The organism is Clostridium sp. UBA2485 (assembly GCF_002341865.1).
In the GTDB taxonomy this organism is placed as follows: domain Bacteria; phylum Bacillota; class Clostridia; order Clostridiales; family Clostridiaceae; genus Clostridium_J.
This window is the reverse complement of the sequence record NZ_DDOV01000058.1, coordinates 1-57,671: the sequence shown is the minus strand read 5'-3', so window position 1 is coordinate 57,671 and position 57,671 is coordinate 1. Positions and strand designations below refer to the sequence as shown.

The window sequence follows — 57,671 nt, the reverse complement described above, 5'->3', positions numbered from 1 at the left end:
TTACCATTACACCCCAATCTGCCTGTGGTGGTTGAATGCCAAGTCCTAAAAAACTCAGTGATGCCATTGATAGTACAACTTTTCCTATCCTTACAGTAAAAAGCACTATAAAAGGTGCAAAAATATTAGGCAATATATGATGAATTATTATATAAAAATGACTAGCACCTAAAGCCCTAGCACCTTCTATATAATTCTCTTCTTTTATTTTTAGAACTTCCCCTCTTACTACTCTAGAGAATCCTGCCCAGGAAGTTACTACTATGGCAATTATTAAGCTTTTAATACCTGGTCCTAAAACTCCTGCAATAGCTATCATAAAACTAAGACCCGGAAGCCCTTGAAATATACTAACTAACACTTGTATTATGCTATCTAAAACACCACCAAAATATCCTGCTATAACTCCTATAGTTGTTCCTAAAAACATTGTACATATAGTTGAAAGTATTGCTAAAAATATTGAAATCCTTGCACCATATAATATTCTACTAAAAACATCTCTTCCTAATGCATCTGTTCCTAAAAGATGTTCTTTAGATATGCTTTGAAGTCTTTTCGTCATATCTATAGCATTTGGATCATAAGGTGCTAATACTGGTGCAAATATTCCTATTAAAATCATAGCAATAAGTGTTATAAATGCTATCTTATAAATAAGAGGCATATTTTTAACTTTGTTAAACCTTTTCACCGTTATTTACCTCCAAGTCTTATTTTAGGATTTAATGCTAAGTAGCATAAATCTACTATAAGGTTAAATATAACAAAAATTACTCCTGTAAAAACAACATATCCCTGAACAACAGGATAATCTCTACTCATTATACCTTGAATAACATAACTTCCCATACCTGGAAGTCCAAAAATGACCTCTACAACTGTTGCTCCCCCAAGTATTGCTCCAAAATAATTTCCTAGAACAGTAATTATAGGCATAATTGAATTCATAAGCCCATATTTTAATAAGATCACTCTTTCTGGCAGCCCTTTGCCTTCAGCAGTAACTATATAATTTTGTCCAAGAGATTCTATTAATGTAGCTCTATTTAATCTCATAATTGTTCCTATTGTTCCTGCTGCTAAAACAAAGGCTGGCATTATTAAGTGCTTAAGTGTACCATATCCACTAGTAGGTAATATTTTTAATCTTTCACAAAATATGTTCATCATAACTATAGCAAGCCAAAATCCTGGTATAGATGTTAAAAGTAATGATATAGTTCTTCCTATATTGTCAATTAAAGAATCTTTTTTTAATGCCATAATTATTGCTAACGGTATTGAAAAAATTACTACAAATATCATTGCCATTAATGATACTGAGAAGGTTATTGGTAACCTTCTCAGTATTTCTTCTGATACAGGAGTCTTTTTTATATAAGAAACTCCTAAATCTCCTTTAATAGCTTTTTTAGTCCAATTAACATATTGAACTAATATATTATCATTTAATCCTAATTCTTCTCTTACCTCTTGTATTTCTTCTTCTGTAGGAGTACTTATTCCATCCATACTTAAAACTTCAACTGCCGGATCTCCCGGTGCAATAACTCCAAGGATAAATGCTAATAAAGTTATGCCTATTAAAACTGGTATAGTGGACAATACTTTTTTAAATATATATTTAAAAATATTTTCCACTATTTACTCCACTCCATTTTGTTTAGGGTAGTTCCATAATTTGTTGCCTCAAAACCTTTTATTTTTTTATTGAAGGCTATTAAATTAACATCTTGGAACAGTGGTATACTCGCTGGATCTTTAGCTGATATATCCTGAAGTTCATTGTATATTTCTTCTCTTTTAGCCATGTCATTAGTTTCTTTTAGCTTATCAATTAACTCATCTGCTCTTTGGTTTTCATATCCTAAACTATAAGACTTATTACTTGATCCCTCACTATGCATATATCCCTCAAATATAGTAAAAGGTTCTGCATTTGGCAGCCCTTGAGGATGTATAGCTAAATCATATTCTCCTTTTTTCATAGCCTCTTTAAATGCAGCTCCGTCTAAAATTGTTATTGTTGCATTTAATCCTATATCTTTTATCGCTGATTGAATATATTCTGCTTCAGTTTTATAAGGGTAACGATCTACTCCATAAGAAGGTACTATAAATTTTACTTCTTTTGTTTCTCCTTTTAATACTTCTTTTGCAATTTCTTTAGCTCCTTCTTTATCATGAACTGGCTTTATCTCTTTTGCAAAAGGAGATGTGTGGTTTAATATATTAATAGTTGAAGTTCCATATCCTCTAAAGAATTCATCAACTATAAGATCTCTATCCACTACTAAACTTAATGCCTCTTTCATTTTTGCATTGCTGAATGGTCCTTTAACACCATTAGTGGAGATAAAGTGAGTTATACTTGATTTTCCAGTAGATACATCAAAATTTTTATCTTTTAATAATTCTTTAGATAATTCTGGAGTTATTGCTCCTAAGTCCATTACTCCCATAATTTCCTCAGATTTTAAAGCTGAAAATCTAGTTTCTGCATCTGGAATAACTTTTACTCTTACTTTCTTAGCCTTCGCTTTATCACCATAGTATTCTTCATTTCTTTCTAATAATGTATATTGATCCTTTTCATGTCCTACAATTTTAAATGGTCCTGTACCTTTTGCTATATCTGTAAAATCTCCTGTATTTATATCAAAGCATTGTGGACTATACATAGCACTACCAAATCTAGCCATGTTATATATTAGTGTCGATATAGGTTTATTAAATATTAATTTAACTTCATAATCAGATACTTTAACCACTTCTTTTAAATTAGGATATGTTTTTTCTAAATCAAAAGAATAAAATGGTGATCCTTTCGTTTTCATATTCATATATCGATCAAAGTTTTTAATTACCGCATCAGCATCTAATTGAACTCCATCATGAAATTTTACTCCTTCCTTTATCTTAAAAGTCCATTCTTTAAAATCTTCAGAGTTTGTCCATTTTTCTGCTAACTCAGCACAAGGATTTCCTTTATCATCTAGTCCAATTAAAGGCTCCCAAACAAATAATATAGAAGTAGCATAATATGCATCTTTTGCTCCTGGTGATAAATCTCTTGCAGCTGCCAGCACAATTTCATCATCCTCATTTATACTAGTATCTTTAGTTGTACATCCAACTAAGGTTCCTAATACCATTGTTAACACTAAAAATATTAGTAATATCTTGTTTTTAAATAACTTTTTCATAATTCCATTCCTTCTCTTTTAAATTTTTACAATAAAAAAAAGCCATAGTCAACGCCATAGCTTACCCATCTTTGCTATAAAATTAGATTTAGTTGCTCCCCCCTCAATCTATTTCTCTTTAAGTTTAGGTATCCTGACTTACGATTCACCCTTAGCCTAGCCTTCCCAGAATTAATCCAGTGGCATGTTAGGCATCGTCATCGCTTACAGTGATGGGTTCGTGTTGGAATTTCACCAAACTTCCCTAAATTCTTAAATTTATTAATTTTTCAACAAAATTATACATTGTATTTAAAAATATGTCAAATATTCTGTTGTCTTATAAAAACTTTTAAAAATCTATTAATTGTTTCATTTTTTATTTAATTTATTACTTATATCAACAATAAAAATTGTAAGTTAAATGAAATTTAATTCATATTCCATCTAATAATTCCAATATTTTTTAATGGTTTCATTATTAATATATGAACCCCATAACTATTTTTCTTAAATATCTAAAAAAATAGTTATGGGGTTCAATAAATTATTTCTTATTCTTCAATTATTGTAAAAAAGCTATGATATCTAAGCTTTTTAGAATCTTTTTGTTTATGATTTTTTAAAAAACTTTTCATTAATTCTATTATTTCTTCTGCCTCTTCTTCTGTAAGATAGACATTCTTGCTTATAATAGTTCCATTTGATTCTTGTATATTTTTATCCATAGAGTTTAAAAATATATCTTTGCTATTATCATAAAACTCTGAAATCATCATTTGACTTACTGCCAAAAGCATCATTTTAGAAGGTTCCTCTACTTCTTTTGAACATTTTATTTCAAACTTTCTAGCTAAGGGTTCATAATATTTAGTTATAATTCCCTTTATTTTTTTAGTGTAAATTAGCTTTACTATTCCCACTTTTTCAAGCTTATTTACATGATAATATATTTTTGATGGAACTTCTTTCATTTTATCAGCTATCTGTTTTACTGTAGCTGGCTCGTTCATATCTATAAGTGTATTTAAAATTCTGTATCTAAAAGGATCAGAAATAGCTTTTACTTCTTCTAAAGTAGTTAATACTTTTCTATCTTCCATCGCTTTATCCCCTCCCCTTTTGTTATATAGTAATTTTCATTATCTAAATGAAATCTTTAGCCTTTAAGCTTTTTTAAAGCCGTTGCTATAATTTAAAGATAAAACAACTACAGAAATTATTACACCTATAATTAAAAACATAAAATAAACAGATAAATATTCTATTATAATCGCCTTAGAGCATTATACATCGACTTATAACTCTCATAAAAAATCTAACTATGCCTAATATTTCTTTATATGATTTATTCATTATATAAGCATTAATTGCTAAAGTTACCATGGTATTAAAAACCAAAAGCCAAATAATACAAGCATAGGTAATTCTATAGAAACTAAATTCATTCATATTATTATATTCATCAAAAACAATAATGTACAAAATTTATATTTAATAAAAAAATTTCAATTTTAATCACATTATTCATTTTTAAACTTTAATTCACAGTATACATCACATACTGTAAAATGAGATTCACTAAAATAAAGTTTAAGTGAATCGCTTTATAAACACCTTATAAAATTTAATAATATCAAGTAAAAAAGGTGTTAAACTTAGAGTACTAAATCTAAATTTCACACCTTTTAATATTAAGATATTAAAACTTTTATATTCTAACGCCTATTCCTTTAACATTATAGGTTGCCTAATTATAGTTTTTATATTATTAGGTAAACATCGTCTAGGATCATTTAAATATATTTCATGATGTAATCCTCTTAATTCATATCCACATTCTTTGATATAATTATGAAGCTTCTCTACAGTAGTACCTTCATTTGTATAAGGTCCCACATGCATAGTTTGTGCAACAAGTCCTTCATCATAGTCTTTATACTCTACTTTAGAAAGAGATGATAATTTCTTCTTTTTTTCTACTTCATACAAAGCTTTTTCTATATAATCTTCTGTAACAATATCAGGCTGCATAATCATACTGCACCATTTCCATATATCTTTATTATCTATTGAAAAATCATTTATATTATCAGTCAACCATAGACTTTCCAGTGGCATTACTCCATAATCTATCTTTAAATCACTGTTCTTAATCATAAATTTTATAGTATAGGATAAACTGAATAATGCTTCAACTGCATCCTTGTATTCCTTTAATGTATTTGGATTTCCATGGCCATTTATCATTAAATATTTAAACTTTGGTATCTTTAAAATTGAGACTTTTTTCGCAGGCTGACTATAGAACTCCTTAAATACTTTTTTATAATCAAACTTATTTGTCATGATCATTCTCCTTAAAACTCAATTTTAAAAACACAGTTATCTGCTCCCTCTAAAATAGTGTGAAGTTTTGTGACATTTACTGTTTTATTAAATACTGAGCTAAATAATTTTTCAAACCATCCTGCAGAGCAATTACAATATGAAACTGGCATATCTTCTACATTTTTAGTCATTCCACAATAACACTTATTGTAAATTCCAATTATGTTTCCACTATCCATGTGAAGTTCTCCACCACCTATATGTTTCTCATTCATTAAATCTAAAAATTTTTCAACATTTTCAGCTCTTTCAAATAATTTTTTTGCTTCCTTAATTGTTCTATTTGAAATGCATAAATGTCCACAGGGTTTCATTACTTTTTCTACTATAATTTCTCCAATATTATTTTCAAGTTCATTTAATATACTTTTAACATATTTTGCTTGCTTAGTAGGTGATGATTTTAAAGGTAATTCACCATATACCTCCATTATTTTTTTATAGATATCTTCCCCAGCATTTAATCTAATACTATCAAGAATACGTTCACACTTACTAGACATAATTTTTCCCCCTTATCCATTAAAATATTTACATATGTTCTTTAATTATAAATAGTCTTATATGACGTCATCATGTCATATTAAAAAAATTATTAATTAAGATATATTCAAAAAATAACTAAAATCCACCTTTATGGACTTTAAATTGCTATTATTCTTCAAAAGTGAACTTACTTGATTTTTCATTTCAATTTTTCATATATCTTATATATTTTATAACAAATTATTAGTACAAAAATAACCTGTCAAACCACATAACAAATTAAGGTTTCTTTTATCTTTCTTTGATTATAAATAAAGATAAATATTTTTTAAATTAGTATTGACCATAGTAAATTTATAGTATATTATAGTTTGCATACGAACTGTTTTTTTTAAATCTTTCTACTTATTGATTGACTAAATATAGTCATAGGGTATAGAATTGTTTTTATATACAATTTGAGGTGATTTTATGAGTTCAAGCTTTGATAGTTTTAAAATAGCCATGTTAATAAAAGAAATATATTCTAAGTCTATGCATATTGTTGAAAAAAATCTAAAAGATAGTAATCTAACTCATCAACAGATTATTGTAATTAAACTTATAGCCCATAATAAAGAAATGACTATTTCTGAGATATGTGATGAAATGTCCTTGGCTAAAGGTACTGTATCTGGTATTGTGACTAGATTAGAAGAATACGGTTATTTAGAAAAGGTAAAATATCCTGACGATAAGAGAAATACTTATGTAAAATTTTCTTCAAAGGGATTAGAATTTGCTAAGAATTTTAGAACCATAATACAAGAAAGCTTTGATAATATATTTAAAGATTGCAGCAAAGAAGAGTTAGAGGAATTAGTAAAGAACTTAAGAAATATTTTATCAAAAATTAAAGAGTAATTTAATTGATTTAAAATAGTTAGCTAGCACCCTTTATTTGATCCCTATATCTTTAAAAAGAAATAAAGCTATAGTTTTTAAACTATTAAATTTATTTATAATTATGATATGCAAATAAGAAGCTTTTCTATAAAATTAACCTTTTATTTGTTGTATTTTATTAATTCTTTATTTTGTAGAAATGATTTAATAAAATTAATATTGAATAGTTCGCATGAAAACCATATATTAAGGAGGATTATTTATGCAAGCTATAATGGAACCAATTTTTCATGTTGTATATCTTACAACAGTAATTACTCTTGGAAGTATCATGATAAAAAATAGTAAAGATAATAAATATTTTAAGCTATTCGGTTATATGTCATTAATACTTGGAATAGGGGATTCTTTTCATCTTATACCAAGAATATATGCACTATTAACTACAGGTCTTGAGGCTAATGCTGCTAGTTTAGGATTCGGCAAATTTGTAACTTCTATTACAATGACCATTTTTTATGTAATTCTATATAAAATTTGGAAACTAAGATTTAATATTAAAGAAGTAAAGGCCTTAGATATTTCAATTTATTTACTTGCTTTAATTAGAATAGCGCTATGCTTATTTCCTCAAAATGATTGGTTAAATTATTATGCTCCTGTAAGTTGGGGTATTTACAGAAATATACCTTTTACAATTATGGGAATAATAATGATTTATATTATTTATAAGGAAGCCACTAAAGTTAATGATAAAGATTATAAATATATGGCTTTAGCTGTGCTATTATCTTTTGCTCTATATACCCCGGTAGTTCTTTGGGCAACTACTAATAGATTAATTGGAATGTTGATGATACCTAAAACATTAGCTTATGTTTGGATAGTACTTATAGGATATAAACAATTTAAAAAATATTTATCTAAAAGCAAATAATATATACTTTAATTAGTGATCTAAAATAAATTAACTAATTAAAAGTAGAATAGATTTTTAAGAGAATGTACGTTAATTAACATTGAACTATATAAAACTGTAAATAAGTTTTTATAAACTTATTTACAGTTCTTTTTCTTTTGATGCTATTTAAAATAATAACTATAAACTAAAGGTAAGTTACTCCTTGTAATCTTCTTTTAGAATGCTATATATCTCCAAATCTACTATACCTTTGCCAGACCATAAAGTAGCCTGCCTTAGTAATCCTTCTTTTATAAAGCCATTTTTTAAAAGTACTTTCTTTGAGGCTTCATTTTCTGGCATAACTTCTGCTTGAATTCTATTAATATTAACCTTCTCAAATAAGAATTTTATTAATATTTTAAGAGCTTCGGATGCAATATCCTGTCCCCAATATGACTCTGATAAAAAATATCCTATTGTTACCATATCTATCTTTGGCTTAAAATCCATGGCTTCAATAATTCCAACTAATATAGCAGTCTTATTTTTTAAAAATATCCCCCATTTAATTCTATCTTTTTTATTATAATCTCTTTCAAAATGAGTAACCATATTACTTATAGTTTTAATATTCTTCTTTGGTATAATTCCACAATATTTAAATACCTTTTCATTGCTGTAAATTGCATATAATTCTTCTATATTACTAGCCTCAATTTTTTTTAATATTAAGTTTTCCGATTCCAAAACTGGAAATTCATTAAAAGCTATTCCTATATTCATATTATTCACCTGCTCCGTCTACAAAATAAATGTGAAAGTAAAATTTCTACTTAATAGGTATATATATTTTCATATTCATATTATTTGGAAATCTTGAGTTACAGACATCTGTAATCTCAAAATCAGGTTCTTCTCGTCTCTCGTAATTAGAATTTGGTAACCAATTACTATAAATATATCTTCTTGTATTTTGAACTAAATCAACTGCTCCACATATTTTAAATTCTGCATATTTCCCCTCAGGAACTTCAAAATTAACAAAATTATTATCTATATCTTCAGAAAAAGCATCTACTTCTTCACCAATAATAAATGAAAATCCTCCGTTATCTTGAAAATTACATGCTATGCCATAGCAAATGCTTGGTTTAGATCTTTGCGGAATTTGTAGATAATATTCATTTTTCCCAAAATCATTATAAAATTCAGGGATATTTTTAAAATACTCATAATCATTTAAATTTGTCTTATATTCATATCCCATAATATTTATCTTGGTTAAAATAATAATATCAGGCTTATTCATATTTATTTCTCCTTTAATATTTTTTCTATAATCAAGAAAATTAATTTTGTTTTGCTTATTAACATTTATATTAGTCTTTCGATATGCAGCCGGCGTTATATCAAAATAACCTTTAAATGCCCGAGTAAATGCTTCCTGAGAATTATATTGATAAGAAATAGCTATGTCCAATATATTTTTATTTGTTTTCTCCAGTAAAACTGCTGCTTCGGATAATCTTCTTTTTCTTATATACTCCTGTACAGAAAACCCTGAAATTGCTTGAAAAAGTCTTTGGAAATGAAAAGCTGAAAAAAAAGCTTTTGACGCAACTTCATTAATTTCTATTTCTTCTTCAAGATTCTCCTCTATAAATTCAATAGCATTTTGTATTCTTTCAAAGTAATCCATCAATTCACATCCTCACTATAGTTATATTTTATCTATAACTTAAACTGTTTTTTTGATAATTTATGCTATTCTTGATTTAAAATAAATAAGCCTTAATTAGTTTTAATTATATATTTAAATCAATAAATAAAAAAGATTAAGAAAACTTAATACCAAATTTTCTTAATCCCATTTAAGTTCTTTAATTAATGAGTTTTGCCTGAAGATAATTAACCTAAAAAGTTTTAATTTTATATAATGTTTCCTTTATTGCTTCACTAATTACTTCAGAATTATTTTCATATATCAATCTAAAATAAATACTTCTCAAGAAATTTTTAATATTTATAAGTAGATTATGATCTTCTGGATAATGATTGGTTTTATTTATATCATCAAAGCTTTTTATCCAATTTATAATTTCTTCATTATTTAGTAAATTTCTATTAATTACACTTATTATAACTACTGCCATCCTCTCGTCTTCCTCACTTACATAGCAATAATTATTAATACATACTTTAGTTTTAATTGCTTCTAATATATCTAATAGATCTTTATGTTCTATACCTTTGCACTGTGCTAACTCATCTAAAGCATCCGCAGTATGTGCTGCTGAATGTGCCCATCCTTTATCTTTTACATATCCTCTTATATCTTTTTCACAAATCATATATTCAATAGTCTTTTCTTTAACATTTTTCCACTCACTCTCTGAAAGAAAGTTCTCCCTTCTATGAAAATAAATTATTACAGCAACTATTAGAACAGAAAATGATCTTGTAAAAACAGAATCTGTTTCCTCCTCACCAATTTTATAGAACAAATGCTTCTCATCAAGGCTAATATTCAATAATTCTTTTAACTGTTCAACTGTAAATACACCACTTACAATCCATTTGCTTAATATCTCATAAATCAGTATGTCCCTAAGCTCTGGGTCACTATCTCCAACATACTCCATCATTTTTAAAGCCAATTCAAAAGCATCTAAATCCTTAGAAACTTTAAAATCATTATTTTTTATTTCTTTTAAAGTTTCCTTAAGTATATGTTTCTTATCCACTATAACCATCCTCCATTAACAACATTATCCATATAATCATTATATTGTAATATTAATTTAGAAACAAACTTTTATTCACTATTTTATATGGTATCATTAATAAAAATGTATCTTTTAGGAGGGTATTGTATGTCTTTGAATTATGGCAATATAAATAATGATGGACTAGTATATTGTGATGGCGAAAATATATATTATAGCAATATAACATCTGATAATGGAAAATTATATAGTCAAAATTTAGAACTTAGTGATAAAGTAAAGTTATCTGATATTGAAGAAGTGCTTTACATTACTAAATATGAATCTTTTTTATACTATGTAAGCAAAAATTCAATATATAGATTAAATTTAGATAATCACCAAAATGAAATTATTTACAATACTGGAAATGAACTATATGTATACGACATGAGTATTGTAGGTGAAGAACTGTTCTTTTCAGTGGGATGTGATGACGTTATTACATATAAAATGAATTTAAAAACCTTAATATCTGAAGTAATAATTAAAAATACATATGGAATAATTGTATTTAATAATTATGCTTATTATAGTTTAAACGTAGGTGATGGATTATATGGATTAAATTTAAATAATAATGAAATAATACAAATAAATGATACTAGATCAAGTTGGCCTATAATAAATAACACTTATTTATATTATATAGATATAGCTAATAATAAATCAACTTTCTTTAGAATAAATTTAAATACACCTAATTATAAAAAAGAAGAGATTATTAATATAAATAAAGAAATTGATTATTTTAATATTGCTTCAAATTATATAATTTATGAAGACTATTATATATATAGAATTGACTTAAATACTAAAGAAATTAAAAAAATTAATAATATTAAATCTAATGAAATGAATATTATTAATAATGAAATTTGGTTCGTTGCTTATGAAGATAGTGAATTTAAACTATATAAAATGGATTTAGATGGTGGTAACCTAACTCTTATTGAATAAAATAATTATTTTTTATAAAAAATAAAGCTATATCATTGATTTTAATCAAGATATAGCTTTATTTTCTCTATGATAAATATAGCCCCCAAATTTTTCTGATTCCACCTATAAATCTATTTATTCTTCTACAAATTCAATTAAATCCTTATCTAATTTCTTAATTCTAGCAAGAGAATAAACATCATATCCCTTTTCTATTAGCATGTCTCTTCCTGGTTGGAAAGATTTTTCTATAACTATTCCTATTCCACCAACCTTAGCTCCACTAGCTTCAATTAATCTTGCTGCACCTAAAGCAGCTTCTCCATTTGCTAGAAAGTCATCTATTATAAGTATGTTGTCATTCTCATTTATGTACTTTTTAGAAAGTGTTAATTCATAATCTAGTCCTTTAGTAAAAGAATGAACTGTAGTTTGATAAACTTCACCTTTTAAGATTTTAGAAGTTTGCTTTTTTAAAGTTACCATTTGCAAATCCATCTGCATAGCAGCCATCACAGCTGGTGCAATACCTGAACTTTCTATAGTAAACACCTTAGTTATTCCTTTATCTTTAAAATAATTTTTAAAATAAGTTCCTATCTCATACATAAGTTTTGGATCTACACCATGGTTTAAGAATGAGTCTACTTTTAAAACTGTTTTATTTAACGCCATACCTTCTTCTAATATTTTCTTACGCAGCTTTTCCATTTTCGATACTTCCTTCATTTGTTTTTTCTTCCCTTAATATTTTATTTAAAATAAGTGCCACAATTGTACCAGTTGATATTCCTGATGAAAAAATCATCTTTACTGCTTCTGGCAATTGAGCAATGAACTCTGGGCGGAAAGTAACCCCTAATCCTAATCCTATTGATGTTGCTATTATTAATAAATTTCTATTATTTATCTCAACTCTACTTAAAGTCTTAATTCCTGCTGCAGCTATAGTACCAAACATAACTATTCCAACACCGCCAAGTACTGGTTGTGGCATAATATTAATTAATGCTGCAAACTTTGGGAAAAAACCTAATGCTACTAAAAGTATTCCTGCCATTGTTGCTACTGAACGGCTTGCATTTCTCGTCAATGGAATTAATCCAACATTTTGGCTGAAAACTGTATTAGGAAAAGCACCAACAACTCCTGCCAATGCACTTCCAATAGCATCTGCTAATACGCCTCGTCCAATAATCTTCTCATCTGCTTTGACTTTTGAAACTTCACAAATAGATACTAAACATCCAACACTTCCTATAGTTGCAACAAAATAAGCTGGAATAAAAGGTAATACATATTTGAAATTAAAATCTACGCCATATTTAAATATGTTAGGCAATGCAAACCAACTTGCTTCTTTCACTAAAGTAAAATCTACCATGTTTAATGGAATACATATAATATAACCTATAACCATTCCTATTAATATTGATGCACTACTAACTATAGCATTACCATATCTGTTTAAGAGTAAAGTTATAAACATTACAAACATAGCTATTGAAACATTAATTAAACTTCCATAATCAGCAGCTCCTACACCACCTGCCGCCCAGTCAACGGATACTGGTAATAATGTTAATCCTATTAAACATACTACTGTTCCTGTAACTAGTGGTGGAAATAATTTCATTAGTGGTTTAATAAAATAACTTAAAATAACTTCTACTATGGCTCCCAAAATGGTTGCTCCAATTATAGCCGGTAGTCCTGCAACTGATCCAATAGCAATTGCTGGAGCAACAAAGGTAAAATCAGTTCCCATTATACAAGGCATTTTTGAACCTATAGGACCTATTCCCTTAGATTGTATTATTGTAGCTATACCAGCTGCTAAAATAGATGCACTTAAAACTGCAGTAGCAACTGCTCCATCAAAACCCAATGCACTTGATATTACTAGCGGTACTGCTATAATTCCTCCAAAGGCAGCAAATATATTTTGAAATCCTAATAATATTTGCGTACTTATGCTAGGAGTATCATTAATTCCATAAAGTAACTCATCATTACAAAGATTTTGTATATTTTCTTCCACTCTTGTAATCCCCCTAAAAATATATTTATCATATGTTCTCGTACATCTATGTATATTTAACAAAATAATATTGAAAATTATGTCATAGAATATTTAATAATTTTTGAAGATTCCACATTATATTTAGGGAAAATAAAAAACACCTCAAATATATATTTGAGGTGCGTCAATTTTAATAATAGAAATATAATATCCTTACTAAAACAACTTAACCCCGTAGTCTGCTAATTTTCGGCTAGCAGGTAGAAACTTTCGGACCTTATCTCCGATGATATACGAGAAAATTTTATGATATAAAGAGATTATATCATAGAATAGTGTTTTAGTATATTATTAAATTAAACTATTATTAGTATTAATTACAATAGTATTTTATTTAAAAGAAATATAAGTATAGTATTAATTTTTTATTTTTTAGCCAAAGACTTCACTTCTAAATTCTTTAAATCTGTTAATACATCAATAAATTCTTCACACTCCCTAATTGGATCAAAAACTGAGTCTTCAAGCATTTTAAAAATATTTTCATATAAGTTCATTGTTAGTGATTTTTCTCCACATTTAATTTCATTAAAACACCAAATATTATTTAGATTTCCAAAATCATTAATATCATATTTCCTTATGCAACCTACCATTGTTTTTAATGATTCTATAGCTTTACTATTTTTATTAATTTGCAAATATATTCTTGCCAAATTAAAATATTCCGTCCATAATTTTAAAGACCCATCTCCATCAGGTGATAATACTTTTTTAAAATCTATTGCTAACTTATAATATCTTTCAACCATCTCAAAATCTTTTTCATATCTTCCATATGAGGTAGCCAAATTCATACAAATAAGAGATATTTCATGAATATGTTTATATAACTTGCTTTGAAGTAAGTTTCTAGCTTCTTTAAATTTCTTCTGTTTAATATATATGGTTGCAAGTATATCATTGGGATCACATTGACTTTTATGAATTTTATTTAAAGAATCTATTGCCTTATCATCTTCACCAACTTGTGAATACAGGGCACCTAATGCAAATAATGCACATTCTACAAGCTTAGTATCTGTACAATTTGACGCTACATCTTCAAATAATTTAATAGTATATGTAAACATATTCATAGATTTTTCTTCATCATTAGCTTTCCATGAATAAGCAAAAAATAAATGAGCTATTTTATCTTTTAGATAATAACTATTTGGATATTCTAAAATATAGCTTTTACTTTTTTCAATAGCTAAATCAAAATTGTCTGCACTATTAAAAAGTTTCTCACATTCACTATAGATTTTTTTAACTTCTTTATCGGATAGTTCAATTTCAAAGTTTAATAATTTATCTATAGTTACATTAAAAAATTTTGCTAACACTGGCAGCAGCGTTATATCTGGATATGAAATCTCATTTTCCCATTTTGAAACAGCAGCCATAGAAACTCCTATAAAATTAGCTAGTTGCTCTTGCGTAATAGCTCTTTCTTTTCTTAATTTACATATCACTTCACCAATTTGTAATCTTTCCATATTCATACGCTCCATTAAATGTATTATAAGATCTTACATATTAAGTATACATTGTAACATTTAAAATACCAATGGAGGTGTAGTTGAATATAATAAATACAACTTAACCATTGGTTAAGTTGTATTTGATTTCTTTATTTTACCTTTTAAAACTCCACACTATACTAATAAACTCTCTATCCATTTATAACATTCTTCTAATTCTTCATCAGTTATCTTATCTGAGTAATGTTCAAATACAAATTTACAGGTATTATTGGATTCCTTAATTATTTTCATATATTTTTTTATATCTGCCCATCCTTCGTAAGGTTTTTGACAAGGTAAAATATGAAAATGGCTATATTCTAGATTAGTTGAAACTTTTACATTCCATAAGTGTATTACTTCTGCATATTTTACAAATCTTTTCACAAGTTCATAGGAATCAAAATTATCATCAAGCTTCTCTTGTAGATGAAGTCTACCTATATCTAGGCATAGTCTTATATTACTGTACTCTTCCAATAATTCTTCTAACAAATTTGTATTATAAATATATGAATTTACAGCATCTAACTCTAATATCACTGAAATATTTAATTCCTTAGCTTTATTTGATATCCATTTAAAAAAGTCTCTACTTCTTTCTTCAAATTCATTATAAGAATATTCTGACTCATAGTAGTGCTCTGATTTATCTGTAAACCTCCAGTTTGTCCAATCTACCCTATCATCTAAAATTACTGGCTTAGGATAATGCAAAAGCACATAATTTGGATTAAATTTATTTACAAATTCAAACTCTTTAGCAATAAAATCAAATGATTCCATACGTTGTTTTTCATCTTTTGATAAATATTGAGGATCTCTAAATTTCCATTGATTTACTCTTAGCGGAAAATGTATCCCTAATTTAAGATTATCTCTTTGAAGTGCCTCAAGTAAATTAAATATTTCCTTCTCCTCTTCATATTGACAAGCTTGTACACCAAAGAAATCTTCTCTTAAATCACGGTTATATCTGATCTTATCAAATCTTTCAAATAGAGCAATCATAAACCTATTAGTTATTGTAGACATCTATATGGTTCCCCTTTCATTTAATAAGTTCTATATAATTCACCACTTTTTTATATTGTTGGATTTAATAAATGTCCTTGAATTATTTAATTATACTTGTTCCTGCAATCTATTACAATATTTCAAATAATTTACTCATATTCTCTTATTACCTCAAAATAAAAACCACTATATCATTTAGTGGTTTTCTATAAAAATTACCGCTCTAAGGGACGGTTCATTTAAAATGCTTGTATTATATATTATCCTTAATGTTTAAGGAACGATTCATTCAAAATATTTATATCTCTAGGGGACGATTAATAATAAATATTCAAATACTTATCTCACATTTTTAATGAACCGTCCCCAATTTTCTAAAAATAGATTATTTTAAATATTAATATTAAAAATTTTCTTCGCATTTTTATTGGTTTGAATCTCTACTTTTTCAAAAGGTACTTTTCTTAATTGCGCAATTGTACCTGCAACATACCTTACATAAGAAGGCTGATTTCTTTTTCGACCGATATCTGAAGGTGTTAAATAAGGTGAATCTGTTTCAATTAACAAATATTCAAGAGGCATCTCTTTTGCTACTTCTTGAAGTTTTCTAGCACTTCTATAAGTAACAGGACCTGCTATGGATATATAAAATCCCATATCAATATATTTTTTTGCGAGTTCTAAATCTCCAGAGTAACAATGTAGTACTCCAGTTAAATTTCCATCCTGTTCCTTCTTTAAAATATTATAAGTGTCAATATTGGCATCACGGTCGTGAACTACTACAGGCAATGCCAATTCCTTTGCTAATCTTATTTGCTCTATAAACCATTTTTTCTGAACTTCCTTTTGATAATTTTCATAATGATAATCTAATCCGCATTCCCCTATAGCTACTACTTTACTATGACTTGCTAAATTTCTTAACGTTTTGATTGAATCGCAATCCATTTCATCTGAATTATTCGGATGCACACCAATAGTAGCATATAAACTGTCATATTCAGCTGCCAGTGAAACTGCCTCAATTGAACTTTCAATGGATGTTCCTGGTAATATTACTAGCTCAATACCATCATCCTTTAACTCTCTAATAATTTTATCTCTATCTCTATCAAATCTTTCTGAATATAAATGTGCATGGCTATCTATAAGCATTCGTATTCCTCCTTATATTTTTTATCTAATCTAAACCTAAGGCATTTTAAAAAATAATTAGTAAATTTGCTAGACTATTTTATTTAAGATGCCTAAATCCATTATAAGAAACAATGGCTGACATCATTATGTCACCCATCAATTTTTAATTTAAGGGACGGTTCATTTTTATTCTTATAAAATACTATAATACCATTTAAATTGTAAACTCTCTAAGAAATATTAAAAAGAAGCTATGTTAAAAATAATATTTTTACATAACTTCTTATTTTTTTATTAGTCTTACATGAAATTTGCTATATAAATTAATACTAATAATAATATAATTTTTATTAGTATTAATTCTAGTAATATGATACTATTAATTGATTTAAATAAATAAAAATATAACTTAATGATGAAAGGTAAGAAATAATGAGTTTTAAAAATTTAGGAATTAGTGAAAGTATAATAACTGTGTTAAAAAATTCAGGTATTACTAAGCCAACGGCAATTCAAGAAGAAAGCATTACATTTATTAAAGAAGGTAGGGATGTTATAGCAGAAGCACAAACTGGTACAGGGAAAACCCTTGCTTTTTTACTTCCTATATTTGAAAATATATCACCTAATATAGATGCAGTTCAAGTATTGATTGTGTCTCCTACAAGAGAACTGGCTATTCAAATAACTGAGGAAGCTATGAAACTTAAAGCTGCTAAAGATATAAACATTTTAGCAGCATATGGTGGGAAAGATATAGGAGCACAACTTAAGAAGCTAAAGGGAAATATTCATCTAATTATTGCAACTCCTGGTAGACTTTTAGATCATATCAAAAGAAAAACAGTAGATCTTAGCAAGTTAAAAACCTTAGTATTAGATGAAGCAGATCAAATGTTATTTATGGGATTTAAAAACGAGGTTGAAGCTATCATAAAGGAAACCCCTAAAAAACGTCAAACCCTTTGTTTTTCTGCAACTATGGATTCTCAAGTTAAGAAATTAGCCTATAGATATATGAATGATCCTTTAATGGTTACTGTAAAAAAAGAAGCAGTTACACTTAATAACATTAAGCAATTTGTAGTGGAAANNTACAGATAGAAGAAAGCAAGATGCACTATGTACAGTTTTAGAAGAAGATAATCCATTTATGGCTATCATATTTTGCAGAACGAAGAGAAGAGCTGATGATCTTGAAATAGCACTTCATAGACGTGGATTTAAATGTGAAAAGTTACATGGTGATTTAATTCAATCAAAACGTGAAAGAATAATGAAATCTTTTAGAAACGCAGATATTCAGTACTTAATAGCTACAGATGTTGCAGCTAGAGGATTAGATGTAAGTGGAGTTACTCATATATATAATTATGATATTCCAGAAAGTGTTGAAGGTTATATACACCGTATTGGTAGAACTGGAAGAGCTGGTGAAGAAGGATATACTTGTCTATTTATAGATCCTAAAAATCAAAAAACCTTAGAGGAAATAGAAAGAGTAATAAAATTTAAGATACCAAGAAGAGAGTTAAACATATAAGTTTATTCATATAAAGAGCCCTTGTAAAATAAGGGCTCTAACTGTTTTTATTTTTTATTCTTACTACTCCCTCTACATATGTGAAGTATTAACTGTAGGTATGTTTAAATAAAATAAATATAGTGAAGCTTACCTAATAAAAAATAATATTATTTATAATTTAAAAACATATCTTTTTTATTATATTCATCTCTAAAGCTTTTCAGAACTCATCTTATGACATAGTTTTTAATATACAAAAAGCCAATATAATTTACAAACTGCATTTACTCAAAATAAGTACTTAACATCTATCTTCCTATATACATCTTTATCTTACTTATACGTTTATCAAGTATTTCTTCTACTTTAAATGATAGATTTTCATACTCAACTAATTTCTCCTCATCCGTTTCAGGTATACCACCTATTATATTTAATAAGAATCCACCAATTGTATCAAAGTCCTCACATTGAAGATTCACATCAAAATAACTATTAAAATCATTTAGAGAAAGGAGACCATTGATAAGAAATGTGTTGTCATCTATTTTTTCAATAAGTAGTTCTAATTCATCATATTCATCATTTATTTCTCCCATAACTTCCTCAATTAAATCCTCTATTGTTACTATACCCGAAAATCCACCATATTCATCAATTAAAACAGCCATATGAATTTTTTTTGACTGTAATTCCTTAAACAAATCATCAATAGGCTTATTTTCTATTACAAAATATGGTTTATGAAGTATTGACCTTATTTCTATATTTTCAAATCCTTTTATTTTTGCTTCGGCAAGCATATCTCTCATATATAAAATACCTATAATATTATCTGGATTTTCTTCATATACAGGTACTCTTGAATAATTTTCTCTTAATAATTTATCTAAAGCTTCCATTATAGGAGTATTTATATTCAGCAAGAATGTTTCTGTTCTAGGTTTCATTACCTCTTTAGCTAACTTGTCATCAAATTCAATAATGCTGTTTATCATTTCACTTTCTGTTTCATTAAAAACACCATGTTCTCTCCCTACATGAACTAATGACTTTATTTCCTCTCTGGATATCTTTTCATCCAAATTTTCGGTATTCAATCCTGATAGTTTTACAAGTGCATTTGTTGATAAGGAAAGTAGTTTTACAAATGGTGCAGTAATTTTTGAAACAATTAATATAGGTTTTATAGAAAGCATTGCAATTGTTTCTGATTTTTGTAATGCAATTCTTTTTGGGTACAATTCTCCAAAAACTAAAGTTAAATATGCTATTATTATTGTAATTGATATTAATGATATTTGGTTAACATAAGGAATATTAAACTGGGATAGATACCTACTTAAATGGCTGGATATTCCTGTAGCAGCAGAAGCACTTGAGAAAAATCCTGCTAATGTAATACCTACCTGTATTGTTGCTAATAATTTACTAGGCTCTTCATTTAATTTTTCTAGCAATTGTGCTTTCTTATTCCCTTCTTCTGCTAATATTTTAATTCTATTTTTATTCATAGATATTATTGCCATTTCTGCAGAAGAAAAAAATGCATTTATTAAAGTTAATACTACCACAAGAATAAGTTGAAAAATAATATTACTAGATCCAAAATCACCTTCCAATTATAATCTCTCCTCTATCTATATAATATAAAGTATTATATCAATATTTATATACTTCTATTTTAATTCTTCTCATTATAAAATAAATACTATATAAACTATAATATACCCACTAACACTATATGAAATACCAACTGTCACTTGTCCATTTATTCACATCATCTAATCTATATACATTGAATATTAATTATAACTAAAATAAAAGCTCACTATTAAAAGCAAGCCTTTATTTTATCTCCATAATTTCAATTGTATAAACCTGATTAATATAAAAAAATTTAATATTAATTTTTCTAAAAAGCTATAAATTCTTGCTCATAGCTTTTTTGTGCCAAATCATAATTATAAAATAAAGTTATTATTTTATAGCTATAATAGTTGTTAATATTTCATCTTCATGAGGCACTGATACTATTTTTGAAGTCACATCAAAATATTTTTTAATATTTTCTTCTGTGATTATGTTTTTTGTTTCTCCTACCAAATAATCATTTTTTCCTAAAAATAATGTTTTATCAGATATTTTTAAAGCATTTTCAGGATTATGAGTATTAATAATACATGAAATGCCCTTTTCATCTACCAAATGTTTTATTAGTTTTAATACATAAAGTTGATTTTTAAAATCTAAATGGGATTCAGGCTCATCCAAAATCAACACCTTAGGCTCAGCTACTAATGCCCTTGCAATATATACTAATTGAAGCTGTCCTCCACTGAGCTGATTACAAGGTATATCTGCCAAATGTGCTATTCCTATATCTTCTAGAGTATCTTCTATTTTTTTTATATCTGCTTTAGAAGGTACTGAAAACATTTTTACATATCTTGCTCTCCCCATAGATGTCATCTCTTTAACTGTATATGGAAAAGCAAGTCCTCTAGCCTGGGGTACATAACCAATTTCACAAAAGTCATTAATGGACATAATTTTTCTGCCATGTACAATGGTTTCGCCTGACTTCCATTTTAATAAACCTGATATACATTTTAATAAGGTTGTTTTTCCTACACCATTTTGACCTAAAATAGTCATTACACTTCCCTCTTCAAGAGAAAAACTTATATTGTTTAATACTGATTTTCCTTTTATATACCAATAAGTTCCGTTTTTTACTTCTATAATCATTATCAATCACCTATTACTTTCCTATTGCGCTTTAATAAATAGCCAAAGAATGGTGCTCCTATTAAAGCAGTCAATATACCAATAGGTATTTCGACTGAAGTAGCTGTTCTTGCAACAATATCTACTATAGTTAAAAATATTGCTCCAATTATTCCGGAAGCTGGTAATAAATTTTTATGATCCACCCCTACTATTCTTCTAGCTACATGAGGTATCACTAATCCAACCCATCCTATAACTCCAACTACCGTTACAGATGATGCAGTAATTATAGTAGCACAGATTATTGCAATTAATCTAATCTTCACCGGATTAACGCCAAGAGAATTAGCTTCTTCGTCTCCAAGTGAAAGTATATTAATTCTCCATCTTAATAGCAATATTATGATAATACCTAACATTATTGGAACTATAACTAATTTAATATCTTTAAAAGAGGTCTTTGCAAAGCTTCCCATTAGCCAATAGGTTATGGCAGGAAGCTTATCATATGGATCTGCAACATATTTAACTAAAGATATTAAGGAGGAAAAAATAGATGACACTACAATTCCAGATAAAACAAGTGATAATACAGAAACTTTATTTTTATTTTTTGCAAGTAAAAATGTTAAAACAACACTTACTATACCAAAAATAAATGCACTTAATGAAGTAAATGTAGAATTACTAAATATTAATATTCCTAAAGCTACACCAAAACCCGCTCCACTACTAACCCCTAGTACATCTGGACTAACTAATGGATTTCTAAACAGTCCTTGAAAAGTAGTTCCAGAAATAGCTAAACCTGCTCCAATAAGTAGACTAAGTATAGTTCTTGGAAGTCTTATCCCAAGAACTACTGATCTTTCAACTTCATACATATTTAAATTAATTTTAAAAATATGGCTATATAATATTTCTAACACCACTTTAGGTGAAACAATATATCTTCCCATAAATAGTGATACAAAAAATGTAATCATAAGCATAGCTATCATTATAGGCCATTTAATTTGTTTTTTTCTTTTCTGTTCATATAATTTCTTCATTATCAACTACCACTACTTTATATTTAATATTCTATTTATTTCATCTTCTTTTAAATTATAATTTAAAAATTTTGTATAGAATTCTTTTAGTTCCTTTTTAATATCTAATTTACTAAATATTTCTGGCTGTTGAACTGTAGCCATCCATTTAATCATAATTGGAGTTTCAGCACAAGGAGCATCCCACCTATAAATACCCATTGGAGTCTTATATACCTTATTATTCTTTACTGCATCAATTTTGCTCCAATCCTGTCCTTCAATTTTATTTTGTAAAATGTCTTCTGGTTTGAAATCAGAAAAATTGCTTAAATAGATTATTTCTGGATTCCATTCAATTATTTGCTCCATGGTTACGTTTACCCATTGACCTGGAGTATCTTTAGATACATTTTCTCCTCCAGACATTTCTATAAAGGTATTATTAGCGGATTTACTACCCGCAACTTTAAGTTCTTCATCTCTTAAGTACAATACTCTTGGCTTCTTACTTTGTTCATATTTATCTTTTACTGAAACGAAATACTTTTCTGTTTCCTTATGATATTCTATTAATTTTGATGCTTGATCTTGTTTATCTAATACATCTCCTATAACTTTTATTCCATTTTGAAGATCTTTAAGAGTTCCATATTTTAATGCAATTCCAGGTATTCCAATATTTTTTAGCTGTTCAATTTCAGCTTCTTGGTAATCCCATATTATCATAGCATCAGGATTAAGCTTTTTTGCTTCTTCCATATGTATTGTGAAATCATTATCTACAAAATTAGTGCTTGCATTTTTAAGCTCTGGAGCCATATCATTTAAAATAGATTTTTCATAAGATTTTTTCGCTGAAGGATGCATTCCACTAATTCTTTCCCCATTACCATCAACTGCATAAATTATAGAAGCCCATGGAATTGGTACTGCTGCAATAGATTTAACTTCTGAAGCCATTTTAACTTCTTTACCTGTAGTATCCACAATAACCTTAGTTCCCTCTGCTTTTTCTGTTTGCTTAGCACTTTCCTTTTCAGTGGACTCATTATTTTTATTGTTTGAGCATCCTCCTACAATAAAAATTGATATTAAGAGTACTAACATAACTATTAATTTTAAACTTTTTGCTTTCTTACTCATAAAATTTCCTCCTAAATTGTGTTAATTTTCTAGGTATTTCTTAAAATAGTTGAATCCTTTTTCTCCAATGTATTCATAATCAGTATGAGAAAACTCTCTTCCACTAAGTCCAAAATAAGGCAGTGGAATAAACTTCACTTTATTTTGAGATGGGATAAAGTTTTGAAAAATAGGATCAGCTATAATAATATCTGCACTATTTATTTGCTCTAATATTTTCTTTTCTTCTTCAAAAAATTCCACTTCAGAATATCCATTATTTACATAAAACCTCTCAGAATTAGTTCCTTTTTTAATTGTCGATAAGATAGATATATTATTTATTGTAAAATCTTCTTTAAGACATTTTTTTATAGCAGTAGCAATGAAAGGCTCTCCTACTATAAAAATTTTTTTATCAACTAATTTATAGTTATTATCTATATTTATATTTGAATATCTTAACCGTATATCTTTATCAATAGAAATATTAAACTCTTCTAAGACATCTATGTAATTTCTCATCCCTGTCACTCCAACCGGTAATTCTAGAATATATGGAATATTGAATTTTTCTTTCATATATTTAGCTAATTTTAGTCCTTCCAAAGAAATAACTATATTAATCTTCGCTTTGGATAAAAGCTTTATATTATTTAAACTGTATCCATCTTCTCCAAATGTATTAATTTTATATGAAGAGCTATGTAAAACTTCAAATAGCTCGTCCAAATGTACTCTATTCCCTAATACAAAGGGAATATATCCGATTACATTAATATAATCCTCTCTTAAGCCTATATTAGATTCATTTAAAAACTTTTCTCCTAATTTAAACAATCCTTCAGAAATTCCTATTGGATAACTTTCAAAGCCACTAGTATTAAAAACTACAACTGGTATTTTTAATTCTCTTTCAATTTTGGAGGCAATACTATTAAAATCAACTCCAGTAAGAGCAGATATAGGCGTTCCTATAAGCGAAATAAAATCAAAGTTACTTATATCGATTTTTTTCAAGCTCTCTATAAACTCATTTTCAGCCCCAGTTATTACATGAATTTCATTAAGACTTGTACTTAAAAATGAAGTTTCAAAAAAATTTCTTGTTTCATCTATCTCTATAATAGAGTGATCACATCCCCCTGGTGAATATAATATATTCAATGAATTCATTTCAAAAATTATTGAAGATACTCCTGAATAATCACTAGCTATTGGAGGTAAATATTTGCATAAGTTCATCATATTAAATCTCCTATTAAATTCTTAATATTTTCAAAGGATATATCATAAGATTCTTTATAGTTTACATGCTTAGCATTAGGATATTTATTTATTGCATATTCTCCTATAGCAATTTCAATATGTTTAAATTCATTGTTATTTTTTTCTTTTAAAAAAGAATTTGTGTAAATCTTTATTTCATTTGCATTTTCAAAGGATTTTATTTTTTCAAATTGTTCCATAGAGATATTCTCTATAAATACTACCCTTACATCAAATCCCCATTGTAAAAGCGAAATAGCAATTTCTAATGAATTATCTTTTAAACCAACTGCAAGTCTTTTATGAAAAATATCCTCTGGAATACTCATTAAATATTTCTCAAATTCTTTTTCAATATTTTCAAAATCATCCTTCACTGCTAAAAATTCAGATAACTTTAGATAATTAATTCTCAAATCATCTAATATATACTTTTGAGGAATAAAACAGTATGGAATATTATATTTTTTTTCTAAGTTTTTAGCTAAATTTATTCCAAATTTATGAGTAACTATATTTATATTACTTCTAGAAAATTTCATGAAATCTTCAAAATCATTTAAATTACAGAAATCATTGATTTTATCATATCCACTTTTATTTATTATTTTATATAAACTACTATCTTTTGAAATTCTCTCTTCTCCTAAAATATTTACAGCTTTTTTATTAAGATCATTACTTGATTTGTTATGAAATTCTAAAATTTCAGCAAATATATTACTTAATCTTTCCTTTGGAAGCATTCTTCTTTTTGAAAGTGGACCTCTTTGAAATATTTTTACAGGAACTTTATACTTTTCTTCAATATATTGAATGCCACTGGTAAAATCTGTTCCCATAACAATATCACTACAGGAAATATATATGATAATCCCTTTTGATGTGTAATTTGAATCTACGACAATAGATTCAAGAGCACTCTTTAATGACTCCATATGATTATTAGTAATTAGATCAATATTTGTAACATTAAGCATGTAAAATCTATCTAGGAGTTCTTTTCTAAAAGCTCTAAAATAAAGTACCCTTAAGCAAGATTCTGGTCCAAGAACTAATACATGTATGTCTGGAATCTTTAAGGCAAGGTCTATAACTTCATTACAACTATCTTTATGTATGGCTCTTCTTAATACTGATTTTTCCCTAATTCTTTTTAAATCATCATCTTTTTTTAATTCTTCCATAACATTCCCCTTCTAGTTAGTTCTTATATTTAAATTTATTTGTGCAACTTCTTTTGAAAATAATTCTAACTCTTCTTCACTTAAGGGACTTGGAATACTATAATTAGCCTTATCTAATATTTTCTTTGCTAAATCAATAAATACATTAGAAATTTCAGAATTAGAGAATTTTTCTAAAACTGTTTTTCCTTCAAGTTCTGCAATGGCTATCTCTTTACTATATGGCACTTGTGAAACCATTTGTGTAGAGCATTTGTCTGCAAATTTTTTTATTATATAATCATTAGAGTCATAATTTCTATGATTATGAATAAGTCCACCAAAAATAGGATCTTGATTTTCTGAAAACCTTTTTACACTCTTCATAATATTATTAGCTGCGTACATGGACATAAACTCTGAAGAAGACACTATATATATTGCATCTACATATTTTTCCCTCATTGGAACAGAGAAACCACCACAAACTACATCACCTAATACATCATATATAATTACATCCCAAGACTTCTGAAAGATATTAAGATGCTCAAGTTCTTCCACCATAGTTATTATTCCTCTCCCTGCACAACCAACTCCAGCTTCAGGACCACCTGCTTCAACACAAGAAATCCCATTAAATCCCCTCTTTATAATATCTTCTTCTACGATATTGTTTCCTTTCTCTTGAAGCCTTTTAATAACAGATGGTATCTTTCTCCCTATTAAATTTCTACTAGAATCACTTTTAGGATCACAGCCTATAAAAAGAACTTTAAGTCCAATACTAGAAAAAGCTGCTGCAACATTTGATGCTATTGTAGATTTCCCTATGCCACCTTTTCCATAAAATGCTATTTTCAAAGGTTTATTTTTATTCATTTAATTTCCCCCTATAGAATATCTTTTAAAAATTTTCATATAAAAAAACCTCTCAATTCAAAAATCAAGAGGTTTTACCATTTCTCGTGTAAAATAAGAAATATCTAAAACACCCTCCATCACTCGTAGAGTTTCGGTGAAAAAATAGGCAGGTCTTCTGACTCAAGCATCATCATCTTTTCTACCTTCCCAGTTTCCCAGTGGTTTATTGAAAAGACTACACTCTTACAGCGGCGGGACCGTGTGGGATTCTCACCCAACTTCCCTTTTAATTAATGCAGGCAATTATCTGCACTAAACCTATTTCTTTATTATTCAATTTAGTTACGCTACTCCGATTATACAATAACATATTAGTTAACACAAGTAGACAAAAAACTACATAGTTATATACATTTTTTAAATTCCCTCAAGGCTATATGTATTTTTCAATATTTATTGATTTTCAAATATCTCTAAAAATCTAAGGGACGGTTCATTTTTATTCCTAAAATTAAAAGCTTAATTTAGAATATAATTATGAACCGTCCCTTAAAACATCAATTACTTGATATAGCTACTAGAAACTCTCTTTTCACATATAGATTCAAGTGGGCATCCTGCACAATTGGGTGACTTTTTACAATGACATTTAGCATGTTCTACAATAAGGCCATGAAATTCATTATATATGTATAAATCCTTTGGTATACTCTCCTCAATTTTAATTCTTAACTCATCATAATTTTTAGGTATATCATATCCAAGCCTATATAATATACGCTTAGTATAGGTATCTACAATGAAAAAAGGAATATTTAAAGCATAGGTTAAAATTGAATCAGCAGTTTCCCTTCCAACTCCTTTAATCTCTAATAATTCATCACGTAAGACTTGTCCATCTATACCCTTTATATTTTTAATATCATATGAGTACTTTTTAAACCATAAAGTAAGAGCTTTTAGTCTAATTGCCTTCTGATTATAGTATCCACTAGGTCGTATAATTTCTCCAAGCTCTTTATTTGAAACAGTTTCTATAAATTCTGGTGATAAATTATATCCTAAGTTAGCTATTGCTTTCTCAACATTAGTCCATGATGTATTTTGTGTAAGTATTGCTCCAACCATCATCTCAAAAGCTGTCTTTGCAGGCCACCAACTTCTTTTTCCATAAGCTGTTAATAGTAAATTATAAATTTGTATTAATTCCTTCATCACTTTGCCTCCAATAATAACAATCGTTCTTTAATATCTATTGCTCCAAGATATCCATTAAGCTTACCATTACTACCTACAACACGATGACATGGAATAAAAATTGGTATTGGATTACGGTTGCATGCAAGCCCAATTGCACGTGCAGCTTTAGGTCTGCCAACCTTTTCTGCTAATTCCTTATAAGTAAAAGTTTTTCCGTAAGGGATTTCACATATCAATTGCCATACTTCTTGCATAAATCCTGTTCCACTAGGGGCTAAAGGTAATGAGAAAGTTTTAAGCTTTCCGGAAAGATATTTATTAAGTTGATATGATGCTTCTTTTATTATTTCTGTCTCATAAATATCTACTTCTTGTGGTAACCTTTTATCTTTAAAGTATACACCACATATCTCTCCCTTCTTTTCCTCTATTCCAATTCTTCCTATATCTGTATCATAAAAAAATAAAGGCATTATCTTATACTCACCTCATTTATATTATTTCTTTTTCTATATTCCTTTGGTGTATATCCAACTTGTTCTTTAAAATATTTGTAGAAATTAGACAAACTTTTAAATCCTACTTCATAAGCTATTTCAAGAATGTCTAAATCAGTTTGTGATAATAATTCCATAGACTTATTAATTCTTATTTTAAAAATATATTCATTTGGTGTTAAACTATAATATTGCTTAAATAATCTTCTAAAATAACTTTCACTCATACCAATTTCTTGTGATATAAACTTTAAACTAAATTCACTATTATAATTTAAAGTTAGCATATCTTTTGCTTTTTCAATTAACATTTTATTAGGTTCATAAATATGTCCATTTATATCTGGTCTACATATTTTACATGGTCTAAAGCCTGCATTTATAGCCTCATCTACACTATTGAAAAACAAAATGTTCTTTTTTAGTGGTGTCTTAGCTTTACATGATGGCCTACAGAAAATACCTGTTGATTTAACAGCATAAAAAAATAATCCATCATATTGCTTATTACAATCTATTACAGCATTCCATTTCTCTGTAGTCGTAATCTTATCCATACTAAATTCACCTCTAAAATCATATATTAATAACAATTATATACGTGTATTTTTAAGCTTTCTTCCTCATTTTTATTAACCTATTCTTACCAATAAATTTATTCTTTAAGGATAAGGGACGGTTCATTTTTATTCTTATATTTTAATCCTATTTAGAATATAATTATGAACCGTCCCTTAGATAAAAATAAAAATTAAATATTCTTGTTTATTTTGATTAATTACATATATCTAACTTTAGTATTTTATTAAGTTTTATTAAAATCTTATGGTAATATTTTAAGCTTGTCCTATTTCTTACAATCATAACAACATAGTATATAAAAATAATTTTTTATGTTAACATGCCATTTTTTGAAGATTAACTTCTACTAATTCATCTAGCATAGTTTGATAAAATTTATCTTTAATTATTAGTTCTACTCCATATTTGCAAAGCATAGATACGTTAGACTGTGTTATATTCTCTAGGATTTTACATATTTCTTTTTGACTTTTACCACTAAATTGAGTTAAAAACACTACATACACAGCCTTTGCCTTCCTACTCTTTCTTCTATGTTTTAATTTTAACTCTATCTCCTCAACTCCTGTTTTCTCACAGATAAAATTACTTATTTCCTTTTCTGAACAATTTCTAAGTAAGATGATTTTTTCACTTTTATATTCTGACTTATCATTTTCAAATTCCATTTCTTTAAGTTTTTCTTTTTCTATATTAAACATAGTTTTATAATGGTTCTCTCTTGCTCCTCTTTTTCTCCTACCAAAAAAACTCATTATATATTCTTCATTACAAAGATTAAATCTATTTTTTTCTAGTCCTAGATACAATGATAAGCTTGAATATGTATACTCTTCTGGCTTTTCTTTGTATTCTTTTATATCTACTGGATTTCTATGTATATATTTAGAAACTTCTATTAAATATGCATCGCTATTTATGGGCTTGCTTTTATATCTATCTCTAAATACCGGTCCTTTATGATTTTTGCACGTTCTAAGATACCCTCCATATCTTAAGTTAAATTTTTTCATCATTTTACTTAAATCTCCACCATTAATGTCTATTAAAAAATGGGTATGGGTATCCATTAAACAGTAGGCATAAACCTTAAAATTTTCTTCAATCTGCAATTTTCTTAAGATTTGAAGCATTTTTTCTTTATCTTCATCATCATAAAATAAAGGTTTATCAGGAAAACTTCTAGTCATAACATGATATATTCCGCTTTCGCTTAATACTCTAGCTGTTCTAGCCACCTTAATTCCTCCAATTATCGTAGTTTTTTATAATTATTGCCATTCCTTAAAGTCTTAAACAAAATTTTCATATGATAATTAGAAAGTTTAGATATTTTTAATGAACCGTCCCTTAGTCGAAATTTAGCTAAGAAATTTAGCTAAGTAGATGTTTTTTATTCTCTACTATTATATGTTACTAAGTCTTCAGCATATGGAAAATAGTTAAGAAAGGATTCTATAATTTCATCATGCTTTGATATGAGCAAAACAAGCGATGAATCCCAAGGTACTATTTCTATTTCAGCAAGAGGATGTTGCATGCTAATATTTTTAACCCAAAAATTAGGATTTCCATCTGCATATGGCAAAGAGTATTGCAAAACATTATTTAAGGTAACATCCTTAGAGAAGGCAGAAAAAACTCCCCATATAAATTGTATTTCATTTTCACATACAACTCTCCATAAATTCCTTCCAGAAATCCAAACATACTCCTTATTATAAGGTATCATTTCATCTGGATAATCATTGCATTCATAATCTGTAATTAGCCAATTATAATTCAATTGCATATTATTAAATGCTAAAAAAATTTCGTCCATATAAGTACACTCTCCAAGTATCGCCCCTCTTATTTTAATCTCCTCCTATTCTAAAATATAAAATAGCTATATTGATTTCTATAGTTGTGACATAAAAATATATTATTAATATTAAAGATAGAGCTTATTTTTACTCTTATATAAAATATAATAATATAATTATGAACCGTCCCTTAGTTCAAATCTTGATAAGCTCAATAAATTTTTCTGCTGCGTTGGATATAGGAATACCTTTTTTAGTTACTATTCCTAGATTTCTTTCAGGAATTTTTTCTTTAACAGGCACTTCATATAATTGTTTTTCCTTTAACTCATTTTGAATGTAATCTTTTATAACACAAGAAACGCCTAAGCCTCTTCTTGCAAATTCAATCAATAACTCCATATTACTTAATTCTATTTCTGGTGATACAACTAAAGAATTTGAGCTAAAATATTTATCAATATAGTCTCTTGAATTGCCACCACTTTCTAGTAAAATAATAGGATAATTATTCGTAAGTTCCTTTAAAGCTATTTGTTTTTTACAAATATGCTTATATTTTTCACCTACTACGAAACAATCTTGTGTTTTAAATGTTTTTATAATATTAAGTGAATCTTTCTTATCGATATTCATATTTATGATTCCAATATCTATTTCTCCTGACTCTAACAATTCAATTATTTTATTTGTAGACTTATCTGTAATATAAATTTTTATATTAGGAAACTCTTTCTTATATTTTTCAAGATAATTCATTAAGTAATATTTACATACTGTACTACATACTGCTATTCTTAATTGACCTAAATTAAGATTTTTAAGCTCCATAAATTTTCTTTCTGCTGTCTGCATAAATCCATAACCTTGTTCTATATATTTGAATAAGACTTCACCCTCTATTGTAAGAGAAACGCCCTTTGGAGTTCTGTAAAATACTTGTCCTCCTAATTTTTCTTCTAACAATTTTATAGAATGGCTAACAGCTGGCTGAGATGTAAAAAGTTCTCTTGCTGCCTTAGATATACTACCTAATTTAGCTGTAATGTAAAAAATTCTATAAAGTTCAAGATTAATATACATATAAAATTTTAGTATACCTCCTATATTAAATATCAATTTTATTTATATCTATAAACTAATTATAATTAATTTATGAAATTAATCAAATAATAAATATATGGAGGTTATACTGTGAGATTTATACATTACTTTCTAGCGCTAATATCGGGTTTTGCCTTGACATTACAGGTGGGCATAAATGGAGAACTTCGGTCAAAAATAGGAAGTCCTATACTTTCATCTCTTATTAGCTTTGCTGTAGGAACTATAGTACTTACTGTAACATTCTTCTTTACTGTATTAAGTGGCTACAGTTCATCACAAAATCTTATTAATATTAAAAATACAAATTGGTGGATGTTTACAGGAGGATTATTAGGAGCATTTTATATATTTACTACCATATTTACTTCTCCTAAAATTGGATTTGCTAATATGTTTAGTCTTGTTATATGTGGTCAAATAATTCTTGCTGTTATATTTGACCATTTTGGATTGCTTGGTAATCAAATTCACACAATAAATTCATTAAGAGTTTTAGGAGTTATTTTATTAATTTTGGGTGTTTATATTATTCAAACTCATTAATTATAATTAATATTTAAATCTTAACAAATAACCTATGAGCAATAGTTAAGATGATTTTTAACATTATAATTTATAACTAAAAATATTGGAGGTAATATCAATGAAAAGAATATGTGTTTATTCTGGCTCAAACTTAGGTTCACGCCCTGAATACAAAGAAAGTGCTAGATTATTAGGAAAAATATTAGTAGAAAATGAAATTGAATTAGTATATGGTGGTTCAAAGATAGGACTTATGGGTGAAGTATCAAGTGAAGTTTTAAAAAATAATGGAACAGTTATAGGTGTTATGCCTAAAGCTCTTTTCTCTGGTGAAATAGTTCATCGAGATTTAACCAAACTTATTGAAGTTGAAAATATGCATCAAAGAAAACAAACTATGTCTGATCTTTCTGATGGTTTTATAGCTCTTCCAGGTGGTCTTGGCACCTTCGAAGAATTTTTTGAAATACTAAGTTGGGCCCAACTTGGTATTCATAAAAAGCCTATTGGTATGTTAAATATTTCAAATTTCTTTGATCCTCTTTTAAATATGCTTGAAAAGACTTGTAATGAAGGCTTTATGAATAAGTCAAATATGAAGCTTATTTTAGTTTCAGATAACCCTAAATCATTAATAGATAAGATGAAAGCTTATACTCCACCTACAATGGAAAATAAATGGTATCAATTATGTCCTAAATAATATTATAAATTAAAGGGACGGTTCATTTTTATTTTTGTAATATCATTTAAAATATAATTATGAACCATCCCTTAAGTTTTGGTCCTTTTCTTCATTCTGTTTATTTGTACAACCAATAATTAACACTAGTAATGTAACAATTAATAAAATAATATTAAATCTTTTGAATTTCATAGTTATTATCCTTTTTTATAAGACAGCTTTAAATCTGTTCACTAAAAATGATTGTCTATTAAATCAGATGCTTTCTTTAAAAAATCTTCAACAATTTTAAGTTCTTTCTCATCTAAACTACTTACATATTCAAATAAAGGTTTATCATGTTTTTGATGATACTCATGATGCAGCTTATACACCTCTTCTCCCTTTGAAGTCAAATATAGTTTTAGTCTTTTTCTATCTTCTTCATCTTCTACTTTTTTTACTATTCCTCTTTTTTCAAGTTTCATTATAGTCTTAGAAACAACTGCTCTAGTTATATTGAAATTTCTAGCCATTTCAGAAATATACACTCCTGGGCAATCCCCTATCAATTTAATCATATGGACTTCTCCCCTATAAAAACACATATCTTCAGACCCGAAATCAAGAATATTAGTCTTTCCATTTGCAATTTTCTCTACCATTTTTATAAAATCGCCTATTACTTTATTTGCATTTTCTTTCATATATTTTTCTCTCCTAGAGGTTTATTTTTTTGATAAAATTCCCCTGTTAATTTTGCTATAGTTCCCTTAAAAAAATCTTCTTGTACCTTTGAAAAACCTATTCTTTCTAAAGATTCTACTATAGTCTTTTTGGTAAGTAGTATATCAAGTCCTTCTAGATGACTTGATAACCATCCAACAATGGATTCTCTTGGCCTTAAATAATCTTCACTAACTTCATGAGATACTAAATAAATGTATCCTCCATCATTTAATGAATCATAGATTTTTTTAATTAGAAAATCTGGATTATTTTTAGAGAAATCTATTATTCCAGAGGCTATAACAACATCATATCCACTACCAATAGAGTCCACATTAAAATCTCCAAAAATCACCTGTATTTTATCTTCTAGATTTCTTTCTTTAACGAACTCCATAGGTACTTCTGCAACTTTGGGATGTTCAAATATTACTCCCTTTGCTTGAGGATATGCATTTATAAACTCAATTGCCATAATGCCTGATCCTCCACCAAGATCTAAAATTTTATTTGGCTTGTTATTAGAATATATCTTTTCCATAGCTTTTAAAAAAGACTGTATTCTTCCTGAGTATATTTCATTAACAGAAAGCCTTGCAAATTCAGAAAAATTGTATGCATTTGCTCCCTCATTAGTTTTTTCAAGTTCTATTTTAGGTCCATTCTTCACAAGATTTTCTATATTATTAAGTGAAGTCATTTTTTCTCTAAATAATATCCACTCTCCTAAATAATGGTCACTTTTTTTATTTAAATAATATTCACTTTCAAGAGTATTTTTGTATAGCCCATCTTTTTTTTCTAAAAGACCTATAGATGCCAATGTGTTTAAATAAAAGCCTAAATTTCTTTCATCATATCCAGTATTTATGGCCACTTCTTTTGTAGAAGTAAACTCCTTCAAGTTTGAAAAAATATCTAGTTTTATTGCAGAAAATAATAATTGAGTTTCTTTATAATTTTGAACCATATTGTAATAAAGTCTTGAATCATATTTTACATCTTTCATATATGAACCACCTTTCTTTTTTGTATGCCAAGTTTACAAGTAAATTATATATTAACAATAATTGTATGTCAAGCATACAATTAAATTATACATTAATGCAAATATTAAAGGGACAGTTCATTTTTATTCTTATAAAATAATATAGTTTTATAGAATATATTATGAACCGTCCCTATTAAGGGAAGTTAGTTACCAAGTTATATACATGTTTTTTTATCTACAAATAATTTGAATGTTTTATTTTTAAGCTAATGCTGGATTAATTCCACCATTATTTTTTATATCACCTATTGATTCATTAATCTCATTTTTACAATCTGTATAGCCTTCTTTTACTGCCTGTGTCACTTCGTTAACACCTTTGCTAACTGTATCTTTAATATCAGATGCAGACTGTTTTAAAGTATTAGATATACTTATACTTGTCTCTTTTACTTCAGTTGCTATAGTCTTTGCAGTAGAAATTACTTCTTTACTAACTGATACTATATCTTTTTTAATTGTGTTAATAGTAGACATTGAATCTTTAATAGTATTTACAGTATTTTTATAATTTTTTTCAACGTCTTTATAAGCTGTTGAAATAGTATTTGGTATTCTCTTTATAGGCTCTTTTACAGAGTCTATTCCACTCTTTATAATACCTGCAGTTTCTACTGCTTTTTTTATAATTCCACTATTAGAATCACTTGTTACAGCTTTGATACTAGCTACTGCAAGTCCAACTTTACCTGCTACATTCACAACATCTTCACTTACAGATATTGCTGTTTTTACTGTTGTATTAATGATAGCTGTAACAGAATTTTTAACTTCTTCAGCTGCTTGTTTTAATCCCGACGCAGTAGTTGTAACTTGTTTAACGGTACTAGCTATTTGTGAAGCAGTTTTTGTTATTTTATTAGTTACTGATTCAGAAACCTTTTTTATATTTTCACTTACTGCATTTGATGTTTCTCTAACAATTTTTGAAACTGAAGTTACTGTATTTTTAACACTTTCACTTATAGACACTGCTGTTTTCTTAACATTATTTGATATTGATGTTGTTACATTTTTTACAGTATTTGCAGCTACAGAAAGTGATTCTGACATTGATTTAAAGAACTTACCTACAGAACTTTTAGTTGTTTTTTTCTCTGTAGACATAATTTCCGTAGTATTACTAAAGTCTTTAATAACTGATGTTTTATAATCATTATCAGTTACTTTTACATTAGTACTTTCTGTATTTGTTTTGCAATCACTATTGTCCATTTTCTTAATTGTTGATTTACATGTGTTCATATTATTAATAAGATTTAAATTTGGATTAGGATTATTAGCTATATGAGAAGATTTCATCATTCTCTTCACTCCTTTACTTATTTTATTTATTTAAACACATTATTTTAATGTGTTTATAACTTTAATTTTACATTTTAACTCTTTAACCATTGGTGTCAGTATAATATTATAAATAACTCACTCTATATTAAATCTAACTAATAGGTCAGTTGTCCTTGTGATGAATATGAATTTGCCTCCAGTAAATTAAATTGATCTTCTAAAATAAACTCTCCATCTATGAATAGTTTCATTGTCCAAGTTCCATAAGGATACTTGTGTGTATCATCTTCTAAATCCATCCAAAACCACATCATTATCGGATCATTATTTTCTTGTGGTGTAAATAGATTATTTTCTGTGGTTTGAAATAGTTCTCCTTTTGGTGTATACCATGCTGTTGTTACGGCGTGTAATCCTGTAACATTAATAAATTGGAATCTTGTCACTATTTTTTTATCTAGTATCATATTAAAATTCTTTTTACTAGCAACAAATTCTTCTTCATGAATGTTAGAAGTTATATTGTATTTTTCTATATGGGTTGTGTATTGAGTGTTATTATAAAGTCGTTGATCTTGTTCATTAATCATAATTACTGAACAAAGTTCCTCATTTTCATCTGGTAAATATACATTAGCTGTTGGATCATTAAGCCTTAACTCTCCATTAATAAGAAATTTATAGTAATGTTCACCTGGTGGAAGAACACATTTAAAGCTCCATTTATTATTTTCCTTTAACATCTGCCCTTCAATAGGATCATAATTATTAAAATTTCCTATTACGGATATTGTACTAATAGCTAAGTATTCTTTTTCCTCATATTCAAAAATTATTTCCATAATACCCTCCTAAATAAATTTCATTAGTTAGATTTAGAGTTTATAAGTAAATATAAAAGTCTTTAAAATTGGACTTTTTTATCATAAATTACGATCTAGTATTAACTAATATAAAATGGTTTTTTATACTGTTTATCCAGGAAAAGAGTAACCTTTATACTAAATATTTCGATGTTTGCAGTTACAACTTTAAACCTTTCAGTAAATATATAGAAATAAATTATTTATGTAAGCAATTTATTTCTTTTAAACGATAAAAAATTCACCACAAATTTATGGTGAATTTTTTATTTAATATTATTATTTGAACATTATTTTATATTTATTTTATTTTTGTTATGTTTCTATATTAAATATGATGTTTACATGTATTTAGCATTATTTTAAATATAGCTATTTACTCTGTTCAATATGTTGAATAAATAATCCATCATATCTCATTTCCTTAATAGATATTTTTAATATACAAAATCCTATACCATATAACTAGCATAATTTAGAAGATGTACTATGTAATTTATTTATAATTCCATATATTACATTGCATATTAAGTAATTTTGCTTTTAAAGATTGATTTTCTTCAGCTATAATCTCAGTTCATAAAGTAATCTATTTTTATATTATATTTTAATTAATAGGTTTTTCCTTGTGTTGTTCAATCCAATATTCATAATATGGATTTTTCCACGTTGTACCATCATAAAATGTAACATTATGCACACATGCTAACACTTTTGATATCCCATGGTTTTCATCAAGGCCCCATCCTACATCTTCACCATATCTACCTCCTGGAATAATATTAACATCTTCTCCATAAGCAATACACTCGTAATCTTCCTTCAAAACAATATGTTGTGTCTTAATTTTTAGTGGATAACCATTATTATCATATCCTAAACAACCAATCCTCATATGCTTTATAGTTTTGTTAGACATATTCTTTACAATTACTTGAATTAAGTCAGGATAAAGAGTTTTATACCTTGTATCTTGAACAATAATTTGAGCACTCTCTACAATAACAAGCTGTTCAGTTTTTACTTTTTCAGCCTTCTGCTTTTTTTCTAAAGATGTCTTTTCTTCTAATTGTTTTTCATAAACAGATAGTTTAGCAAGTAAATCCCTATCATTTGATATTAGTGAAGTAGCTTCTTTAAGTACTGAAATAGATTTCTCATAATCTTTAGCGTTTGAACTATCTTCAGCAATTTTTAATACTTGTTCTTTATATTTTTTTTCATTATTTTTAATTTGCTCCTTTGCTTTTGTAAAATTCTTATCGTCAGCTATAACTTTTTTATACTCTTTTAAAGCATTAACTAAATCATTATTTTTTAAAAACTCCTCTGCTTCTTTAAATGCAATTTTTGAATTGTTAAAACTATTTATTTTATTAGTTGAATAATTAACATCACTTAGTACTAACCCTGTATTACCTATTATTTCAAGCTTATTTTTTGCTTTATCATAACTAATTTCTTCATCTATAAAAGACTTTTCAATTTTAGCAACTTCATCCTTTAAAAATGAATTGATCTCATTTTCTTTATCTGAATCTCCTTTAATTTTATTATTATAAATTATTATTGCTTCAACATATTTGTTATTTCTAAATTCCTTTTTAAACTCCAACATGGGATTATTAAAATAAATAATTACGCCTACTATAAAAATTATTATTAATAAAACTGAACATGGTATAATAATGTTTTTTTTACTATTAAATAATTTTAACTTATCTATAACTTCTATAAATCCCTTGTCCTCCTCTTCATTATGGAACACTAATTTTGCCCCACATTTATTACAAAATAAACTTTTCTTTTTATTGACCGACCCACATTTTTCACATATCATTTCTAATCCCCCTTTATTTTCATGCAATTCAATTATAATACATAAATGAATAAATTCAATTATTTTGTAAAATTATTGGCAATATTGAGTTTTATCATAGAATTTTAGATTTTAATCATTTACTCCATCATATCTTATTTTTACTTATTATATATAATCTACATATTTTAAAAATAATAGATAAATTTTACAGCTAAAATAATAAAATGCGACAAATAATGTATGTAAAACAAAATAACTAATTACTAACTCAATAATTAAAGTAAAAAGATTTAATAGTTCTCCTAATTATTTATAAAATATAAAAAGGCCATGAAGTTTATTAGCTAGATAGCCTCTCCATAGCCTTTTTTCTTATATTCATTTTCTTAACATCACATACATTTATAGACTCTTTTTAACTATAGATAATATTATTTTCATATAACTTTTTTATACTGCATATTCATTACTTTTTTGGTTACTAATATCTTGAGCAGTGATATTTTTATGAGTATACTGTGTTTTGTCGTTTACATTAAGTTTCCCAATGGAAATTGCTTTCTTTGGACACCATTGAGCACAGGCAAAACAATTTTCACAATGGTCTCCTATGATGAAATTCTCTCCTTCTTTATAAATATTAGAAACCGGACAAACTTTTTCACAAATTCCACATTTTACACACTTTGATTTATCTATAATCTTATTATCAATTTTATAAATAAAATTAAATCCTTTTTTTAGCACTTTGCTCATGATCAAATTCTTAATCGTTTCTTTGAGCTCATTTGAGTTATCAGCTCTTTCTTTTACAGCTGATGTAATACTATTTATATAATTATCTTCATTTTTAAGAAATTCTATTTTCTTTTCTTCTTTTGTAGGTAAAGCTATACTATTATCTGGAAGAATAGCTGTAAAGCCATAGGATAGCTTTAAACCTTTTTGCTCAAGTATTTTCTTTGTAGTATTAAAAGCTATGCCTTCCACACCACCACAGGTAACCACCTGAAAGATATAACTTCCCTTTGAGAATTTAACTTTTTCTAAGAATTCTCTTACAATATTAGGAATATCCATGCAGTAAATAGGTACTACAATACCTATGACGTCGTCATTAAATTCCTCAATATCCATTGCCTTTACTATAGGCATTAGCTTTCCATCCAATTTCTCTGCAACTTTCCTCGCCATGTTTAATGAGTTTCCAGTACCTGAAAAATAAAAAATTGTCGCCATAATACTCCTCCTTAATGGTATAGTGTGCACATATGCACATATTTAACAAAAAAATTACCCACTGAAGTTCTATGGGGTACAATCTCCTATTAACAACCTAATTTTTTCAGTGGTTAATTCAAACTTATTTAAAAGCTCTAAAGCATTTAAATTATAAATTGTCCTTCTCTCCTCTTTTCTCATAGTAAGTAAATTCAACTTGTATATTTGATTTAAATGTCTAGATATTACTGAACGATCTTGAAGAAAATTGCCAGCAATAGTGCTTATGTCACTTTCTCCATTAATAGCTAAATATTTGATTATCTCACACCTAATAGGTTCTGATAATACTTTAAACAATTCATTATCAAAGATTTCTTCAATGTCTTTTATACAATCCGTATTACATTTTAAATTTTTATTATTCATCATGTTCTTATTATATATGCATTAAGATGCATAAGTCAATATTATTTTTATTTAAAATATTATTATACTAACTCTGCTGTATTCTCATGATATAATAGTAATGTATATTTTAGGAAGTACATATTTTTAAGTTTAGTAGTATTAAATTTGATACTATTAGTAATCTGCCATAGATAGGGGTGTTTATTATGGTTAAAATAAAAAATAAAGAATATCAATGTTCAATGGAATTAACAATTGATTTAATCGGCGGAAAGTGGAAATCATTAATTTTATGGCATTTATCAAAAGAAACATTAAGATTTAGTGAGCTTAAAAGGCTTTTACCTAAAGTTACGCAAAAAATGCTAACGCAGCAATTAAGAGACCTAGAAAATGATGGTTTTATAATAAGAAAAGTATATGCACAAGTTCCTCCTAAAGTAGAATATTCTCTTTCTGATTTAGGAAAAAGTGTAGTACCGATACTACAATTAATGTGCGATTGGGCAAATGAGTATATTGACCACTTATGTGAAAATGTTAAAGATGACAAATCCCCACAGTAATTAGCGGGGATTTCAAACTTTTTAAAGATTAAATGCACATCTATTTCCCGCCGTTTTAAAGCATTTATTGCAAGATATACATTTAGGCATTTTATTAATATCCTCTCGCCAAATATTCACTAATTCTGGCTGCCTAATTAAAGGACGAGAAAGTGCAAAATAATCAATTTTAGTTTTATTTAATATTTCATTCATAATAGCAGGTGTTCTATTTAATCCAACAAGGATAATTGGAGCTTCAACCTCTTCAGCAATTTTAGTAGCATAATCTCTAAATATAGATTCGGTATATGGTGAAAGTTTTTTATTGATTTCACCACTGATTTCAATTCCATCTATCCCCTTCTTTGAAAGCTGAATACATGTATATTTGCAGGCTTCAAAGGTTTTTTCGTAATTTATTGAATCAATACAGTTTATTTTAATAAAAATATTAAAATTCTCACCTGTTCTTTCACGTATCTCATTATATAAATCTAAAATAATTCTAGAATTGTTTTCTAAACTGCCTCCATATTCGTCCATTCTTTTATTACCTTCTAGACTTAAAAATTGACTTAGAAAAAATCCATGAGCAGCGTGAATTTGAATTCCATCAAAACCTGCTTTTTCTGCTCTCACTGCTGTATCTCCAAAGGACTTTATGATTGATTTAATTTCTTCTTTGGTTAATTCTATTGGCTTCAACATTTGCTCATCCTTACCAGCATAATTAGCTTGAAGAATTATTCTACAATCATGACTATGAACTATATCAGTCAACTTTTTATAATCCTTGATAAATCTATCGTTATTAATTCCCATATGACCACTTAAAGTTTTTGTATCTTCAGTCACATATGCAGTTCCAGTAATAATAAGCCCAACTCCACCTCTTGCTAAATCTTCATATATTTTAATTAATTCATCATTTAATTTTCCACTTTCATCAATCATATTTTCCCAAGTTGCTGAACGGATAATTCTATTTTTAATTTTCATTTTATTAATCATGGTTTCATCAAATAAGGTTTTCAATATAATTGCTCACTCCTATACTGAGATTTAGCTATATTATTTATAAACAACAATATCTTCTATAGGCTTTCTTACCTTTTTAAAAGTTGTTTCCTTAGCATATCCTACAGGTGTAAATGCTATAGGTTCCCACGAAGGATCAAGTTCCAGTATATCTCTTGCAGCTTGAGGATCAAATGCACCAATCCAGCAAGTTCCAAGTCCTAAGTCTGTAGCAGCTAATATTATATGATCCATTACAATAGCAGCATCTACATCACTATAACTTTTTCCGTCTCTTCTTGACCAACATTTTTCAGGAATTGAACAAACACCAAGAATTAATGGCGCCTCAGCAAACCAATCTGCTTTATATATTTTTTTCAATTCTTCTTCTCTTCCTTTGGTAGATATAACAATAATTTTAAATGCCTGCCAATTCACAGCAGTAGGCGCTAACCTTGCAGCTTCCAAGATCATATCTAGCTTTTCCTGCTCAATCTCATTAGATTTATAAGACCTTACACTGTGTCTTTCTTTAACGACTTCAAAATATTCCATTATATAAACCTCCCATTATAAGTATCCTTATATAACTAGATTAACAGTTATATATTTTTTATCAAGTAGACACTATTATGTAATATAGTACCTATTTGGATACCATAAATACTACCATATAGCCATACTTTTAATATATAAGGGACGGTTCATTTTTATTCTTATAAAATATTATAATATCATTTAGAATATAATTATGAACCGTCCCTTATATAATTTTTTTAACTAAAGAAATCTTATCTACTTCTTTAATTATAATTATTTTTTACTTTGTACTTTATTATCAATAAGCTGTAAATCATTTTCTTTTATTACATTAATCAATAAATTAGAATATATATTGTTTCCATTCTCATCTTGCTTAGTACTATATCCAGCATTCTCAAGGGCTTTAGCTTGTCCAATATATTGAGTGGCCTCAAAAAGCCCATTTTTCTTATATCTATTGTTTTCAACAAGAAACTTGCCATAGTCATCTAAAGAATCTGTTTTATTTTTATATCTTCTAAATTTATCTTGTATAACATCATTATAGTATTCTGATGTAGTCATACTTACACTTTCACCCTTCCAGCTGCTATCAGCTTTTATTCCAAATAAGTTATTTGCTTTAACACTTAAATCTGATTTTCCCCAACCAGATTCTAATATAGCTTGACCTATTGTTATAGAAGGAAGAATTCCGTGCTTATTATATAATTCAATGGCTTTAGGAGAAAGTTCCTCAATAAAAGCCCTATATGGAGAATCTTTTCTTAAATTATCACTTGCTAATCCTATAAGTTCTAACTCAGTTAAATATTTATGCACTTTTTCTTTTTCTTTTTCATTGAAAGATAACTTATTTAGCATATCTTCTAAATTTATAAGTTTATAGGCATCTTTTTTACTACTTGTACCATCTTTCTCTAAAAAATTTTCACCTAATTCTTTTAAATTTTCAGTATTAACTTTTGAAAAATCTTTTTTATATCTAACTCCATCAATAGCAGCTAAGTATTTCCAGTTAACTTGAAGTTTCCCCTTACTTACATCATCAGCTGCATTTATATAAAGATTTATTTCTGAATCACTTAAAATAATATTATCTTCTTTAATAAAATAATTTATTGATATATATAAAATGCATATCAGCATCACTAAAAAAAGTATTTTTCCAAACATGTTAGTTTTCTTTCTTCTTTTTCGTCTGCCTATATTTATCGTATCAATCATTCTGCTTCTTTGTCTTACTATGTTACCCCACATACAAATCCTCCATATTGTTATCCTTATAAGTTATTGATTCTAATAAACACAATTATTTAATTATATTTATTAGCTCTAAATGTTCAATATATAGACCATAAAAATATATCAAAACTTTGTTAAGCCTTAAAAATTCTTATATTAATATAACTGTAATCTGTTAGTTTAAATTATAAATAAGTTATGCATTGTATTATAAGATTTATATACAAGTCATTTTAATCCTTTAATGTATTTTTTCTATATATTAATATTAACGACCTATTTATCATTTACAAATACTATAACATACTTTTTAAAATTTGGTGAAGGTAATAATTCTTGTGATTTTAAATACTTCTTAATATTTTTTCTCCTTAACCTTTTCATAGTTTAGCTATTCAATATATATAACATATTATTTTTTTGTAATGAAGTTGTAAATTTTTTCAGAATAGAGAATACATTGATTATAATTATGAACCGTCCCTTATGTATAGTTTAACTTCAGATATGTATCCCACAAAAAAAGAACCGATGTTTATCGATTCTCTTGATTTTATAAATAAAGCTAATTCATATTTTATATGTTATATTCATATTCAATTATTTTTTCAACTCTTATTATTATACTAAAAAATGTTATACATAAAGACATTATCCTCATTGCACTTAAAGTTATGCTTTTCATAAAATTTACATGCTGGAACATCTTTTTTTTGTAATCAGCACAATACATTGAATATTTCTTGATGCCAGATACTCTTTAATATAACTCATTAATTTTGACCCAACACCACTATTTTGTAAATTACTATCTATAAAGTATTCATCTATATAATATTCTTTCCCTTCATACCAACTTCTTGTATGTCCAAAGCAAGCACCTACTATGCTGTCATTTTCTTTAACCACAAATCCAATAAACACAGCATTATCCATAAATTCTTTTAAATATTTAGCTGCATGTTCTATTGACTCCCACTTGTCAAACCATGGTTCATCACTAAAAACCTTCACCATCAAATTGGCACACTCTTTAAGTTCAGATTTATCCATGATGCTTGCTTCTAAGTTAAAATTCATATTATTCATCCTTTCACTAACTATAGATTTCTTTTTCTATAATCTTTATTCTATTAACTACTGATTTTATTCTAACTAATTATTATGAAAAAATTACTTTAAGAGATAACATTAATTAATTTATGTTATTTATGAATTCAATGCTAATCGCTAGTAAATACTAGTAAAGAATGTGAGTTATTTAAGTTATAATAAGGAGGAATTTAATATGCCAAAGCAAATGAAAACTATGGATGGAAATCAAGCTGCTGCTGAAGCTTCTTATGCTTTTACTGAAGTTGCAGCTATTTATCCGATAACACCTTCTACTCCCATGGCTGAAGGAGTAGATGAGTGGTCTGCTCATGGTAAGAAAAATATCTTTGGGCAACCAGTTAAGATTGTTGAAATGCAATCAGAAGCTGGTGCTGCGGGCGCTGTTCACGGTTCTTTAGTGGCTGGTGCACTAACAACTACATATACTGCTTCTCAAGGATTACTTTTAATGGTCCCTAATATGTATAAAATTGCAGGAGAATTATTACCTGGAGTATTTCATGTAAGTGCTCGTGCAATTGCTACTCATGCTCTATCAATTTTTGGAGATCATCAAGATGTTATGGCTACAAGACAAACAGGATTTGCTCTTCTAGCTTCATCAAATGTTCAAGAGGTTATGGATTTAGCCAATGTTGCTCATTTATCTGCTATTAAAGCAAGAATACCTTTCTTACACTTCTTTGATGGCTTTAGAACATCTCATGAATATCAAAAGATTGAAGTTATAGATTATGATGATATTGCAAAAATTGTAGACTATGATGCAATACAAAGTTTTAGAGATAGTTCTTTAAATCCTGAGCATCCTTCCATTAAAGGAACAGCTCAAAATCCTGATATCTACTTTCAACAAAGAGAAGCTGCAAATAAATTTTATGATGCAACTCCTGATATAGTGGAGAACTATATGAGGGAAATTGAAAAAATCACTGGAAGAATATATCACCCTTTCAATTACTATGGAGACCCTAATGCGGAGCATATAATTATTGCAATGGGTTCCGTTTGCGATACTGCAGAAGAAACTATAGATTACTTAATGAAAAAAGGTGAGAAAGTAGGTGTTCTTAAAGTACATCTATATAGACCATTTTCTCCTGATTATTTCTTTAAAGTTCTTCCTAAATCAGTTAAAAAAATTGCTGTGCTAGATCGTACTAAAGAACCTGGCTCTGTAGGTGAGCCATTATATTTAGATATATTAAAAGTATTTTATAATCATCCAAACAAACCTATTATAGTTGGTGGAAGATATGGTTTAGCTTCTAAAGACACCAGACCATCACAGATTTTAGCTGTATTTAATAATCTTAAAAATACTGATCCAAAAGATAGATTTACTATAGGAATTGTAGATGATGTTACTAATACTTCTTTACCTGAAGAAGATATAATTGAAACTACCCCAGAAGGAACTATAAGATGTAAATTTTATGGCTTAGGGTCTGATGGAACAGTTGGTGCTAATAAGACTGCAATTAAAATTATTGGTGATAATACAGATCTCTATTCACAAGCTTACTTCTCTTATGATAGTAAAAAATCTGGTGGAAGTACTGTATCTCACTTAAGATTCGGTAGTAAACCAATAAAATCCCCATACCTAGTCTATGAGGCAGACTATGTGGCTTGTCATAATAAGTCCTTCTTATACAACATAGATGTATTAAAAGGTTTAAAGAAAAATGGAACTTTTGTATTAAACTGTCCTTGGAATGAAACTGAATTAGATGATGAACTTCCTGCTTTAGTAAAAAAATATATTGCAGAAAACAGCATCCAATTCTATATAATCGATGCTATCTCTATAGCACAAGAATTAGGATTAGGCTCTAGAATTAATATGATAATGCAATCTGCATTCTTTAAATTGGCTAATATTATACCTATAGAACAAGCACTAGAATATTTAAAAGAGTCTGTTGAAAGTGTTTATGGTAAAAAAGGTCAAGATATAGTAGAAGCAAATAAAGCAGCTATTAATAGTGGTGTAACGGCAATTCATAAAGTCAATGTTCCTACAAATTGGGCAAATTCAGCGGATACAAATATAGCTAAAAAAGAAGTACCTGAATTTATTGAAAAGATTGAAAGACCTATGGCAAGGCATGAAGGTGATGAACTTCCTGTCAGTGCCTTTAATGGTATGGAAGATGGATCTTATCCTCCAGGTGTAACAGCTTATGAAAAACGTGGTATTGCTGTTATGATTCCTGAGTGGCAAATTGATAAATGTATTCAATGTAATCAATGCTCTTACGTTTGTCCTCATGCTGTAATAAGAGCTTGTTTACTAAACAATGAAGAAAAAGAAAAGGCACCAGATACCTTTGTAACTAAAAAACCACTAGGTAAGGGCTTTGAAGATTTACACTATCGTATTCAAATAAGCCCACTTGATTGTACTGGCTGTAGTAACTGTGCAGATATATGTCCTGCTCCAGGTAAAGCTCTAATAATGAAACCTGCAGAAGAGCAAATTAAAGAACAAAGTGAAAACTTTGAATTTGCTATTAATAATATTACCACTAAAGAGGGTTTAATGAGCTTACACACATTAAAAGGAAGCCAATTTGCAAAACCATTATTAGAATTCCATGGTGCTTGCCCTGGCTGTGGTGAAACACCTTACATAAAACTATTAACTCAGCTTTACGGAGATAGAATGATGATTGCTAATGCTACAGGTTGTTCTTCTATTTGGGGAGCTAGTGCACCATCTATGGCTTATACTACAAACGCTCTTGGCAAAGGACCGTCTTGGGGTAATTCATTATTTGAAGACAATGCTGAATATGGATATGGTATGTTCCTAGCTGTTAAACAAATGAGAGAAAAATTGGCTGACTTAATGAAAGAAGCATTAACAATGGAAATTAACACTGAACTGAAGGAAGCTTTTAAGGAATGGTTAGAGGGAATTGATGATGCTAATATTTCAAAAGCAGCTACTACAAAAATATTAGAAGCTATAAATAAAGAAAACTTTAAAGAAATTAATATATTAAAAGAAATAATGAATAAAAAAGACTACCTAATTAAGAAATCTCACTGGTTGATTGGTGGAGATGGCTGGGCATATGATATAGGATATGGCGGATTAGATCATGTATTGTCTTTAGGTGGTGACGTAAATATATTTGTAATGGATACAGAAATATATTCAAACACTGGAGGACAGTCCTCAAAAGCAACTCCTACTAGCGCAGTGGCTAAATTTGCTGCAGCAGGTAAGAAGTTAAGAAAGAAAGACCTTGGATTAATGGCTATGAGCTATGGAGATATTTATGTAACTCAAATATCTATGGGTGCCAATATGAATCATACTATTAAAGCTATTACAGAAGCTGAAGCTTATAAGGGTCCATCATTAATTATCGCTTATGCGCCTTGTATAAGCCATGGAATTAAAACTGGAATGGGAACTAGTATAGCAGAAGAAAGAAAAGCAGTGGAATCAGGATATTGGCATCTATACAGATATAATCCTTTACTAAAAAATGAAGGTAAAAATCCATTTATATTAGATTCTAAAGAGCCTAAAGAATCCTATAGAGACTTTATCAATGGAGAAATACGTTACTCATCTTTAATGAAAACTTTCCCTGATAGTGCTGAAGAAATGTTTAAACTATCAGAAGCCCATGCTCGTGAGAGATATGATATCTATAGAAGATTAGCAGAAATGCAATATTAAAAACTTAGAATTTTAAAAAAGTCTAACCTTGTGTACTGCGACATAAAAGTTAGACTTTTTTATTACTTCGTTATAACTTAATTTTTAATTTAAAGTAATTATTTTATTTACTTCTCATTTCCATCTACATATTCTTTAGCATTTTTTACACTTCTTTCGCTAGGTACAGTAACTCTAGAAACTGGTTTAGTTTTATGAATATTAGCCCAAGCAGCTGTTTCATGTTTTTCAATAGGTACTTCCATATAACTATCTTTAACTTTATCTTTTTCCACAATAATACCTCCTCTCCTAAATAATATCTCAATTTTTAGAAATCTATTGTTATATAGAATCTCATCTTTTCCATATTTTATATTTCTTCAATATCAAAAGTATTACGCATTTTAATCAACTCTACTAAACAATTTAATTTTTATTCAGTTATTACTACATCTTTAATTTTTTATTTGTGTTGTTTTTAATAAGTGTTATTCTTTATTCATTAGAAAAAAAGTGATTCCTAAGCTATACTACCTTTAGATGTTTATATAAATTAATTCATATAAACATCTACAACCTCAGCTACATAATCATCCATTCCTGATCTAGCTAAAACCACAATAGATCCTTGATTTCCACCAATTTGTACACTATAGGCTTCTGCACCAATATTATCTAACTCTTCATTTCTATTTACGGTTATTTCTTTTTTACCTGCCACTCCATACTCCTCAAGTATTCCAGTGACTCTATTTTCCACATCACCTGTTGGACATTGAAGTATTTTTATCCTCTCAATTGCATCTTTAAGTTTTTCCATATAACTGTCCTCCCCAAATGTTTTTTTCTTTTTTATTATTTCCTTTTAGCTACTTTTAATTCTATTGTTAACTCTACTTTTTTACTCTAGTACATTTTTTATATGAAACTAAAAGACTCATCTTCTTCAAGATTTTTAGTGTCATAACCATTGCTATGAAACTCTTTTATAACTTTTACTTAAAAAAGCGACTGGTTTTAACCAATCGCTTTTTCTTTTATATTTCAAATACTATTCTTTCATACCTGTATAAATAAGAATTGCATCTCGTAAAAATGCTGCTGTTCCTGGCCGGTCTTTATCGTAATATGCTGTAAATCGTTCATCATCAACGTACATTTGTGCAAGACCTGCATGTGCCTCTTTAGTATAATGATCCCAAGAATAATTTAGCCATTGACGATGCAAATCCGCTGCTTTTTGTGCAAGCTCACCTGCTGGATCACCAGTTACAAAAGCTGCTTTCAGTGTATCAATCACAGTTTCACCTAGTTCTTCCAACTGTTTATATTGTTCCTCAGTCATGCCTTTGATCATTTTATTGGATTTGTCGATTACATCATTCCCATATTTTTTTCGAATTTCTTTACCATACTTTTTTTCATTATCATCAATCATTTTTTGCTTAAACCCTTCAAATTTTTCTTGATCACTCATTTCAATCTCCCCTTCTGTTAAACTTATGGTTTTATCCACATTAGTTATTAACAAATCTAATTGTTTTCTTTTTTCTAGGAGTTTTTCCCGATGTTCTCTAAGTGCAGCTACTCCATCAAAGGAAGGTGAAGTGATTATATTCTTTATACTGTCTAAACTTACACCTAATTCTCTATAAAACAGTATTTGTTGTAATCTATCAACTTCTTCTTTACCATAAATTCTATATCCTGATGAATTAATTCTTGCCGGCTTAAGAATTCCTATTTCATCATAATACCTAAGTGTTCTAGTACTAACACCTGCTAACCTACCTAGTTTTTGCACTGTATATTCCATGCCTTCACCTCCTCACAACACTACTTTACACCTTTACGCAATGTCAATGTCAATAATTATTTTAAATCTTTTTACTTTTTATAGATTATAAAAGGCTCTTAAAAACATCTAATAAATAAAAGGGTTATTATTCTTAATTTGGAGAATAATAACCTTTTTAGTCTAATTTACTTATTAAAAAACCTAATAAATCGATGCTACTTGTGTTTTTTAATGATAAGAAATACAAATAATTTTTAGCTAAGCTTATAATAAAGAGTTGATAAAGATATTCCTAAGCTCTTTGCTGCCTCTTTTTTACCATCAACAGTATCACCAAAATACTTAATTGCCTTAATGATTTCTTCTCTTTCAATTTTTTTAATCTTATCATGAAGATTACAAATTCTTAACTCTATTTCCTCTGAGTTTTCAATAATAGCCTTTGGCAAATTCTCTTCTCTTATAACTCCGTCTTTAGCAATTATAGATGTAAATTCAAGAATATTTTTCATTTCTCTTACATTACCAGGCCAATCATAATTATAAAGCAAAGCTTTTACCTTATCCGTTAAGGATATTTTTCTTTTAAGCCTATTACTTAATTTTTGTAAATAAAATTCTAATAAATATGGTATATCCTCTCGTCTTTCTCTTAAAGGTACTATATGAATAGGAAAAGCTGCAATTCTATAATATAAATCTTTTCTAAACTTTCCTTCTTCAGTATATCTCATTAAATCTACGTTACAAGCACAAATTATTCTAACATCTATATCAATTTCCTTAATTCCTCCAACTTTCCTAATACTACCTTCTTGTAATACCCGTAATAATTTTGTTTGTAACGAATAGTCCATTTCATATATGTTATCTAGAAATACAGTCCCTTGATTTGCCCTTTCAAGCAAGCCAATTTTTCTCCCCTTTTTACCGTCGGTAAAAACTCCATCTTCATATCCAAATAATTCACCTTCTAACATTGTAGGTGTCAAAGTTGAGCAATTTACAGCTACAAAAGGATACTTGCTTCTTTCACTCTCATTATGTATAGATTGTGCATATACTTCCTTACCACTTCCACACTCACCCTCAATAAGCACAGGAACATCTGAATGTGCAATTTTTTGTGCTATATTTTTAGTAAGTATTGAAGTATCATTTACAGCAATAATATTTTCAAAAGTATATTTAGTTCCATTTGTACAATGAATCTTCTCCATTAAATACTTATTTTCTCTCTCTAGCTTTTTAATCTTTTTGTTTAAATAAATATCATCACTTAAAAATGTAACTATAAATATACCTTCAATTGCTTTTTTTTCTGAATTAATAGGAAATATGTTGCAAAAATATTCCTCATTACTTTCTTCACATAAAACCCCTATTTTAGGTACTCCTGTTTCCATTACATTTTGTATAACCGACTCTGGACAAATATTTCTTATAGGTAATCTTTTATCATCAAGATTTTCACCTAACAATCTGGAATAAGCTTTATTAAAAAATAATATGTTTTCATCTTTATCTATAATTAATATTCCTTCACTTAAAGAATTAAATATTTTCTTCATCCATTCTGTAATTTTCATTGGTATCTCCTTTTTAATACAATAATATAGCATTAAACATATATTCACATTTTCACATGAATAAAAATAATTACTTAATGTATTAATTATTAATTTATTGTTGATATTCAGTAATAGAACCAAACACATCCTTTCTGATTATTTGTTTAAACTACAATTAGTTTCTATAGGATTTAGTGTTTGGTTCATTATATTTTTGATTATTTGTAAAGTAATCTAACTTTAAAACATACTTTATTAAAATTAATATTAGCTAACTTTGTCTAATTTTCTTTTCTTTTAAATATGAATCCAATTCCCATAAGAATTGATATACTTCCTATCAACATTAAAATTCTATTGCTTATTCTACCTCCAGTTTGAGGAAGACCTCCAGTTTGAGGAAGACCTCCAGTTTGAGGAAGATTTGAAGTACCTTCTATAAAAACAGCTTCATGTTCATTCTGTACAACAAATCTCTGTATCTTTGTAGAATCAATTGAAATCTTTAAAATCTCATCATTTAAGTTATATCTCTTAGGTGCCTTTGTTTCCTTAATGGTATAAACTCCATAGCTGACATTCTTAAACATTGCAATTCCATTCTTATCACTTACTGTTACAGCTACCTCTTCTCCAGCCTTGTCATATAACGTAAACTCTGCTCCTTGCAATGCATTGCCATTTATGTCAGTCTTTTTAATTTCAATTGTTCCTCTGATTTTGCTATTTTTAAACTCATAAGCATAGGTTGCACCATTCTTATCAACAAATGCTTCTATTTTATCCTGTGATGCTATATATCCTTTAGGAGCTTTTGTCTCTCTAACTTTATAGTTTCCATATATAACATCTTTAAATAGTACAACTCCATCTGCTCCTGATATGGAAGCATTTACTGCCTTGCCTTTAGAATCATATAGTGTGAACTCTGCTCCCTGAAGGGCTCTTCCATGCTGATCTAGCTTTTTAATCTTAATAAATGCTTTGATTTTATCATTTTTAATTTTCCCTAATTCATAGGTTTTTCCATACTCAGCTACATCAACAAAGATTTCCTTATCTGAAATAATGTATCCTTTTGGTGCTTTTGTTTCCTTTATTGTATAACTTCCATAGTCTACATTATTAAATTGAATACGTCCTTTTATATCACTAGTTGCAGTATCTAAAGGATTTTCAAACTCTCTATCAGTGTCCTTATAAAGCTTAAATTCTGCACCCTCAATCACACTTCCATCTTCTCCAACTTTATAAAGCCCTATTGTTCCTTTAATCTTTGTATTTAGAACTGTATATGGAGATGCATGTACTGTAACTCCATCTTTATTGATAGTTGCAGTAATGACTTGAGTAGAAAGGCTATATCCAGCAGGTGCCTTTGTTTCTCTTACCTTATAATCACCATACTCTACACCCCTAAATTGAACACGTCCGCTTTCATCACTAGTTGCAGTATCTAAAGGATTTTTAAAGTCTTTATCACTATCCTTATAAAGCTTAAATTCTGCACCTTTAAGCATATTTCCATGTTCTCCTGCTTTATAAAATTCTATTGTTCCTCTAATTCTTGTATCATCATTTGTTCTTGGGTCATCCACATTTCCTGGATTGTTTGGAATCTTTGTATTGGAGAATTTATATGGTTCTGCATGAACTATAACTCCATCTTCATGAATAGTTGCAGTAATAACTTTAGTTGAAGTACTATATCCAGAAGGTGCTTTTGTTTCTTTTATATTATAATCTCCATATTCTGCATTCTTAAATTGAACATGCCCTTTTTCATCACTAACCACAGTGTCTAAAGGATTTTCAAACTTTTTATCCGTACTATTATAAAGTTTGAATTCTGCACCTTTAAGTGGAGCTCCAGATTCTCCTACTTTATAAAACTCGATACTTCCTCTAATCTTTCTATTAGAAATTTCATATGGATTTCCCTGTATTGTAGATCCATCTTTATCAATAGTTGCAGTTATAATTTCAGTAGAAAGATTATAACCAGTAGGCGCTTTTGTTTCCTTTATATTGTAGTTTCCATACTCTACATTTTTAAATTGAACATATCCATTTTCATCACTGGTTACTATATCTAAAGGATTTTCAAAATTCTTATCAGTATCCTTATAGAGCTTGAATTCTGCACCTTTAAGTGGATTTTTTTCTTCCCCCATCTTGTAGAATTCTATTACGCCAGTAATCTTATCATTTTTATAATTATAGGTTATTTCCTTTTTATCATTACTATTTTTAAGTTGGAATTTATATAATTCATTACTTAACTTATATCCTATTGGAGGAGTTTTTTCCCTCACATAGTAGTCAATATCAAATTTAAGCTTATCAAATACAATTTCACCATTTTCTCCTGTTATGGCTGAAGTCCTTATGACATTCTGATATAAATCAAGTAATTCAAAAACTGCACCTTGAAGTTTTTTCGTTGAATCTTTGCCATCTACCTTTATAACATTAATACTTCCAGTTGTTCCAGTACCACCACCACCGGATCCTTGGAATGAAACAACTACTCCTAATGAAGTTGAAGATTGAGTTATGCCTGTTCCTGAAAGAGAAACAGAATTTGTAAATGGTGATTTTGATTTATCTGTAACATCCGTTCTGAAAGTTAATAGATATGCTTCACTAGTTAAATTAGGTAATGTAAAGATAAATTCTCTTGTTGCAAAATCATACTTTACACTATTTTCACTCAGTGCAACTTCATCACCTTTTATAAGAGTTCCATCTGGTTTCAAAATTTGTTTATATAGTTTTACTGAGGTAGTATCTAATTCTAATCCTTCTTGAAGTATATCTGTTATAGAAACGTCCTTCATTAGAATCTTATTTGAATTGATGATTACTTCCCAATCAATGTAAGACTTTCCTAATGTATAATTTGCATTTTTTCCAATTATGGTGTTTTTAATCTTTGCAGTTCCAGTACTTTCTACACCTCCTGGTACTAAATCATCAATCAAAGTTGCAGTATTTTGGTACTGCTTTTCACCATTGGTTGCAAACTCTGAAAGATCTTTAATTTTTGTCTTAAAAGTAATTATCTGCTGTGAATCAATCTTAGGAGGAAAATTGTATCTTAATGTATTAGTCTTTTTATCATAACTATAGTTTGCCTTATCAGCAGTTCCATTTATCATAACGGAATCATCAATAAATTCTTGTCCCTCACTTATAACATCTATAACATGAGCATTGGAAAGAATCATTTTGTTCTTATTAACTACAATTCTCCAAGTTATTTCTCTAGTTGTATAATCAAAATCTGCACTTGCTTTGTTAATTACTTGACTTTGAACCCTTTGAGTTCCTTGATGATTTGAAGGTGGTATATTATCACCAGTCAATATAGCAACATTGTAATAGTCCTTATTTGTATTTCCTGCAAATACTTTAGGATCAGTTACTTTTGTTCTAAAAGTAATTGTATAGGTATCATTAATTTGTTTATTAAACTTATATGTGAGAGTTCCAGTTTTTTCTTTATCATTTTGATCTGCTTTTATATAGTTGAAGCCATTTGCATCTGCTCCATTATCAATTTTTGCTGACCCTTCCACATATTCCTGACCTAATCTGATCTCATCTTTAACTATTGCATTGTCAATTATGGTCTTATTGCTATTTATAATGATTCTCCAGGTAATTTCTCCTGTAGCAGCATTATATCCTAGTCCGTCTTTTCTTATAACACTACTTGGAACACCTACTCCTTTACTATCTGAAGCATTACTTGGAACTCCAGTCCCTGTCAAAGTAACTGTATTTCTATATTGTTGTGAGTTGTTAGAATTATATGCTCCTGGGTCAGTTACATCTGTTGAAAATGTGATTTGGTGTGGTTCATTAATTGCTGTTGGAAAACTATATGTGAATTTTTGACCTTCCATTGTATAATTAGTGATTTCAACGCCATCTAACTTTACAGATCCTTTGGTTAATGTAAGCCCTTCAGGTATATCATCTGTAACCACTGCGTTTGGAATGTATTGAGCATTATTATTCACATAAATAATCCAATTTATCTTTTTTGTTGTTGCATCATAGTTTCCATTTTTTCTTATATAATCTGTATAGATTTCCACTGAAGCTTCATTTGACTCTATACTAACTCCATCGTGATTCAAAGTTGCTTTATTATATTGGTAGGTTCTGTTTCCTTCAGATTCAAAGACCTTTGGATCTATAATCTTAGTTTTAAATGTTATTATCTGCTCAGTATTAATGACATCAGGGAAATTGTATACTAATCTCCTGTTTCCTGTATCATAGCTATAATTTGCACTATATGCATCCCTACCATTAACTTTAACAGAATTTGCTACAAATTCTTGACCTTCTTGTATATCATCAATAATCTGTGCATTATTGATCTTTACATTTTCTGGATTAATTATTACTTTCCATGTGATTTCATTTTTAGATGCATCATAGTATCCTTCTTTATAAATAGAAGCCTCTGGAGTTTCAGGTTGTTCAAAATTCACCTCTATAATAACAGGATCACCAGTTCCTCCAAGGTCAAAAGTAATTGTTACAGGATTTCCTTCTCCTATTTCTTTCTCATCGAAATGAGTTTCCACATAAAAATATCCTGATACATTTGAATGACGCTCTGCATAATCGGTAAAAACAATAGTAACTTTTTTATCAGTACCTATAGTACATGTACCAAGAGATTCACCATTTTCATCATTAAGCGGAAAAGACATTTCATATAATATCTCTATTTCCTTTGGTATCTCCATGGTATAGATGTCACCTTTTTTTACCTGTACTTCATTTGGTATTGCAAAAGTATAATTTAATTTAACTACTGAATTTCTGTTAATTGGCTTAGAATCTTTATCAATAGGATTTCCCTTTTCATCTGTAAGACTTATACCAGTAATAAACTGAAATGCCTTTGCAGCCCCTTCTTCTTTAATATTAGTTTCAGGTATAATAGGTGAATTATCAGTTCCTTCTTTATCCACAGGAATATCTGGATTTACAGGTTGCTCAAAATTCACCTCTATAGTAACAGAATCGTTAGTTCCTCCAAGATGAAAAGTAATTGATGTAGGATTTTTATCTCCTATTTGCTCCTCATTAAAACGAGCTTGCACATAAAAATCTCCTGAAATATCTGAGTGTTCTTCTGGGCAATCATTAAAAACAATATTAACTTTTCCATCAGTACCTATAGTGCATGTACCTATAGATTCACCATTTTCCTCATTAAGTGAAAAAGACATTTCATCTAATATCTGTATTTCCTTTGGTATCTGCATGGTATAAGTGTCATCTTGTTTTACTGATACTCCATTTGGAATTGCAAAAGTATAATTTAATTTAA

General features: G+C 28.1%; 50 protein-coding genes, 1 pseudogene and 3 riboswitches (1 of these 54 running past the window's edge). Of the genes and pseudogenes, 8 read left to right on the top strand and 43 right to left on the bottom strand.

The window, feature by feature from the left end; genetic code table 11:
* The 6 genes from B3603_RS12325 to B3603_RS12300 all read right to left on the bottom strand — a co-directional run.
* Positions 1–694: the 5' portion of an ABC transporter permease gene (locus B3603_RS12325; protein ID WP_312573258.1), read on the bottom strand. 152 nt of this gene lie to the left of the window's left edge; the window shows 694 of its 846 coding nt (coding positions 1–694); its start codon is at positions 692–694; its stop codon lies beyond the left edge, outside the window.
* 2 nt (positions 695–696) lie between these two features.
* Positions 697–1,644 (bottom strand): ABC transporter permease, encoded by a 948-nt coding sequence (locus B3603_RS12320; protein ID WP_291565240.1) that lies wholly within the window; start codon positions 1,642–1,644, stop codon positions 697–699.
* Positions 1,644–3,209, bottom strand: coding sequence for an ABC transporter substrate-binding protein (locus B3603_RS12315; protein ID WP_291565237.1), 1,566 nt, complete (start codon positions 3,207–3,209; stop codon positions 1,644–1,646). The genes B3603_RS12320 and B3603_RS12315 overlap by 1 nt, the downstream gene beginning before the upstream one ends.
* A 105-nt stretch (positions 3,210–3,314) precedes the next feature.
* Positions 3,315–3,495: riboswitch (cobalamin riboswitch) on the bottom strand.
* A gap of 247 nt (positions 3,496–3,742) precedes the next feature.
* A complete protein-coding gene (locus B3603_RS12310; protein WP_291565234.1) occupies positions 3,743–4,291 on the bottom strand; it encodes an ArsR/SmtB family transcription factor in 549 nt (182 codons plus the stop codon).
* A 622-nt stretch (positions 4,292–4,913) separates the two neighbouring features.
* Positions 4,914–5,537, bottom strand: a complete 624-nt coding sequence (locus tag B3603_RS12305; RefSeq protein ID WP_291565231.1) for a GyrI-like domain-containing protein — start codon at positions 5,535–5,537, stop codon at positions 4,914–4,916.
* Between the two features lie 11 nt (positions 5,538–5,548).
* The gene (locus tag B3603_RS12300; protein ID WP_291565228.1) at positions 5,549–6,082 is read right to left on the bottom strand and encodes a DUF6144 family protein; all 534 of its coding nucleotides are present in this window, start codon (positions 6,080–6,082) and stop codon (positions 5,549–5,551) included.
* Positions 6,083–6,536: 454 nt separating this feature from the next.
* Here B3603_RS12300 and B3603_RS12295 point away from each other — a divergent pair, with 454 nt between their 5' ends.
* On the top strand, positions 6,537–6,968 hold the full coding sequence (locus tag B3603_RS12295; RefSeq protein ID WP_291565225.1) for a MarR family winged helix-turn-helix transcriptional regulator: 432 nt from the start codon (positions 6,537–6,539) through the stop codon (positions 6,966–6,968).
* A 244-nt stretch (positions 6,969–7,212) separates the two neighbouring features.
* On the top strand, positions 7,213–7,887 hold the full coding sequence (locus tag B3603_RS12290) for a hypothetical protein (RefSeq protein WP_291565222.1): 675 nt from the start codon (positions 7,213–7,215) through the stop codon (positions 7,885–7,887).
* Between the two features lie 180 nt (positions 7,888–8,067).
* Here B3603_RS12290 and B3603_RS12285 read toward each other — a convergent pair whose 3' ends face one another.
* The 3 genes from B3603_RS12285 to B3603_RS12275 all read right to left on the bottom strand — a co-directional run bounded on the left by B3603_RS12285 (position 8,068) and on the right by B3603_RS12275 (position 10,598).
* Positions 8,068–8,637: a GNAT family N-acetyltransferase gene (locus B3603_RS12285; RefSeq protein ID WP_291565220.1), complete on the bottom strand. Its 570-nt coding sequence runs from the start codon at positions 8,635–8,637 to the stop codon at positions 8,068–8,070.
* A gap of 46 nt (positions 8,638–8,683) precedes the next feature.
* Complete coding sequence (locus B3603_RS12280; protein WP_291565217.1) at positions 8,684–9,553, bottom strand: effector binding domain-containing protein; 870 nt, start codon at positions 9,551–9,553, stop codon at positions 8,684–8,686.
* A 214-nt stretch (positions 9,554–9,767) separates the two neighbouring features.
* Complete coding sequence (locus tag B3603_RS12275) at positions 9,768–10,598, bottom strand: DUF2785 domain-containing protein (RefSeq protein WP_291565214.1); 831 nt, start codon at positions 10,596–10,598, stop codon at positions 9,768–9,770.
* Positions 10,599–10,727: 129 nt separating this feature from the next.
* Here B3603_RS12275 and B3603_RS12270 point away from each other — a divergent pair, with 129 nt between their 5' ends.
* Positions 10,728–11,579, top strand: a complete 852-nt coding sequence (locus tag B3603_RS12270) for a DUF5050 domain-containing protein (protein ID WP_291565211.1) — start codon at positions 10,728–10,730, stop codon at positions 11,577–11,579.
* Between the two features lie 117 nt (positions 11,580–11,696).
* Here B3603_RS12270 and B3603_RS12265 read toward each other — a convergent pair whose 3' ends face one another.
* The 5 genes from B3603_RS12265 to B3603_RS12245 form a co-directional block, all read right to left on the bottom strand.
* A complete protein-coding gene (locus B3603_RS12265; protein ID WP_291565344.1) occupies positions 11,697–12,272 on the bottom strand; it encodes a xanthine phosphoribosyltransferase in 576 nt (191 codons plus the stop codon).
* A complete protein-coding gene (locus B3603_RS12260) occupies positions 12,256–13,602 on the bottom strand; it encodes a uracil-xanthine permease family protein (protein ID WP_291565207.1) in 1,347 nt (448 codons plus the stop codon). Before B3603_RS12260 ends, B3603_RS12265 begins: the two co-directional genes overlap by 17 nt.
* A 197-nt stretch (positions 13,603–13,799) precedes the next feature.
* Positions 13,800–13,901: riboswitch (purine riboswitch) on the bottom strand.
* Positions 13,902–14,009: 108 nt separating this feature from the next.
* Positions 14,010–15,125, bottom strand: a complete 1,116-nt coding sequence (locus B3603_RS12255; protein ID WP_291565204.1) for a helix-turn-helix domain-containing protein — start codon at positions 15,123–15,125, stop codon at positions 14,010–14,012.
* Positions 15,126–15,284: 159 nt separating this feature from the next.
* Positions 15,285–16,187 (bottom strand): TIM barrel protein, encoded by a 903-nt coding sequence (locus tag B3603_RS12250; protein ID WP_291565202.1) that lies wholly within the window; start codon positions 16,185–16,187, stop codon positions 15,285–15,287.
* A gap of 372 nt (positions 16,188–16,559) precedes the next feature.
* Positions 16,560–17,330 carry a TatD family hydrolase gene (locus B3603_RS12245; protein WP_291565199.1) on the bottom strand — a complete coding sequence of 257 codons (771 nt, stop codon included), beginning with the start codon at positions 17,328–17,330 and terminating at the stop codon, positions 16,560–16,562.
* Positions 17,331–17,744: 414 nt separating this feature from the next.
* Here B3603_RS12245 and B3603_RS12240 point away from each other — a divergent pair.
* Positions 17,745–18,855, top strand: a pseudogene (locus B3603_RS12240) (DEAD/DEAH box helicase).
* Positions 18,856–19,145: 290 nt separating this feature from the next.
* Here the strand turns inward: B3603_RS12240 and B3603_RS12235 are convergent.
* The 13 genes from B3603_RS12235 to B3603_RS12175 form a co-directional block, all read right to left on the bottom strand.
* Positions 19,146–20,459, bottom strand: a complete 1,314-nt coding sequence (locus tag B3603_RS12235; RefSeq protein WP_291565197.1) for a hemolysin family protein — start codon at positions 20,457–20,459, stop codon at positions 19,146–19,148.
* Positions 20,460–20,817: 358 nt separating this feature from the next.
* On the bottom strand, positions 20,818–21,588 hold the full coding sequence (locus B3603_RS12230) for an ABC transporter ATP-binding protein (protein WP_291565194.1): 771 nt from the start codon (positions 21,586–21,588) through the stop codon (positions 20,818–20,820).
* 2 nt (positions 21,589–21,590) lie between these two features.
* Positions 21,591–22,622 carry a FecCD family ABC transporter permease gene (locus tag B3603_RS12225; protein ID WP_291565190.1) on the bottom strand — a complete coding sequence of 344 codons (1,032 nt, stop codon included), beginning with the start codon at positions 22,620–22,622 and terminating at the stop codon, positions 21,591–21,593.
* Positions 22,623–22,634: 12 nt separating this feature from the next.
* Positions 22,635–23,747 (bottom strand): ABC transporter substrate-binding protein, encoded by a 1,113-nt coding sequence (locus tag B3603_RS12220; RefSeq protein ID WP_291565187.1) that lies wholly within the window; start codon positions 23,745–23,747, stop codon positions 22,635–22,637.
* Between the two features lie 21 nt (positions 23,748–23,768).
* Positions 23,769–24,974 carry a nitrogenase component 1 gene (locus B3603_RS12215; RefSeq protein ID WP_291565184.1) on the bottom strand — a complete coding sequence of 402 codons (1,206 nt, stop codon included), beginning with the start codon at positions 24,972–24,974 and terminating at the stop codon, positions 23,769–23,771.
* The gene (locus B3603_RS12210; RefSeq protein WP_291565180.1) at positions 24,971–26,182 is read right to left on the bottom strand and encodes a nitrogenase component 1; all 1,212 of its coding nucleotides are present in this window, start codon (positions 26,180–26,182) and stop codon (positions 24,971–24,973) included. The genes B3603_RS12215 and B3603_RS12210 overlap by 4 nt, the downstream gene beginning before the upstream one ends.
* Before the next feature lie 12 nt (positions 26,183–26,194).
* Positions 26,195–27,043 (bottom strand): nitrogenase iron protein NifH, encoded by an 849-nt coding sequence (locus B3603_RS12205; RefSeq protein WP_291565178.1) that lies wholly within the window; start codon positions 27,041–27,043, stop codon positions 26,195–26,197.
* 130 nt (positions 27,044–27,173) lie between these two features.
* A riboswitch (cobalamin riboswitch) is annotated at positions 27,174–27,362 on the bottom strand.
* A 224-nt stretch (positions 27,363–27,586) separates the two neighbouring features.
* Positions 27,587–28,240, bottom strand: a complete 654-nt coding sequence (locus B3603_RS12200) for an endonuclease III domain-containing protein (protein ID WP_291565176.1) — start codon at positions 28,238–28,240, stop codon at positions 27,587–27,589.
* The gene (locus B3603_RS12195) at positions 28,240–28,698 is read right to left on the bottom strand and encodes a methylated-DNA--[protein]-cysteine S-methyltransferase (RefSeq protein ID WP_312573260.1); all 459 of its coding nucleotides are present in this window, start codon (positions 28,696–28,698) and stop codon (positions 28,240–28,242) included. Before B3603_RS12195 ends, B3603_RS12200 begins: the two co-directional genes overlap by 1 nt.
* Complete coding sequence (locus B3603_RS12190; protein ID WP_291565174.1) at positions 28,698–29,279, bottom strand: bifunctional transcriptional activator/DNA repair enzyme AdaA; 582 nt, start codon at positions 29,277–29,279, stop codon at positions 28,698–28,700. The genes B3603_RS12195 and B3603_RS12190 overlap by 1 nt, the downstream gene beginning before the upstream one ends.
* 339 nt (positions 29,280–29,618) lie before the next feature.
* Positions 29,619–30,542 (bottom strand): transposase, encoded by a 924-nt coding sequence (locus tag B3603_RS12185; RefSeq protein WP_291565172.1) that lies wholly within the window; start codon positions 30,540–30,542, stop codon positions 29,619–29,621.
* 155 nt (positions 30,543–30,697) lie between these two features.
* Entirely contained in the window at positions 30,698–31,126 is a 429-nt protein-coding gene (locus B3603_RS12180) for a hypothetical protein (protein ID WP_291565169.1), read from the bottom strand.
* Positions 31,127–31,304: 178 nt separating this feature from the next.
* The gene (locus tag B3603_RS12175; protein WP_291565166.1) at positions 31,305–32,192 is read right to left on the bottom strand and encodes a LysR family transcriptional regulator; all 888 of its coding nucleotides are present in this window, start codon (positions 32,190–32,192) and stop codon (positions 31,305–31,307) included.
* A gap of 111 nt (positions 32,193–32,303) precedes the next feature.
* Between B3603_RS12175 and B3603_RS12170 the strand changes: the two genes are divergently transcribed.
* Positions 32,304–32,759, top strand: coding sequence for a DMT family transporter (locus tag B3603_RS12170; protein WP_291565162.1), 456 nt, complete (start codon positions 32,304–32,306; stop codon positions 32,757–32,759).
* Between the two features lie 100 nt (positions 32,760–32,859).
* Positions 32,860–33,444 carry a TIGR00730 family Rossman fold protein gene (locus tag B3603_RS12165; protein WP_291565160.1) on the top strand — a complete coding sequence of 195 codons (585 nt, stop codon included), beginning with the start codon at positions 32,860–32,862 and terminating at the stop codon, positions 33,442–33,444.
* Positions 33,445–33,659: 215 nt separating this feature from the next.
* Here the strand turns inward: B3603_RS12165 and B3603_RS12160 are convergent, their stop codons facing one another.
* The 7 genes from B3603_RS12160 to B3603_RS12130 form a co-directional block, all read right to left on the bottom strand.
* The gene (locus B3603_RS12160; RefSeq protein ID WP_291565158.1) at positions 33,660–34,112 is read right to left on the bottom strand and encodes a MarR family winged helix-turn-helix transcriptional regulator; all 453 of its coding nucleotides are present in this window, start codon (positions 34,110–34,112) and stop codon (positions 33,660–33,662) included.
* Entirely contained in the window at positions 34,109–35,143 is a 1,035-nt protein-coding gene (locus B3603_RS12155; RefSeq protein ID WP_291565156.1) for a methyltransferase, read from the bottom strand. Before B3603_RS12155 ends, B3603_RS12160 begins: the two co-directional genes overlap by 4 nt.
* Positions 35,144–35,386: 243 nt before the next feature.
* Positions 35,387–36,490 (bottom strand): methyl-accepting chemotaxis protein, encoded by a 1,104-nt coding sequence (locus B3603_RS12150; RefSeq protein ID WP_291565154.1) that lies wholly within the window; start codon positions 36,488–36,490, stop codon positions 35,387–35,389.
* Positions 36,491–36,627: 137 nt separating this feature from the next.
* Positions 36,628–37,314, bottom strand: a complete 687-nt coding sequence (locus tag B3603_RS12145) for a hypothetical protein (RefSeq protein ID WP_291565152.1) — start codon at positions 37,312–37,314, stop codon at positions 36,628–36,630.
* A gap of 628 nt (positions 37,315–37,942) precedes the next feature.
* A complete protein-coding gene (locus B3603_RS12140; RefSeq protein ID WP_291565151.1) occupies positions 37,943–39,175 on the bottom strand; it encodes a DUF5780 domain-containing protein in 1,233 nt (410 codons plus the stop codon).
* A gap of 432 nt (positions 39,176–39,607) precedes the next feature.
* Entirely contained in the window at positions 39,608–40,396 is a 789-nt protein-coding gene (locus B3603_RS12135) for an EFR1 family ferrodoxin (RefSeq protein WP_291565149.1), read from the bottom strand.
* A gap of 69 nt (positions 40,397–40,465) precedes the next feature.
* A complete protein-coding gene (locus tag B3603_RS12130; protein WP_291565147.1) occupies positions 40,466–40,807 on the bottom strand; it encodes an ArsR/SmtB family transcription factor in 342 nt (113 codons plus the stop codon).
* A 188-nt stretch (positions 40,808–40,995) separates the two neighbouring features.
* On the opposite strand from B3603_RS12130, the gene B3603_RS12125 reads away from it, so the two are divergent.
* Positions 40,996–41,355, top strand: coding sequence for a winged helix-turn-helix transcriptional regulator (locus B3603_RS12125; RefSeq protein WP_039633778.1), 360 nt, complete (start codon positions 40,996–40,998; stop codon positions 41,353–41,355).
* A gap of 21 nt (positions 41,356–41,376) precedes the next feature.
* On the opposite strand, the gene B3603_RS12120 is transcribed toward B3603_RS12125, so the two are convergent.
* From B3603_RS12120 to B3603_RS12105, 4 genes are all read right to left on the bottom strand, one after another.
* On the bottom strand, positions 41,377–42,372 hold the full coding sequence (locus B3603_RS12120; protein WP_291565144.1) for an NADH:flavin oxidoreductase: 996 nt from the start codon (positions 42,370–42,372) through the stop codon (positions 41,377–41,379).
* A 36-nt stretch (positions 42,373–42,408) separates the two neighbouring features.
* Positions 42,409–42,912, bottom strand: coding sequence for a nitroreductase family protein (locus B3603_RS12115; RefSeq protein WP_291565143.1), 504 nt, complete (start codon positions 42,910–42,912; stop codon positions 42,409–42,411).
* A gap of 258 nt (positions 42,913–43,170) precedes the next feature.
* Positions 43,171–44,127, bottom strand: coding sequence for a glycoside hydrolase family 73 protein (locus B3603_RS12110; protein WP_396151942.1), 957 nt, complete (start codon positions 44,125–44,127; stop codon positions 43,171–43,173).
* 708 nt (positions 44,128–44,835) lie between these two features.
* A complete protein-coding gene (locus B3603_RS12105) occupies positions 44,836–45,225 on the bottom strand; it encodes a GNAT family N-acetyltransferase (RefSeq protein ID WP_291565139.1) in 390 nt (129 codons plus the stop codon).
* A gap of 208 nt (positions 45,226–45,433) precedes the next feature.
* On the opposite strand from B3603_RS12105, the gene nifJ reads away from it, so the two are divergent.
* A complete protein-coding gene (gene nifJ, locus B3603_RS12100; RefSeq protein ID WP_291565137.1) occupies positions 45,434–48,961 on the top strand; it encodes a pyruvate:ferredoxin (flavodoxin) oxidoreductase in 3,528 nt (1,175 codons plus the stop codon).
* A gap of 107 nt (positions 48,962–49,068) precedes the next feature.
* Here nifJ and B3603_RS12095 read toward each other — a convergent pair whose 3' ends face one another.
* The 5 genes from B3603_RS12095 to B3603_RS12075 form a co-directional block, all read right to left on the bottom strand.
* Positions 49,069–49,236 (bottom strand): DUF3787 domain-containing protein, encoded by a 168-nt coding sequence (locus B3603_RS12095; RefSeq protein ID WP_291565135.1) that lies wholly within the window; start codon positions 49,234–49,236, stop codon positions 49,069–49,071.
* Between the two features lie 260 nt (positions 49,237–49,496).
* Positions 49,497–49,763, bottom strand: a complete 267-nt coding sequence (locus B3603_RS12090) for a hypothetical protein (protein WP_291565133.1) — start codon at positions 49,761–49,763, stop codon at positions 49,497–49,499.
* 231 nt (positions 49,764–49,994) lie between these two features.
* Positions 49,995–50,759, bottom strand: a complete 765-nt coding sequence (locus tag B3603_RS12085; RefSeq protein ID WP_291565131.1) for a MerR family transcriptional regulator — start codon at positions 50,757–50,759, stop codon at positions 49,995–49,997.
* A 236-nt stretch (positions 50,760–50,995) separates the two neighbouring features.
* Positions 50,996–52,330 (bottom strand): sigma-54 interaction domain-containing protein, encoded by a 1,335-nt coding sequence (locus tag B3603_RS12080; protein WP_291565129.1) that lies wholly within the window; start codon positions 52,328–52,330, stop codon positions 50,996–50,998.
* Between the two features lie 263 nt (positions 52,331–52,593).
* Positions 52,594–57,671: SpaA isopeptide-forming pilin-related protein (locus tag B3603_RS12075; protein ID WP_291565126.1), on the bottom strand; the 5,078-nt coding region annotated here is incomplete at its 5' end.

Bases quoted from the DNA above. Each gene is read 5' to 3' on its own strand.
- B3603_RS12225 (WP_291565190.1), bottom strand. From the start codon at position 22,622: ATGAAGAAATTATATGAACAGAAAAGAAAAAAACAAATTAAATGGCCT.
- B3603_RS12110 (WP_396151942.1), bottom strand. From the start codon at position 44,127: ATGATTGATACGATAAATATAGGCAGACGAAAAAGAAGAAAGAAAACT.
- B3603_RS12080 (WP_291565129.1), bottom strand. From the start codon at position 52,330: ATGAAAATTACAGAATGGATGAAGAAAATATTTAATTCTTTAAGTGAA.
- B3603_RS12200 (WP_291565176.1), bottom strand. From the start codon at position 28,240: ATGAAGGAATTAATACAAATTTATAATTTACTATTAACAGCTTATGGA.
- B3603_RS12140 (WP_291565151.1), bottom strand. From the start codon at position 39,175: ATGATATGTGAAAAATGTGGGTCGGTCAATAAAAAGAAAAGTTTATTT.
- B3603_RS12160 (WP_291565158.1), bottom strand. From the start codon at position 34,112: ATGAAAGAAAATGCAAATAAAGTAATAGGCGATTTTATAAAAATGGTA.
- B3603_RS12245 (WP_291565199.1), bottom strand. From the start codon at position 17,330: ATGCTTATAGATAGCCATGCACATTTATATTCAGAAAGATTTGATAGA.
- B3603_RS12215 (WP_291565184.1), bottom strand. From the start codon at position 24,974: ATGATGAACTTATGCAAATATTTACCTCCAATAGCTAGTGATTATTCA.
- B3603_RS12315 (WP_291565237.1), bottom strand. From the start codon at position 3,209: ATGAAAAAGTTATTTAAAAACAAGATATTACTAATATTTTTAGTGTTA.
- B3603_RS12230 (WP_291565194.1), bottom strand. From the start codon at position 21,588: ATGATTATAGAAGTAAAAAACGGAACTTATTGGTATATAAAAGGAAAA.
- B3603_RS12285 (WP_291565220.1), bottom strand. From the start codon at position 8,637: ATGAATATAGGAATAGCTTTTAATGAATTTCCAGTTTTGGAATCGGAA.
- B3603_RS12295 (WP_291565225.1), top strand. From the start codon at position 6,537: ATGAGTTCAAGCTTTGATAGTTTTAAAATAGCCATGTTAATAAAAGAA.
- B3603_RS12150 (WP_291565154.1), bottom strand. From the start codon at position 36,490: ATGATGAAATCTTCTCATATAGCTAATAATCCTAATCCAAATTTAAAT.
- B3603_RS12180 (WP_291565169.1), bottom strand. From the start codon at position 31,126: ATGGACGAAATTTTTTTAGCATTTAATAATATGCAATTGAATTATAAT.
- B3603_RS12195 (WP_312573260.1), bottom strand. From the start codon at position 28,698: ATGCCTTTATTTTTTTATGATACAGATATAGGAAGAATTGGAATAGAG.
- B3603_RS12135 (WP_291565149.1), bottom strand. From the start codon at position 40,396: ATGGCGACAATTTTTTATTTTTCAGGTACTGGAAACTCATTAAACATG.
- B3603_RS12175 (WP_291565166.1), bottom strand. From the start codon at position 32,192: ATGTATATTAATCTTGAACTTTATAGAATTTTTTACATTACAGCTAAA.
- B3603_RS12270 (WP_291565211.1), top strand. From the start codon at position 10,728: ATGTCTTTGAATTATGGCAATATAAATAATGATGGACTAGTATATTGT.
- B3603_RS12310 (WP_291565234.1), bottom strand. From the start codon at position 4,291: ATGGAAGATAGAAAAGTATTAACTACTTTAGAAGAAGTAAAAGCTATT.
- B3603_RS12305 (WP_291565231.1), bottom strand. From the start codon at position 5,537: ATGACAAATAAGTTTGATTATAAAAAAGTATTTAAGGAGTTCTATAGT.
- nifJ (WP_291565137.1), top strand. From the start codon at position 45,434: ATGCCAAAGCAAATGAAAACTATGGATGGAAATCAAGCTGCTGCTGAA.
- B3603_RS12155 (WP_291565156.1), bottom strand. From the start codon at position 35,143: ATGAAAGATGTAAAATATGATTCAAGACTTTATTACAATATGGTTCAA.
- B3603_RS12255 (WP_291565204.1), bottom strand. From the start codon at position 15,125: ATGGAAAGATTACAAATTGGTGAAGTGATATGTAAATTAAGAAAAGAA.
- B3603_RS12145 (WP_291565152.1), bottom strand. From the start codon at position 37,314: ATGGAAATAATTTTTGAATATGAGGAAAAAGAATACTTAGCTATTAGT.
- B3603_RS12090 (WP_291565133.1), bottom strand. From the start codon at position 49,763: ATGGAAAAACTTAAAGATGCAATTGAGAGGATAAAAATACTTCAATGT.
- B3603_RS12220 (WP_291565187.1), bottom strand. From the start codon at position 23,747: ATGAGTAAGAAAGCAAAAAGTTTAAAATTAATAGTTATGTTAGTACTC.
- B3603_RS12300 (WP_291565228.1), bottom strand. From the start codon at position 6,082: ATGTCTAGTAAGTGTGAACGTATTCTTGATAGTATTAGATTAAATGCT.
- B3603_RS12210 (WP_291565180.1), bottom strand. From the start codon at position 26,182: ATGGAAGAATTAAAAAAAGATGATGATTTAAAAAGAATTAGGGAAAAA.
- B3603_RS12165 (WP_291565160.1), top strand. From the start codon at position 32,860: ATGAAAAGAATATGTGTTTATTCTGGCTCAAACTTAGGTTCACGCCCT.
- B3603_RS12105 (WP_291565139.1), bottom strand. From the start codon at position 45,225: ATGAATTTTAACTTAGAAGCAAGCATCATGGATAAATCTGAACTTAAA.
- B3603_RS12125 (WP_039633778.1), top strand. From the start codon at position 40,996: ATGGTTAAAATAAAAAATAAAGAATATCAATGTTCAATGGAATTAACA.
- B3603_RS12280 (WP_291565217.1), bottom strand. From the start codon at position 9,553: ATGGATTACTTTGAAAGAATACAAAATGCTATTGAATTTATAGAGGAG.
- B3603_RS12085 (WP_291565131.1), bottom strand. From the start codon at position 50,759: ATGGAATATACAGTGCAAAAACTAGGTAGGTTAGCAGGTGTTAGTACT.
- B3603_RS12205 (WP_291565178.1), bottom strand. From the start codon at position 27,043: ATGAATAAAAATAAACCTTTGAAAATAGCATTTTATGGAAAAGGTGGC.
- B3603_RS12265 (WP_291565344.1), bottom strand. From the start codon at position 12,272: ATGGAAAAGCTGCGTAAGAAAATATTAGAAGAAGGTATGGCGTTAAAT.
- B3603_RS12290 (WP_291565222.1), top strand. From the start codon at position 7,213: ATGCAAGCTATAATGGAACCAATTTTTCATGTTGTATATCTTACAACA.
- B3603_RS12190 (WP_291565174.1), bottom strand. From the start codon at position 29,279: ATGGATAAGATTACGACTACAGAGAAATGGAATGCTGTAATAGATTGT.
- B3603_RS12250 (WP_291565202.1), bottom strand. From the start codon at position 16,187: ATGTCTACAATAACTAATAGGTTTATGATTGCTCTATTTGAAAGATTT.
- B3603_RS12115 (WP_291565143.1), bottom strand. From the start codon at position 42,912: ATGGAATATTTTGAAGTCGTTAAAGAAAGACACAGTGTAAGGTCTTAT.
- B3603_RS12130 (WP_291565147.1), bottom strand. From the start codon at position 40,807: ATGAATAATAAAAATTTAAAATGTAATACGGATTGTATAAAAGACATT.